The sequence below is a fragment of the Pseudomonas carassii genome, assembly GCF_036324045.1.
In the GTDB taxonomy this organism is placed as follows: domain Bacteria; phylum Pseudomonadota; class Gammaproteobacteria; order Pseudomonadales; family Pseudomonadaceae; genus Aquipseudomonas; species Aquipseudomonas peradeniyensis.
On sequence record NZ_JAZDCT010000024.1, the window covers coordinates 1 to 53750 of the forward strand.

Here is a 53750-nt window from a genome sequence, read left to right on the forward strand (position 1 = left end):
GCCCCCCTGTAGGAGCGGCCTTGCGCCGCGAAAGGGCTGCAAGGCAGCCCCGGCAATCCTGAGGCAGACCCAAGATCCTGGGGCCGCTACGCAGCCCATTCGCGGCACAAGGCCGCTCCTACAGGGATCGCGTGGCGTCTGTCAGCCCCGCGCCAACTCGGCCAGATGCGCCTTGGCCTCTTCGCTCTTGAGCACCAGCACATCGCTTTCCAGCGAGTCCAGCACCACCTCCGCAGTATTGCCGATCAGCGCCCCGGAAATTCCGGTCCGCGCCACGGTACCGACAATGGTCACCACGGCATCGAGCTTCTTCTCGGTATAGGGAATCAACACATCCGCAGGCCCTTCGGCGATATGCAGCCGGTCATCGGTGATATCGAACTCCGCCTGGAACGCCAGGCACGCCTCGCGATAGCGTTTCTCGATGGTCTCGGTGAGCTGGTAGACCGGGTCCGCGGCCGACAGCATGGGCGAGGGATGGGCACTGATCACATGCAGCTCGCCTTTGGCCAGGCTGGCGATGTCATAGCCATGGTCGATGATGCTGGCATGCAGCAGGCGATGGGCTTCGTCCTGGTTGCCGACATCCACGGCCGCGAGGATCTTGCCACCTGTCCATGGCCGCTCGCTCTTGACCATCAGCACCGCGCACGGGCACTCGCGCAGCAGTTTCCAGTCGCTGGGAGTGAGCAGTGCCTTGCGCAGCGGATTGTCCGGCCGGTGCTCCTTGATCACCAGTTCGCAACCTTCGGCTTGCTGTACATGGATGATCGACTTGTGAAGGTTGTCCTTCCAATGCTGTTCGTGGGTGACACTGTCGTAACCGTCGTCATGCAACTGGCTGCTGAGCAAGCTGAGCAGCGCGTCATGATCCTGCTTCTTGTCGCACATCAGCAGGTGCAGGCGCGCGCCGGTCACCCCGGCGATCAGCTTGGCCCGGGTCAGGGCACGGCTGTGGGCGTGCTCGGGGTCGAGGACGACAAGGATGCTGCGTACGGCTTGCATGGGCGTGAACTCCCTTCAGGATGGCGGCCAATGCCTGACTATAGACGGCGCTGCTCCCGCTGCCGCTTGATATGTATCAAGCATAGTCACTGGCACTCGGCACGGTCGCCGGTATAATCGCCGGTCCTGCCGATGTCCTGTGTGATTGTGAGTGCCATGTCCCTGATTCCCGAAATCGACGCCTTCCTCGGTTGCCGTACCCCTGATGCCTGGATCGAGGCGGCGCTGGCCGACCAGGAGACCCTGCTGATCGATCACAAGAACTGCGAGTTCAAGGCGGCCAGCACCGCGTTGAGCCTGATCGCCAAGTACAACACCCACCTCGACCTGATCAACATGATGTCGCGCCTGGCCCGCGAGGAACTGGTGCACCACGAGCAGGTGCTGCGCCTGATGAAGCGCCGTGGCGTGCCGCTGCGTCCGGTTTCGGCCGGGCGCTATGCCTCGGGCCTGCGCCGGCTGGTGCGCGCCCATGAGCCGGTCAAGCTGGTGGATACCCTGGTGGTGGGGGCTTTCATCGAGGCGCGCAGCTGCGAGCGTTTCGCCGCCCTGGTGCCGCATCTGGACGAAGAACTCGGCACCTTCTACCACGGCCTGCTCAAGAGCGAGGCTCGGCACTACCAGGGCTACCTGAAGCTGGCTCACCAGTACGGTGACGAAGCGGATATCGCCCGGGTGGTGGAGCAGGTGCGCGAGGCGGAGGCCGGGTTGATTACCTCACCCGACCAGGAGCTGCGCTTCCACAGCGGGATTCCGATGGCGCAAGCGGCCTGAGCTATTGCCGGCGGCCGAGCAGCAACCCGACCACCAGGCCAAAGCCCGCCGAGATCGCCACGGTCTGCCAGGGGTGGCCCCCGATGTACTCCTGGGTAGCCTCGACCGCTGGCTGCGCCTTGCGGCCCAGCCGGCCGGTGGCGTCGCGGGCCTGACGCAGTTTCAGGCCGAGCTGCGCGCGCAGGCCTTCCGCTTCCTCTCCCACCAGTGACGCGCTGTCGCTGAGCAGTTTCTCGGACTCTTCGATCAAGGCCTGCAGCTCACTGAACACCTGATCCTTGATCTGGTCGTTGTCGGCTTGCGCGGCGGTTTTCCTGGCCATGTACACATCCTCGTGAAGGGTTGGGCGTTGAACAGTGGATGCCACGGCGCCGGGAAAGTTGCAGCGGCGTACCGATGGCGCGTCGCTACAGTGTAAGATAGCGCCCATTTTCCAGCGGCAGGTAATACCCCCATGAGTTTCAATCTGGCCAACATGAGCTTCCAGGAACGGGCGCAGATCGAGGCAGAGAAGGCCCGTTTGTTCGAGTACTGGCAGAACAACCTGGGCAAGGCCAAGGGCGAGGCCGCGCGGTTGATCGCGGAGAAGCCGCGGCGCAAGGGCAAGTGGGCCGAATGGGTGCGGGCCGAGCTCGACGGCATGTCGCCAGTGGAATTCAACCAGCTGGTACGCAGTGAAGTGAACAAGATGATGGCCGCCGCCAGCGCCAACCGCTGAGGCAGGCGGACACTCGCGCTGCTGCGGCGCGCACCATTCGGCTTTCTTTCGACAGGAGTCCCCAAGATGCCAAGATCCATCGTTGCCGCCCTGCAGATCGGCTCGCTGCCAGCGGGCAAGGCCGCCACCCTGGAACAGATCCTCGGTTATGAGCAGGCCATCCGCGAGGCCGGCGCCAGCCTGGTGGTGATGCCCGAAGCGTTGCTCGGCGGCTACCCGAAAGGCGAGAGCTTCGGTACCCAGCTCGGCTATCGCCTGCCCGAAGGACGTGAGGCCTTCGCCCGCTATTTCGCCAACGCCATCGATGTGCCGGGCGCCGAGACCGAGGTGCTGGCCGCACTGTCGGCGCGCACCGGGGCGAGCCTGGTGCTCGGCGTGATCGAGCGCAGCGGCAATACCTTGTACTGCACCGTGCTGTTCTTCGAGCCCGAGGGTGGCCTGGTGGCCAAGCACCGCAAGCTGATGCCCACCGGCACCGAGCGGCTGATCTGGGGCAAGGGCGACGGCTCCACGCTGCCGGTGGTGGAGGGCCGTGCCGGGCGCATCGGCGCGGCGGTGTGCTGGGAGAACTACATGCCGCTGCTGCGCACCGCCATGTACGCCAAGGGCGTGCAGCTGTGGTGCGCGCCGACGGTGGATGAGCGCGAGCTGTGGCAGGTCAGCATGCGCCACATCGCCGCCGAAGGGCGTTGTTTTGTCATCAGCGCCTGTCAGGTGCAGGATTCTCCGGCGGCGCTGGGCCTGGAGGTGGCCAACTGGCCGGCCGAGCGGCCGTTGATCAACGGCGGCAGCGTGATCGTCGGCCCCCTCGGCGAGGTGCTGGCCGGGCCGCTGGTGGGCGAGCGCGGGCTGCTCTGCGCCGAGGTCGATACCGACGAGCTGGTGCGTGCGCGCTACGACTTCGATGTGGTCGGCCACTATGCGCGGCCGGATGTGTTCGAGCTCAGCGTGGATGAGCGTCCGCGTCCCGGCGTGCGCTTTGTCGGTCCAGCCACTGCTGGCGAGTGATCTCCCAGACCTCCTGCGGCAGGCAGCCGCTGACGAAGTCGCCTTGCCCGGTACGCAGCAGGCGCATGCCGCCGCGTTGCGAAATGCGCCGGGAGGCTTCGTTGGGCACCGCCTTGGGCACGCGCATCACCTCGCGGCCCAGGGTCAGGAACCAGAACGCGTCGATCACCTCGCAGGCCTCGGTGATATAGCCCTGGCCCTGCCAGGCGGGCGCCATCCAGAAGCCTCGATGGTTGTCCGGCAGGTCCATCAGGCTGATGCTGCCGATCAGCTGTTCCGGCTGCGCCAGCAGGCGGATCGACCAGTGCCACTCGCGGCCCGCGGCCATGGCCGGCAGGCAGGCGTCACGCAGATAGCTCAATGCACCATCCGGCGGATAAGGCCAAGGCACCTTGGCGTTGAGGTAGCGCACTACCTCCCATTGCGGGAAAAGCTGCTGGATAGCCTCGGCGTCACTCAGTTGCAGGGGGCGCAGCACGAGCCGGGCGGTGTTTAGTTCGGGTGTGGTGGACATCGGTAGTTCCTTTACCTGTACAACCTTTCTACCAAGTGCTGCCCGTGGCAGCGGGCAGGTCGAGTTTGCCTTTGTCGGTGAAGCGCACGGTGCCCAGCGGGCCGCTCGCCAGTTTGCCGCGCAAGACATAGGGCAGGCCCTGCAGGGACTCGATCCGGCTCAGGCCGTAGGCCTGGCGCAGGAAAGCGAAGGCGGTGATGCTCACCGGCACCACGATCACCGCTTCGTCATAGCGGCCGATATGCCCGCGCTGATCGCTCACGCCGGCGGCCAGGGGCTGGTCGTTGACGTCCAGATTGAGGGCGATGCCGTTGAAATCCACCGGGGTTTCGTTGGGGTTCTGCACGCGGATCTTTACCGCCATGCGCAGCTCCAGGTCCTGGCCAGGCAACGGATCGATGCCGATCACGCTGATATTCAGTGGGTCACGGCCCTGGAACAGGGCGCAGGCATTCAGGCCAAGGGTCAGCAGCAGGATCAGGCAGACGCGGGCATACATGTCGATCGAGGCCTCGGAATACGGGCAAGTCCGCAGTGTGGCAAATGCGCGGCGCGGATGAAAGCGGGGCGAGCTTTAGCAAGCTTGCCCCGCGCCGACTTCAGTCGTGGATGAATGCCGTAGGCTGCGAGCCATCCGCATTCAGTTGATACACCCGCTCGGGTCGCCCTTGGCCATCGAAGAACACCTGGCCCACCCCCGCGCTGTTCCACAGCCGCTCTCCGGCCTTGCTGCGGCTGGGCGTGCGCGGCACCACCTGCATTTCCCGGCGCTTGGTGAACCAGTTGAGCGGCGAGCGCGGCGAGTACAGCCAGCGGTTGAGCCGGTCGAGCACATCCAGCAGGCGCCGGGGAAACTCGTTCTTGATCCCGCTGCTGGTCACCTGCCACAGGTGCGGGCTGCGCTGGCGGTGGCGGATCAGCACTTCGTAGACGAACGAGTAGTGCACGTCGCCAGACAGCACCACGTAATGCCCTGGCGTGCGCGAATGGCGGAAGATGTTGAGGATCACCTGCGCCGCGCCGCGGTGGGCCATCCAGTTCTCCGCATCCACCAGCAACGGGTAGCCCAGGGCGCTGAACACCCGCTGCACGGTTTCGATCAGCTTGACCCCGAAGATCGGCGCCGGCGAGACGATGATCGCCGAAGGATGGTCGAGCAGCGCCTGCTGCAGTTCGCTCAGCGCCTCCCAGTCGAGCAGGCCGGAGGGCTTGCCCAGGTTGCTCTCGCTGCGCCAGCGGCGGGTGCGGGTGTCCAGCACCAGCAGCGGCGGTTCGCTGGGCAGCGCGTACTGCCAGCCCTGGAAGCGCAGTAGCTGGCCGATCAGTTCATCGCGCTCCTTCTCCAATTGCTGGCATTGCTGTATCAGCGCCGCGCAACCGTCCGGATCGTTGCCCCAGCCCTGGCACAGCAGGTAGCCGAGCAGGGCGTTGCCGATGATGCGCCGCGAGAACGGGTGGCCGTAGGCGGTCTGTTCCCATTGCGCCGACAGATTCCAGTCGTCGGTGATGTCGTGGTCGTCGAAGATCATCAGGCAGGGCAGGTGGGCCAGCACCCGCGCCACCTGGCCGAGGCCGTCGCGAAACGCCTCGATCAGCGGCAGTTCGTGACGGTAACGCTCCTGGCGCTGGTCGGTCAGGCCCTCTGGCATGTCCATCCGCACCAGTGCCCACGGCAGCGGCGACCAAACCAGCAGGTACATGGCCATGACCTCGGCGAAGGTCACCAGGTGGTTGTCGGCGTTGCTGGACGAGAAGATCGGCTTGCGCTTGCCGCCGAAGAAGCGTTCGCGCAGGGTCTCGTTGCCTTCCTGGGCCGGCAAAAGGTCGGCGCGGTGGTAGTAGCAGGCCGGGTGGCGATAGAGCGCGGCGCCGCTGTCGACCAGGGCACCGTCGAGGGCCTCGTCAAACAGGCCCAGGCGCTCGATCAGCGCGTGGATGGCACGCAGCATGGGGCCGGCGACATCGTCGGCATAAACCTGGTCGCCAGTCATCAGCAGCACGGCGGGGCGCGCTTCAGGGCGCAGGCCGGCGGCAAGCAGGCGATCGGCGCACAGCAGGCCGTCGGCGGCCGGGTGATGGGGCTTGCGGCAGGAGCCGTGGAGCAGCTGGTCGAGGCGATCGCGCAGCACGAAGCTGGGGCGGCTGGCCCCGGGGTAGAGCAGGTGCGGGGCCCAGTCGGCGATACCCTGGCCGTTGGCCAGGCGCAGGTCGTACTCGAGCGCCACGTTGCTGGGCAGCGGGTGGTCGAAGTGGATGTCCAGCAGGTGAATGAAGGCGTGCTCGCCGACTGCGATCACCTCGCAGCGCGCAGTGGCGCTGATACCGGCCTGGTCGAGCAGGAATTCGGGTTGCAGCGGTTGTGAGCCGACCAGCCAGATGGCCAGGCGTTGCGGTTCCAGGCGGCGCAGGATGGGGCCGGCGAGGACGAGAGGGAGCGAAGCAGTGGCGGGCATGGATGGCTCAGGTTCGTGTGATGCTGATGGCCCTATCGCGGGGCAAGCCCGCTCCCACAGGGAATGGCCACCCCAATGAAAAACGGGCGGGAAATGCTCTGCATTAACCGCCCGTCGATCAAGCCGAAGATGTATCAGGCTTTGTCAGCCAGCCATCAGCGCTTCCAGCTTTTCCTGGTCACGGGCGAACTGGCGGATGCCTTCGGCCAGCTTCTCGGTGGCCATGGCGTCTTCGTTCATCGCCCAGCGGAATTGGCTTTCGTTCAACTGTTGCTTGGCCTCGCCGGCATTGCCCGGCTTGAGCAGGCGTGGCAGCTCGCCCTGGTCGTCCGACAGTTGCTGTAGCAACTCGGGGCTGATGGTCAGGCGGTCGCAGCCGGCCAGTTGCTCGATCTGGCCGATGTTGCGGAAGCTCGCGCCCATGACCACGGTGTCGTAGCCGTTGGTCTTGTAGTAGTCGTAGATGCGGGTGACCGACTGCACGCCCGGATCCTCGGCGCCGACGTATTCCTTGCCGGTGCTCTTCTTGTACCAGTCGTAGATGCGCCCCACGAACGGCGAGATCAGGAACACCCCGGCATCGGCGCAGGCCTGGGCCTGGGCGAAGGAGAACAGCAGGGTGAGGTTGGTCTGAATGCCTTCCTTCTCCAGTTTCTCGGCGGCGCGGATGCCTTCCCAGGTGGAGGCCAGCTTGATCAGCACGCGGTCTTTCGGCACACCGGCCGCTTCGTACAGCTCGATCAGCTGACGGGCCTTTTTCAGCAGCGCTGGCTCGTCGAACGACAGTCGCGCGTCCACCTCGGTGGAGATGCGCCCCGGAATGACCTTGAGAATGCCCGAGCCCACCGACACGGCGAACTTGTCGCAGGCCAGGTCGACATTGCCTTTGGCATCGGCCTTGACCTGCTTGAGCAGGTCGGCGTAACCCGGGATGGCGGCGGCTTTGAGCAGCAGCGAAGGGTTGGTGGTGGCGTCGACCGGCTTGAGGCGGGTGATGGCGTCGAGGTCGCCGGTGTCGGCGACGACGGTGGTGAACTGCTTGAGTTGTTCCAGCTTGGAGGTCATGGGCGTGCTCTGTCCTGTGCAATGACTCGACATTACCCGAGCCCCGACAGCCACTCAAGGCCCGTCGCAGGCGTATCGGGAAACCCTTCGAAGCAGCGCGCGCTCCTGTGTAGGAGCGGGCTTGCCCCGCGAAGGGCTGCAAAGCGGCCCCGGCCAACGCCAGGGCCGCGGTAAAAGGCTAACCCTTCGAGTGCCAACCCCGCCCCGGGTTCCCTCAACGCCCCTGCAGCAGCTCGGCGGCCTGGTCCAGCACCTTCAGCGGCTCGCTGGTCTTGTGAATGTCCGCCGACAGCAACTGCCGGAAGCGCCGCGCCCCCGGGAAGCCCTGGCCGAGCCCGAGGATATGCCGGGTGATGTGATGCATCGCGCCGCCGCTTTGCATGTGCGCGACGATATACGGACGCAGTTTCTCCATCGCCTCGGCCCGGCTGACCACCGGCGCCGCGCTGCCGAACAGCTGCTGGTCGACCTCGGCCAGCAGGTACGGGTTGTGGTACGCCTCGCGCCCGAGCATCACGCCGTCGAAGGTCTGCAGGTGGGTGCGGCATTCGTCGAGGGTCTTGATACCGCCGTTGAGCACCAGCTCCAGGTCCGGGAAGTCGGCCTTCAGTTGCGCCGCCACGTCATAGCGCAGCGGCGGGATCTCGCGGTTCTCCTTGGGTGAAAGGCCCTCAAGGATGGCGATGCGCGCATGCACGGTGAAACTGCGGCACCCGGCGTCGCGCACCTGGCCGACGAAGTCGCACAGCTCGGCGTAGCTGTCGCGGCCGTTGATGCCGATGCGGTGCTTGACCGTGACCGGAATGCCGACCGCGTCCTGCATGGCCTTGACGCAATCGGCCACCAGCGCCGGATGGCCCATCAGGCAGGCGCCGATCATGTTGTTCTGCACCCGGTCGCTGGGGCAGCCGACGTTGAGGTTGACCTCGTCGTAGCCGGCGTCCTCGGCCAGGCGAGCGCAGGCGGCCAGGTCCGCCGGCACGCTGCCGCCCAGCTGCAGGGCCAGCGGGTGCTCGGATTGGTCATGGCGCAGGAAACGCTGGGCGTCGTTGTGCAGCAGGGCGCCGGTGGTGACCATCTCGGTGTAGAGCAGGGCGTGCTGGGAGAGCAGGCGCAGGAAGAAGCGGCAGTGGCGGTCGGTCCAGTCCATCATCGGCGCCACGGAGAAGCGGCGGGACGGTTCAGATCGCGTGGTTTCTGGCTTAGCCTCTGATTTTGCGGTGTTTTCGTTCAACGTGTTTCGTACCGATTTTCGGGGGTTTTGGGGCGTTTTTGCCAAGCGCTTGGTACAATGTACCAATCGAATCAGGACGTGTACCAATTCTCATGGCAACGATCAGACCCCGCAAGAAGGCCGACGGCACCATCAGCTACACAGCTCAGATCCGCATCAACCGCGATAAGGTGACAGTCTACCAAGAGAGCCAGACGTTCGCCCGTAAACAGGCCGCTGTGGCCTGGGCGAAGCGACGGGAGACGGAGCTGGCAGAACCTGGTGCGATTGAGCGCGCCAGTCGGGTAGGGCATACGGTCAAGCAGATGATCGAGCGCTACCTGGTGGAGGCCGAGAAAGCCCGGCCGCTGGGCGAGACGAAACGGCGCACGTTGAATGCCATCAAGAACAGTTACCTGGGTGAGATCGTGGACTCCGATATCACCCAGCAGGTACTGGTGGACTATGCGCTGTGGCGCATGGGTTTAGAAGGGGGAGAAGTCAAGCCGCAGACGGTGGGCAATGACCTGGCACATCTGGGATCGGTGTTGTCCCTGGCCAGGGCGGCGTGGGGGTCTGAGATCGATCCCCAGGCAATGTCTGATGCGCGCCTGGTGTTGAAGAAGTTCGGCTACAACATGAGAAGCCGCGAGCGGGATCGGCGGCCGACGTTGGATGAGATCGATAAAATGCTGGAGCACTTCTTCAAGATGCTGGAGCGGCGGCCCAGCGTGATCCACATGCCAAAGGTGGTGGCGTTCGCCATTTATTCAACCCGGCGGATGGATGAGATCACCCGCATCCTGTGGGAGGATCTGGATGAGCATCGGCAGGCAGTGAAAGTCCGGGATATGAAGAACCCTGGTCAGAAGATCGGCAACGACGTGTGGTGTTATTTGCCAGATGAGGCTTGGTATATCGTGCAGAGTATGCCGCGAGAGTGCGCAGAAATATTTCCGTACAACACGGATTCAATCGGCACTGCCTGGTCCAAAGCATGCAAGATGACCGGGATTGAGGATCTGCACTTCCATGACTTGCGCCACGAGGGAGTGAGTCGGCTGTTTGAGATGGACTGGGACATTCCGAGGGTATCTAGTGTTTCCGGTCATCGCGACTGGAATTCATTGCGACGATATACTCACTTACGTGGTCGCGGAGATCGATATGAGGGGTGGGGATGGCTACACAAAATAGTCAAAAGTCAGGTCGTCTTGGGCGCGCGGGTGCGATGAGTATGAATGCAAAAATGCTCAGACGAAGTGATCTAACGGGTTTTGCTGCCCTTTTAGGGGAAAGCTTTTCTTCTCGCCTTGACCTGCTTGCTCAAATAATTAAGGGTGCACACTATCCAAGCTTGGGAAGCTATAAAGAACGAATTCTCTCAGAGACTATACGGAACTATTTGCCTAGATCGCTTGAGGTGGGGACAGGTTTCGTACTGTTTCCGCACGAAGATGATCAGCCTCATGAATATTTTGATCCTTTGAATCAAAGTGCTTTCGCGATATCTAGGCAGTGTGACATTCTAATTTTCGATGCGAATATGTATCCCCCCGTATTTAGGGATAAAGATTTTGTTGTTTTAAGGCCGGAGTCTGTCAGGGCTGTAATTGAGGTCAAAGGAAGTCTGACTATTGCGGAGGCTAATGGTGTTGTAGATGGATTTATAGATTTCGGCAGAAAGTGGAAGGAAACGCAGAGGTTTTATAAGTCTCATCATGTGCCCGGAAATTTAGAATCTCCTACTCTTCTTGCGATGGGGTGGAGTATCTATGAGCGTGATGGGCGGGCGGTAACTAATCCTGCGAAAATTCGCGCAGCAATTGCCAAGCGTTACAGTGAGGCAGTTACGGTGGAAGATTTGGATCACTTCCCCTTGCTCAATAGCATGATGATTTATAATGAATCACTGATAAAGCTTTGCTATTTTTCCACTGCAGTTGGCGACGATCAAGACTTCACTCGAATGGGCCTGGGTTGGTATAGCCAGGATGGTCGTTTTGCCAGGGTTGCGAGTACGGGGGAGCTATATAGAGATAAGGATCGAACTGTGGCTTGGCTGCTTGCTGAGCTTCACTTGACTTTAGGGCTAGATAATTTTAATCGATTTTTTTCGTATCTTGACGAAGCAAAGTCTGGCGAGCGCTTGCCGTATAAATATGATGGATATAATTTGGGTTGGGATGATGTTGGCGTGATCAAGTGAGGTGTGCCCGGCAAATCACGCGCCGGGCACTAGTTAGCGGGTTAGCTGTTGCAATTCGCGGTTGGCAATGCGCCGCTGTTCGTCCAAGTAGTCAGCTAAATCGCCCAAGTGTATTCCTTTTGCACTTTTCTGACTGTTTTCGATGCGAGTGATGGGGATTTTGATTTTCCCAGCAAGTACCTTTCGTTGGAACATCTCAGGTGTTAGGTGCCTGAAATAGTCTTTACATACTATCTCCAGTGGGATGATTGCTTGGCTGTTATATTGCGCCATCAGCACGAAAGCTGTGTTCATGCTCGCCCCCTTAATGCTCGTTTTGCAGCTACGTTGGTCAGGTACGCTGACCACTTTTCGCTCTCGCGCTGTTGGCGAATCTGACTGCAGTTGCTGTGGCAACGGGTTGACCTGCCTTTGCCGCAGACATCGCAGATGGCAGGTAGGTCGAGGCTGTGGGTTGCTAGACGAGGCCGAGTGAGTACTTCAGTCATGATCCACCTCGAAGGCTTGGTAGTAGTTCAGTGCGGCGCTGAGGTGGTTGTCGAATTCCTCGATGGCCAGCGGCTCCCATTGATTGCAGTGTCGGAGGTCGTGGTACCACTTGATCCCGTGGTAAGTCACCCGTAACCGCGTGGTGCCAATGCTTATCTCCGCATCAATCCCGCCGGCAGCGCTGTGCTCCATGGCTTTGCGAATGCTCGATGCCACGAAGCTTGGGAGCGTGGGGGGAAGGAGAATGAGGTCGGGCTTGCAGCCCTCCGCTGTGTCGAGGCTGTGGCAAGACGTTGCCCTGGCGTAGGTCATACCGAAGGGCTGGATGGTGCTGTCGGGCTTACAGCCCTCGGCGTTTATCAGGCGTTGGCGCTCAATCTCGGCGATCAGCTCCAGGGTTACCGCTGGCGGCATCGCCATGCCGTAGTCGTTCGCGGCGACGAGATCATACGGGTCGCGTTTTGCTACGGTGGCGAGGGCCTTCAGTTCTGAGAGGTCTACATTCATGCTTGGCGCTCCAGTGGGGTGGCGAAGCCTGCCGCCTGGCGGATCTTGCTGCAGCGTTCATGGTTGCCACGTGTGCGTGGGATGGCGCAGACGTCGCAGAACACGCCCATGGCGGGACGCATGAAGGTCTGCACGCCCTTCGCGTCGCGAGTGTTCGGGGTGTAGGCCTGTGTTGTGATCACAGCGAATACCTCTCATGGGCGCGGCGGGCGTTCGGGCTCAGGGCCAAGTGCTCGTAGCTGGTGATTTTGTTTACAGTCGGTGACGTGCCTTTCTGTGCGTTAACAGGGGCTGGCTGGTGCAATTGGATCAGGGCAGCGATCAGGGCGCAGGCCAAGATTAGGCTGACCAGCTGCCAGGTGCGGGTTGGGTTAGGCATGGATGCGGCCCTCGCGAACGTGGCAGCGTGCAAGTTCGAACAGATCGTCGGAAGAAACTGGTTCCAGGTGCTGCTCGCCGTTCTGCACGGCCTCCAGTCGAGTGCGGTACAGCCCGGCCTGGCCGAGCCAAGCGGCGGCGCTGTGCTCGGCGTCCGACGCTGGGGTGTCGTGACGGTGACTATTCATGCGGCCTCCCGCTGAGCAACGCTCAGGCCTACAGCGATTGGGCGTACCCAAATCGGCATGCTGCTAAGCACAAAGGTTTCCCCTTGGGCGACCAACAACAGGGTGGTGCCCATCACATCGGCTACGGCTTCTGCAGCAGCTGGTGGGACGGCGTTGCCGATACGTTCCCGCCAGGCTTGGTCGCTCAGGCCGTCCAGTTCCAGCTGCTCCTCGGGTTCGACCAGGCTCTGGATGGCGGCCAGCTCGAAGGTGGTGAATGGGCGATGCCATGTCCCGTCCAGCGATTCGATTACGCAGGTCAGGCGTTCGTTGGCAGCGGGTAGGCGGGGATCGGCGACACTCCAACGGCCGTTGTCATGCATCGCGCTGGCAGACACGGCGCCGGCCGGGCCAGCCCACGGCACCACGCCGTAGTGCCCGCCAGTCAGGTAAGCATCGCCTTTGGTGCGGCGCATGCCGGGGCGAGGGTCGGCGATCGACATAGCGCCACTGGCGACCTGTTGCGAGCCTGTGACAGTGCCAGCGGTTTGGTTCATTCCGACCACGTTCAGCTTGCGGCTTGATGCGCCGGGGTGCCAGTTGTGGTACCTCGGGTCCTGTACCGCAAAGGCGCCTTGGCCGGTGGTGCTGCCAGCAATCACGGTGTTGGCTGGGCTGGTGAAAGGGGTGACCTGATACTTGCCGAAGCCGCCACCTGCTCGTCGTGGATCGGCCACGCTGAACGTGCCTTGCCCTGGGCTCTTGACGCCAATCACTGCGCCGCTGGTGTCTTCCCAGCGGCGCACCCCGTATTGCTGGTACTGCAGGGCGCCGGCTTGGGCGCGAGGATCTGCGATCGAGAACGCGCCGTTCGTTGGGTTGGATTTGCCGGCGACAGTGCCCACGGCTTTCTCCCAGTCGTTCACGCCCAGATAGCCTGCGTAGGCTTCGGGGACGATCACGAAGTCGCGAAGGTAGCCATCCTCGATCGCGAGGTCGTTGAGGCTGCGCCAGTCTTTGCCGGCCTCGACCAGGGCGAGGCGTACCCAGGTCTTCCACTGCAGAGCGGGAACCCGGTGCATGGGGCCGGCGGCCTCGACGTCACCGGCCAGAGGCATGCGCCCGAGGATATCGCCCACTGCTCGCAGGCTTTTCTTTTCTGGTTCATACAGGAACGGAGGTACCTTCTCGACATGGCGGGCTACCAGCAGGAAGCGCTTGCGGCTCTGGGCCAGGCCACCGATGACGCCGCAGTCATGGGTGGTCTCGGCAACTGCATAGCCGAATTGGCCCAGCAGACTGTTGATCTGGTCGAGCAGGTGACGGCCGCGAGTGGCGAGGCGGGGTACGTTTTCGAACACCAACAGAGGAACAGGGTCGTCGGCCCAGGCCTCGCAGAACAGCCAGATGCAGCGCAGCGTCAGTTCGTTCAAGGCCTGATACCGTGGTGTCAGGCTCATGGTTTCCGACAGCAGCCCGCTAGCGCCCTTGCACGGGGAGCTTATGAACACCGCGTCGGGGCGCTGGCCACCAGCTGCGCGGCGGATGTCTTCCGGCGTAGCTTCGCGCCACCCTGGTGGCGGCTCTTTGCCGTGGAAACGGATGTATTGGTCGCGGGTGAACAGATCGATCAGGGTGCCCTTGACGCCCGACAGGCGCTCGAAGTCGGCCAGGCCGGCCGGGTCAACGTCGACGCCGCCGATGCACTGCCAGTCGGCCTGCAGGTTGCCAACGATAGGCTTGGAGCGATTGAATCCCTTGGCGCCGCCGCCCAGGCCGCAGCACATGTGGAAGTGCTTTAGTGTGTGCTTGCGCAGGGTCATGCTGCAGCCCCCGCTGTTGCGGCGCTGGCCGGTGTGCTACGTAGTTGAAGGTGCACGCGTGCTGCGAGAGCCTGGATGTCCTGCCGCTGTTGCAGGGCCCGTTTGCACCATGGCTCAGTCCCCTGGACGACCTTCCACGTTCTTTCAGCCAGGGCGAGCGTCTCGACAGCGCTGATCATCAGGTCGTAGTCGGCCCTGGTCACGGGCATGCCGGTGTAGGACATGATCCGTTCTTCAAGCTCCGTGATGGTTCGCTTGAGGGACGCTACAGCCAGATGGTGCTTACGCTGGTCTGCCTCGGTCTGGACGCGGGCGTCGTCCAGTTCCTCTCGGAGCGTCTTGAGCTGCAGCTTTAGGTCAGCTCTATGATGTTCCTTACCGATCTCCACGCCACGACTGAAGGCGCGGCTGCGGGCCTTCGAGAACAAGTACGGCGCGACGATCAAGGTGACAAGCCAAAGGATCCCGAGGGCGAGGACTAGTTGGTGCGGTTGCATGTGCTGTGCTCCGAAAAGGCCCTCCACCGGTAAGTGTCAGAGTCGGTGGTGGGCCAAGTGCCCCTGATGGCCGGGGCCGCCTAGATCAAGCGGTATGCGAGGCGTGTTCTGCTTGCTGGTCGAGGTATTGAGCCAAGTTCTGGAGGTAGATGACGTGCTGTGCCTTCGCTGAGTTGTGCAGCTTGCTCAGCTTCAGCTTGATAGAGCCCTTGTTGATCAACTCCCTGAACCGGCGGTCGGACCTGATGTGGGGGAAGTAGCGCTCCCTTACAGCGGTCAGCGTTGGGCACGGGGTGGTCCATTCGTTGCGCAGTTGTTCCAGCGTGCTCATGCGCACTCCCCAAGCCCCTCTTGGCCGGGCTGGAGCTTCGCGCGCAGGGCGCCGACAAGGTGTTCTTTGCTGGATCCGGTTACTGCCGCGCAGATCTCGCCCTGGTCGTTGGTCACTACCGCGCCCAGGGGGAAGGCTCGGTTGACGGTAGTGATGACGTAGGCGATTTGGCCCTCCTGAAGAACTTGGTCGATGCTGTCTTGTGCCTCCAAGAGAGCAAGGGCTTCTTCCGACATGGCGCCGCTGTCAGCCCGGCCGTTGGCCAGGTCCTGCAGGAAGTCCCGCAACGATTGCCATTTGGTCACCAGCTTTCGGGGGAGAGTCATCGAGCTGGCCAGTTCTCCCATTTCCACCTTGATGTGGTGTGTGGTGTCATCGTTCTCGACGGTGATCCGTGCGTCGAGGGTGGTCTCCGGGCGGCGCAGGGTGCATTTGGAGCTGCCGCCGGCTTCCAGGGTGCGCTCTAGGCCCATGACCCGGCTCAGGGGAATGCTGAACTCGCTCATGCTGCACCTCCCGCACAGGGGATGGCGTGGGCCTTTCCGTCAGTGGAGACGACTACTTGCAGGCCGGTGCGGCGCTGAAACGCCTGTATCTTGGCGAGGCTGCTGCAGGCAGTGGGGTGGATGAGGACCGCTACCGATCCGTTGTGCTGTGCTGGCTTCATTCGTCCGTGTCCTTGATTTGAGAGAGGTGACACGAAGCGAAAATTAGCAAAGGCTAAATGTTTGAGCAATAGCAAATGCTAAATTGTTTTGACGTGACTGCACTCCGGCCGATCGCCGGTAGATTGCAGTGCCAGCTGGATTAGATCTTCTTTGCGTTCCAGGCCAGCAGGACGCGGGCTTGGATATGCATGCGTTCGATCATTGACTCGTCGATGACGATCGGTGGATAGATCGGGTTATCGGAAATCATCCGCAACAGGCCGCCAGTCATGCGCTGAAGCCGTTTTATGTAGAGGTCACCGTCGAGCGTGAACACATAGATGGCATCTGTTTTGACCTCGGAGATGCCGCGGTCGACCAACAGCGCATCGCCGTCGGCGAAGGTGCCCGACATGCTGTCTCCATCGCCGGTAATGATGGCGAGGTTATCGATGTTGGAGAAGCTGAGGCCTTGCATCCTGAGCCAGTCGAGGTGAACCGTCATGTCGCGGATGACTTCAATGTGCATTTCCGGGGCTGCCTTGCCGTGCCCCATTGATGCCGCGATATCTAGGTGCGGAATCACAACGAAGTTCTTGTCCTTGGCCTGTCGTGTGGGCAGGCGAACCACGTTTGTTGGTGGGGCATTGATGGGTTCCTCCAGAGGAGGTGCTGTCAGCGTCCCTGCTGCAAGCCCGATCTTGAGCTCGAGATTGTGCGCTGCCTTTTCCCCCAGCTTGCGGTGGCCATTGAGCAACTGCGACAGGTATGAGGCATCCAGGTCGTGAGCTTCGGCGAAATCCTTCTGGCTCAGGGTGCCCATGATCTTGCGGAGGTAGGCGATGCGCCTTTCATTTATGTCCATGCGGCGATGATTGCTTTCCGTTAGCAAACAGTAAATTACGCGTTGCTATTGCTCTTGCAATTAGCAATTGCTAATCTCGCTGCCAGTGGAGGTGTCTATGACGCTTAGCGAGTATTTGAAGACGATGAACAAGGAGGGGCTCGACGCTCTAGCGCAGCGCTGCGGGACGTCAGTCGGCCAGCTGAAACAAGTGGCCTACGGAAATCGTCGTGCAAGCGCGGGGCTGGCAGTCAGCCTGGATCGGGAAACGGGAGGGGAAATTCGTTGTGAATCGCTCAGGCCGGACATCGACTGGGCATATTTGCGGCAAGCAAAACAGTAAGAACGCTGAGCCAGGACTCTGACCTCCCGGCCCAGCTATGACAGTACAAAAGCACCATCACACCGTCGTCCGGCACCCTCTCTCACAAGTACAACCGGACGACTATTACCGCATGCCATGCCCGCACAGCACGCAAGGCACAGCACACAGGTCGTGGTCGTAGGATAGGTCCAACCATCTTCTATGGCTACACCGTTAAATGAGGATTAACGGTTATGAGTCGAATCGACACCCTGCCGGACTCCGGTCCGGCACTCTCCCTTCGGCACGCGCTCTATCGCGGAGGTCGAGAATTCAAGGGCGGCATCACAGCATTGGCCTTCAACATGGGCCTCGACCTGGATACCCTGCAAAAGAAGCTGAAGCACGACGAAGAGCGCCGCTGGCTCAACCCTGACGAGCTTGAAGAGTTCTTGTTGTGGACCTCGGACAAGCGCGTGCTCGATGCCCTGGGGCGCGCAGCTGGTGTTGTCTGGTACCGTCCGCAGCCGGTGCCGGCCACAAACGAGCAGTTGAAGGCTGTTGGCCAGTTGCTCGAGGAAGCCGCCCAGTTCGTCAGCAGCATGCATGAAGGTGCCGCTGACAACGTGTGGGAGCTGCACGAGGTCCAGAAGCTCGAGGCCTGCGGGATGGATGTCATCCGCCAGGTGCTCGCGATCACCGCCGGTGCTCGCCAGGCGATGGAGGACCAGTCCCATGGCTGATGCAGTGGATTTCGCCAACGATCACGCCGAGTACTTCCTGCAGCTGTCCCTGAGCCGTCTTGCGCGGCTACCTGATGGGCCGAGCGCGGTGGCCTGCGTTGACTGCGACGAGCCGATCCCGTTGGCCCGCCAGCAGTCAGTCGCTGGGTGCGAAACCTGCATCGACTGTCAGGGGCTGCGGGAGCGCCGGCGATGAGCGGGCGCCCAACCTCTAACACAGCTGATTGGGCGCGGCGTTACATTGAAACCTTCGGCTTGGCTCTGGTTCCCATCGAGCCAGGCGAGAAGGGGCCGAAGGGTAACGGCTGGAACAAGCCCGGCGGTTACTTCACGGCCGCCGATGATGCTGTGGCGTTCTGGACGAAGCGCCCGAGTCACAACCTTGGGGTTGTGCTCGGGCCGAGTCGTGTCTGTTCGTTGGACGTTGATGATGTCGAGCTGACCCGGCAGGTCCTGCAGCAGACGCTTGGCCTCGATGTCGACGCGCTTGCTGACGCATACCCGACTTCGGTGGGTAACCCGGAACGCTTCCGTGTGATGTTCCGCGTCCCCGAGGGTGTGGAGCTGAGCCGTCACGCCCTGGTTTGGCCCAACAAGAACGACCCCGATGGCACTATTTACAAGGGGCTCATGGCGCAGGTCAAAGCAGCCGTGGACGAGGAAGATACCGTCCGCGAAGCGGCTTTCCGCATGGCGGCTGAGCCGTTCAAGAAAGTGACTGTCTTCGAGCTGCGGGGCGGTCTGGTGCAGGATGTTCTTCCGCCGTCCATTCACCCAGGCACTGGAAAGCCCTACAGATGGCGCACTGCGCCAGACGCCGGAGGGTTGCCGGACCTGCCGCCCGAACTGCTGGCGATCTGGCAGGGCTGGGACGAGTTCAAGCCCAAAGGGGAGGGCGTTTGCCCCTGGAGGCCGAAGGCAGCCGTTCCCGCGGCTCGACCCATGCCGAAGCCATCACCAGCTGCTGCGCGACCTGGTGACCGGCTCCCCGAGGTTATCCCGGAATTCAATCGCATCCATGACATCGCAACGATGATCGAGGCGCATGGCTACAAGCGCATCGACGGGAAGTGGCTGAGCCCGCACAGCAGCTCCGGCATGCCGGGGGTGACGATCACCGAGGGCAAGCTCTTTTCCCATCACACGTCGGACCCGCTGGCGAACGGGCACAAGAATGATGCCTTCGACGTGTTCTGCATTCTGATGTACGACGGCGATCAGCGGGCGGCGACCAGAGCGGCTGCGCAGATCCTCGGTATCGACGCCAAGTCTCGCCCGCCGGCGCCGCCGCCGCTGGGTGAGCTTCCCCGCGCCCCATCGGTTACCGAGCAGGCCGACCAAAGCGAGGCGGGTGTTGACCCTGGTGCACCTGCGAGCACTGAGCCCAGCTCGGCCGGCTCCTCGGCCAACGGGGGGGAGGGGGAAGAAGGTCTGGTGCTGAAAAGTGCCAAGCGCCGCTTCGCCCTGGTCGAAGGCACCACGAACGTGTGGGACATGGACAAGGGGCAGTCGATGAAGCGAGCAGGCTTCGAGGCCCTGGTCGGCAAGCCGCTCGCAAAGCAGTGGATGGAGAGCACCGATAAGAAGCTGGTCTCGTCCGAGCAGGTCAAAGAGCTTGAGCAAGCCCGCAAGATGTCGAGCAAGAAGGGTGGGGTGCTGAACCTCGATCCGCTCGACCGCTATGTGTACATCGACGGCACGAAGGAAGCCTGGGACCGGGAGAAGAAGCGACGCCTGCCCGAGGGCAGCGTCAAGATGGCGCTGGGCGATGCCTACCAGCTTTGGCTGAACAGTCCAAACCGGCGGGTAGTCGACGTCGACCACATCGTGTTCGACCCGACCATGACGAAGGACCCAGCGGTCTACATCAACACCTTCGAAGGCCTGCCGCTTGAGCCGGTGCGCGATGACGCGGCGTGCGAGAACCTACGCTGGCTCATCTCGTTCCTGTGCAACCACGATACGGTGGCTCTGGATTGGCTGATCAAGTGGCTTGCATACCCACTGCAGCACATGGGCGCGAAGATGGATACAGCGGTCCTGTTCCATTCAACGATGGAGGGCTCGGGTAAAAGCCTGCTGTTCGCCGACGTCATGGGCGAGCTGTACGGCCGGTATAGCGCTACGGTCGGTCAGACCCAACTTGAAGGCAGCTTCAACGCCTGGCAGAGCGGCAAGCTGTGGGCGGTGTTCGAAGAGGTTGTCAGTCGTGACCAGCGTTACAACCAGGTGGGCAAGATCAAACACATGATCACCGGCAAGACAGTGCGCATGGAGTCGAAGTTCATCAACGGCTGGGAAGAAGCCAACCACATGAACTCGGTGTTTCTGAGCAACGAGATCATGCCGTGGCCGATCAGCGAGAGCGACCGGCGCATGCTGGTGATGTGGCCGCTGGAGACGTTGCCACCCGAGCGGCAGAAAGCGATCGCCCGCGAGCTGGCCAACGGTGGCGTCGCAGCCTTGTATGCGTGGCTGTTGGACGTCGAGCTGGGCGAGTTCGACCAGCGTACCCGCCCGCCCGAGACTGAGGCGCGGCAGCGGTTGGTTGAGCTGAGCCGCACAGCCTGGCAGACCTTCTTCTATCTCTGGCGCGCCGGTGAGCTGGGGCACGGCCTGTGGGGCTGCTGCCTGAGTTCTGACATCTACGCGATGTTCTTGGAGTGGTGCCACCACAACAAGGAAAACACCATGAGCCAGACCAAGTTCTCGCTGATGTTCAGCGCGAAGGTGGAGAAGACGAGGGCCATCCCCTGGACCGATGGCAACAACCGGCGTTTCGCGGCGTTCTTCTTTCCGAGTGATGGCGATCCTTCCCTGCCCCCATCCGCTGTGGCGGCCGAGCTGGGCAAGAACGTCGTCGAGTGGCGTGCCCGAGCGAAGCTTGCTGGCTGGAGCGTGGACGCATGGGACCACATCAAGAGGCTGGCAGCATGATTCCATCTGTAAGTGTGTTGGGTGTGTTGGGTATGTGTTGGGTTGAATTCTGTAACCCAACACAGGTTCGGGTCCCGGATTCCGTGGCGTTGCGGGCAGGTGTGTTGGGTGTGTTGGGTTTGTGCACGCGCGCGCGCATGCGCGCTTTTTTTAACGGTGATTCCGAAGGGGTGAAAAATCTCTATGCGAGACTCAATAAACCCAACACACCCAACACACTCAACACAGGTTTATCCAATCCATTGAATTTACTGGGTTTTATCTGTGTTGGGTTTGTGTTGGGTTGGCTGAATGTGTGTTGGGTATCGAATTTGGAGGGGTTGCGATGACGATGGATACGGGATTGCGCCTTCAGCTCCTGGTGCAGCTGGCCCAGCACCAGAGCGACATGGCGGCACTGATCGACCCGGTCGAGCGCCTGCGCCTGGTTGGCGATCTGATGCAGCATTGGGGGGATCAGCGTGGACAGCTGGGGTTGGATGCGAGCCTGGGCAGCCAGATGGGCACGATCATGGAATGGAAGGGATCAGCGCCGCGCACGGGTTCATCGGGTGCACGCATTCTGATTTCGGGCGCCGGGCTGGATCACGCTGCTGCCGAGGTCGATGCGGCCGTCGCTGAGTTGGCCCGACGGAATGATCGAGGGGTGACGCTAGCCAAGCTGGCCGAGCTGCGCTATCTCCACGGGGCAACCATCAGGGAGCAGATGCGCGAAGTGGGGCTCCAGGAACACGCCGACCGAACTTACAGAAACTGGGTGAAGGCGCTGCACCTTCAGGTGCTGGCGATCCTGGCTGCGCGTTCGGGCCGAGTTCGGCAACAGACCGTTCGTCGGGTTGGAATGCAACTTGTGTGCAACATTGATGCTACATAGCGACCACATTGTGACGTACCGAAAATCACCCCTTTTCGGTTTTTCCGGTGGCATGTAAAAAGGCGCCACGATATCAAAAGTGCGCTTAGGCGCTTCCCCAACAAGCACTGTGCTGTGCAACCCGCTCCGACCTGTCGGCGCATCGAGAACCCTGCCACCTGGCGGGGTTTTCTTTTTCCGGCGCCGTGCTTTGCCAATTGAGGCCTGCATGAACAGCGAGCAACAAGCGTTAGTCGAGATGCCGATCTGGATGGTGATAGTACTGTCCCTGGTCGGCGGGGTGTCGGGTGAAATGTGGCGGGCCGACAAGGCGGGTGCTCGAGGTTGGGGGCTGGTGCGCCGGCTCGCTCTGCGCTCGGGTGCCTGCGTTACCTGCGGGCTGTCGGCCAACATGCTGTTGTATGCCCTTGGCGCATCGGTGTGGATGGCGGCGGCGGTCGGTTGCTTGACCGCGATGGCCGGCGCCGATGTGGCGATCAACCTCTACGAGCGCTGGGCCGCCAAGCGGCTGGGTCTGGCGCAGGTGCCGCCAGCTGGCACCGAGGCGGGGCAGTGACCCGGCCGGAATCCTGGGTGGGGCCGGGGACCCTGGCGATATTGCCGGGGTACGGGACCGGGAACCCGCGGTTCTTCGTTAGCGGCAGGGTTGCCAGCTTACTGAAATTCAACCTGTTGAAATTGAAAGGTTGTTCGTTTAAAAGCCATTGAAATGGAGGGCTCATGACGGAGTCGAACTTCATGTCAAAGAGCGCCTTCGCGGCTCGCATAGGGAGATCACCCAGCTACATCACCTGGCTGAAAAACAACGACCGGCTGGTGCTTTCTCCCGATGGAAAACTGGTGGATGTGCAGGCGACACTGGCCAAAATTCAGGAGACAGCTGATCCGAGCAAAGCTGCCGTCGCTGCCCGCCATCAGCAGGAGAGAGTTCAGCGGGACGTGTACAGCCAGCTAAATCCATTGGCAGACCTCTCGCCGATCATGAGGCCACCGACCCGGCCTGATGAAAACGAAGCCGAGCGCGATTTACCCACCCAACTGCAACCAGGCGGCGACGCACCTGTGGTGCAGCCAGCGATTCACCAGCCCGCCCAGGGGCCTGACTTCCAGAAGGCGAGGGCGCATCGTGAGTTCTACCTTGCGCGGATCGCTGAGGCTGAGTTCAACCAGCTTAAGGGTAACCTGGTCGAGCGCGAGGCGGTGGAGGATGCCGCCTTTACTGCTGGTCGCACGCTACGGGATCTCATGTTCGGTCTTGCTCCGCAGCTCGCTGCCGAGCTGACCGGTATGAGCGATTCCTGGGAAGTCGAAAAACGCCTCACGGGCGCGTTCCGCCAAGTCTTCGACGACGCGGCGAAGATGAGCGACGCCGATCTCAACCAAGCCATGACACGGAGCTGAGCCTATGCCCACCGGTTACGCGGACGGTGCGAAGGCGTACCGCGAAGCGTATGGCCGGGGGCTGAAGCCCGACCCTGAATTGTGGGTGGACGAATGGGCTGACGAGTACATGCGGATCCCGCGTGATACCGGCGCAGCCGAACCCGGCAAATACCGCACGGCGCGGACGCCGTATGCCCGTGAACCCATGCGCTGCCTGTCGCCAGCGCACCCCTGCAAGCGCGTCATTACGATGGTCGCCTCGCAGCTAATGAAAACGCAGATCGCCCTCAACTGGATTGGGGCGCTGATCCACATGGCGCCGTCCAACATCCTGACGTTGTTGCCGAGCCTGGCTCTGGCCAAGCGGGTGTCTGCGCGGATCGGTAAGACCATCAATGTCACGCCTGAGCTGAAGTCCCGCGTAGCGGCCGCTCGGTCACGGAGTGCACAGAACACCATTGATACCAAAGAATTTGAGGGCGGCACGCTGTACGCGACCACCGCCGGCTCGGCCTCCAACCTGGCCGAGCTGGCTGCGCGCTACATCTACGGCGATGAGATTGACCGCTGGGACGTGGACGTCGATGAAGAGGGGGATCCCGTCGATCTTGCCGAGACGCGGGGCAGTACCTTCGGTCGCAATGCCAAGTTCTACTTCTCCAGCTCGCCGACCATCAAGGGTGCCTCACGCATCGCCGATCTGTTCGAGACCAGCGACCAGCGGTATTACTACGTGCCTTGTCCAACCTGCGGTCATAAGCAGGTGTTGGAATGGGAGCGCTTGCTGTACTCCGCTGATTTTCAGACCGTCCACTACAAGTGCTCCGCGCCTGATTGCGATGTGCTGATCGAGGAACATCACAAGGGTGAGATGCTCGCCCAGGGGGAGTGGCGTTCACACGCCAAAGGTGATGGTGAAACGGTGGGCTTCCACCTCAACGCGCTTTATGCCCCGCTCGGTTGGACCTCGTGGGCAGATCTGGCCAAGCAATTCGAGAAGGCCAAGCGTGCCCAGGACCGGGGCGACCTCGAGCCCATGCAGGTGTTCTACAACACCCGTTTGGCGAAGGTCTGGGACAGTGCGATCGAACAGACCAAAGCCGAAGTGCTGCAGGCCCGCGCGCTGCAAGAAGACTACGTGCTCGGCACCTTGCCCGTGGGGGCGCTTGCGCTGACGGCCTCCGTCGACGTCCAGGCCAACCGCCTTGAGCTGATGGTCATGGCGTGGGGCGCCGGCATGGAGCGCTGGGTGGTCGATCACCAGGTGATCCCTGGCGACCCGGCCGACGAGCGCACCTGGGCGTTACTCGATGACCGGCTAAAGATCCGCTATCGCCACCCTTGCGGTGTAAGCCTGGCGATCCTGGCCACCGGCATCGACTCCGGCGGCCACCACACCCACGAGGTCTACCAGTTCACCCGCGTGCGCCGTTGGCGCAACGTGTTCGCGCTCAAAGGGGCGAGCAAGCCGGGGCGGCCTGTGATCGCCCAGCGCCCGTCGCAGGTGGATGTCACCTGGAAGGGCCAAACCGAGCGCAACGGCGCCGAGCTCTGGATCGTCGGTACCGACACGGCCAAGGACTGGATCTACAACCGCTACAGCTTCGAGAAGGGGTCGGGCGCGCTGCACTTCGCCAAGGATCTGCCGGATGAGTTCTTCCAGCAGTGCGTGGCTGAACGCAAGATCGCCCGCTACGTGAAGGGCTACAAGCGGATCGAGTGGGTCAAGAGCAAGGCCGAGCGCAACGAGGCGCTGGACCTCATGGTGTACAACCTGGCCATGGCCAACTTCCTCGGTCTGCATCGGTACGGCGAACACGACTGGGACAAGCTGCGGCAGGCCCTCGCGCAGGCCAGCCTGTTCGACCAAGGCGAGCAGCAGCCAGCCCGGCCCCAGGCCAGCGAGCCGGTGGCTGATGACCAGGATGAAGACGACTCGCCACCACCAGTTGCACCGGCGCCGGTCAGACGCAGCGACCCGCCACCGCCACAGCCGGCCCCACGGGCCGCGCCTCAATCCATGCAACGCCGCAGCTCCAGCAGCGGATACCTGAAGAGACGCTGACATGGCATACACAAATGCAGACCTCGCCACCGTCGAGCGTGCGATCGCGCGTGGTGAAAAGATCGTTCGGTACTCGGACCGCACCGTCGAATATCGAACGGTCGACGAGTTGATCAAGGCCCGCGACCTGATCCAGTCCGAACTGGTGAAGGCCGCCGGGCCGCGCTCGCGCGTGACTCGCCTCTACCATGGGGGCAAGGGACTGTGAGCGGACGTTACATGTCCCTCGGACGTTCAGGCATTTTGGTGCCCGAGCGGATCAAGGCCAGCTACGAAGGCGCCGCCGAGGGACGGCGCTCATCGGGGTGGGACGCGCCGGACACTGGCGTAAACAGCCTGATCATGCCGGCGTTGCGCAACCTGCGTTCCCGCTCCCGCAGCGCGGTGCGCAATGACCCCTACGCGGCCAACGTCATCGACAAGCGGATCAGCAACCTGATCGGAACCGGCATCACGCCGCATCCCCAGCTCGCCGACAAAGAGCTACGCAAGGCCATGCAGGTGCTGTGGGAGGACTGGGTCGATGAGGCTGATGCCGATCAGCTCACCGACTTCTACGGCCTGCAGGCCCTGGTGGCTCGGACCGTGGAGCAGTCGGGCGAATGCTTCATCCGCCTGCGCCCGCGCCGGTTGGAGGATGGCTACGCGGTGCCGCTGCAACTGCAGTGCCTGGCGCCGGAGTTCGTTCCCCACGACAAATTCGAGGTGACCCGCTTCGGCAACGTCATCCGGGCCGGGATCGAGTTCAACAGTATGGGCCGGCGGGTGGCGTACTGGTGTTATCGGGTCCACCCCAGCGACAAGTCCTCGCTGAACGTAGGCTACAACCAGTTGGTACGCGTCCCGGCCGAGCAGATGCTGCACGTCTTCGAGCCGTTGGAGCCAGGTCAGCTACGCGGTGTGCCGCGCCTGGCACCGGTCCTGAAGCGCTTACGCAGCCTGGACAACTTCGACGATGCTGTGCTGTTCCGGCAGGAAGTGGCCAACCTGTTCGCAGGCTTCGTGCGCAAACCCGTGCCGGAGGGGCGGCCACAGATTGATCCCCTCACTGGTGCGCCCCTCGACCTCGACCGAGACGGCTTCACCCCCATGGTGGGGCTGGAGCCCGGCACGGTGCAGGAGCTGGGGGCAGGCGAGGAGATCGAGTTCTCTGACCCACCGGACGCGGGTAATAACTACCGCGACTTCATGCGGCAGCAGCTGATGGCCGCTGCTGCTGGCACCGGCTTGCCGTACGAGTTGATGACTGGCGACATGCAGGGCGTGAACGACCGCGCGATCCGCGTGGTGCTGACCGAGTTCCGGCGCCGGCTGGAGCAGCTCCAGTTCCAGGTCTACGTCCACCAGTTGTGCCGTCCTGTGCGGCAAGCCTGGTTGGACATGGCTGTCCTGGCCGGGGTGCTAGACCTGCCTGACTACTCGCTGCGTCGCCGCGAGTACCGGCGGACCCGCTGGGTGCCGCAAGGCTGGGCCTACATCCACCCGGTTCAAGACGTCCAGTCCCGGCAGATGGAAATCGCTGCCGGCTTCACCACGCGCAGCGAGACCTGCTTGCGAAACGGTACCGATGCCGAGGTGGTGGACGAAGAGAACGCCGCCGATCTCGCCCGGGCGCAGGCCCTGGGTATCAAGTACAGCACTTTGTCGGCGGTCGATGACGATCCCGACGAGAAGGAGAAGCCATGACCCCCTTTATACCGCTCCGCATCTTCAACAAGGCGCCCGCGCCGCAACCGGAAAACGAGCAGCACTGGTACCGCATCAGCGCCGCGACCAAGGCTGAAGGCGCTGCAGACACCGAGCCAGCGCCGATCGAGATCTACATCTATGGCGAGATCGGTGGCTGGGGCATCACCGCCAACCAGTTCCTCCGCGATCTGAAGGCGATTGATGACGGTGTCTCGCCGGTGCACGTGGCCTTCAACACCAACGGCGGCGACCTGTTCGAGGGTGTGGCTATCCATAACGCGCTGGCCCGCCTGGGCGAGCGCTGCACCGCCCGGATCGATGCCTTGGCGGCCAGCGCAGGTAGCGTTGCGGTGTGCGGCGCTCACCGGGTGGTGATGGCGTCGAACGCGATTCTCATGATTCACAACCCTTACACCTGGATCGAAGGTGACGCCGACGAGCTGCGCCGGGTGGCCGACGTGCTCGACCAGGCGTTCGAAGTGATCATTGCGGCTTACAAGGCCAAATCGCCCGAGATTGACGAAGCCGAGCTGCGGCGCCTGGTCAACGATGAGAGCTGGCTCACGGCGCAAGAGGCCCTCGACCTCGGGCTAGTCGATGAGATTGGCAGCGGCGTGCAGGTGCGGGCCTGCCTGGGCAATGGCGCGGCCATGGCCCGGTACCAGAAAACCCCGCAACCGTTGCTCGATCAGTTGGCTGGTAAGCCACCGGCAGATGATCCAGCAAAGCCGCCTGCGCCGATCAAGCCTGACGTCGCCGACTCCACGGCGCTGGCGCTGATGATCACCCAGGGCTGCACCAAGGCCGGTATCGGCAATCTGGCTGAAACGTTGATCACTTCGACCAAGCTGACTGACGCGACCACGGTGCAGGCTGCGCTGAAGCAGGCCAAGGGCGTACACGATCTCTGTGTCGCGGCGCGGCTGCCTGAGCTGACGAAAGAGTATGTCACTGCCGGCCTGGACGCTGACGCGGTGCGGGCGCGGCTGTTCGAGAAGATTGTCAGCTCCGGCAAGGGCTTCGAGATCAATAACTCGTTGCCGCCGGCCGACGACGATCAAGAGAAGGTGAAGGCGCAACTCCCTAATCCATCCAGCATCTGGGCAGCCCGCCGGCTGGCCGCCAACAAAGGAGCACGACCATGAGCAACATCCAACAGGAACCGGTCCACGCCGGTGAGTTCCTGCTTTCTGAGGGCGCGGGGAAGATCTCTCGCGAAGCCATCAACATCGCAGCCGGCCCGGCCCTGGTCGCTGGGCAGTTGCTCGGCCTGGTCACGGCAACCGGCGAGTTCGCGCCCTACGCTCCTGCGGCTGAAGACGGTACTGAAAACGCCGTTTGCATCCTTTTCGCCCCGCTCGGTGAGTCGGACATCTCGCGCCGGGGGCGCGCTGTCGTGCGGCTGGCCGAGGTCACCGAGGCGTTGCTGACGGGCGTCGATGCTGATGCCGAAAAGTCCCTGGCGAAGCAGTTCATCATCCTGCGCTGATCCGACCTCCTCTTTCTCCCAGCCCCGCCTTGTGCGGGGTTCTTACTTTCTGGAGTACCCCATGGCTGAGATTGCCATTTTTCAAGACGATGCCTTCAGCGTTGCAGCCCTGACCGCTGCCATCAACGAGCAGGAGTACGTGCCGGGCCGTTTGGCCGCCCTCGGCCTGTTCCGCGAGGAGGGCGTACCGACCCTGACCGTTCAGATCGAAAAGGACGGCGATACGCTGGCCTTGGTTCCTGCAGGTGAACGTGGGACCTCTGGCCTTGTGGTCGGCGGCAGCAAGCGCAAGCTGATCCCGTTCAACACCATCCACCTGCCGCAGCGCTTCTCGATCAAGGCCGACGAGATTCAGGGCATTCGTGCGTTTGGTACCACCACCGAGCTCCAGGCCGTTCAGGCCGTGGTGAACAAACGCCTGAGCAAGGTGCGCAGCCAGCTGGACGCCACCCATGAGTATCACCGCATGGGTGCTGTGAATGGTCAGGTGCTGGACGCCGACGGCACCACGGTGCTGCTGGACATCTACAAAACCTTTGGTGTTTCCCGGCAGACGATGTCGATGGGTCTCAACGATCAGAACGCCAACGTCCAGGCCCAGTGCGTCGATGCGCTGGACATGCAGGAAGACGCGCTCGGCAACGTCACCACCACTGGTGCACGCGCTTTCTGTGGCAAGACGTTCTGGAAGAAGCTGATCGCTCACAATTCGGTGGTTGAGACCTACAAGGGCAGCGAGCAGGCCGCATCCCTGCGGGGTGACGGGCGTGCGTCGTTCGAATTTGGCGGCATCAGCTGGGAGCGCTATCGCGGCAAGGTAGGCGGCAAGGCCTACGTTGCCGACGACGAGGCCCGCCTGGTACCCGAGGGCGTCTCGGATCTGTTCCTTTCGATCTACGCACCGGCGGACTACATCGAGACGGTCAACACCGAAGGCCTGCCGTACTACAGCAAGATCGAGGAGATGCCGTTCGGCAAAGGTGTCGACGGCGAGGCGCAGTCCAACCCGCTGCACATCTGCACTCGTCCCCGTGCAGTAATCCGCCTGACGCTCTGATCATGGCCTTCCGTGACCTGATCGACGAAGTGGACGACACGGTGTTCGAAGTCCTGGGCGACGCGGCGCGGATCGAGGGCCGTGACGTGCTGGGAATGTTCTCGGCGCCCTGGCTGCAGCCAAAGCTCGGCCGCATCAACACGGGCCTGCGTGAACCGCACTTGGTCATCCGCGTTGCGGACAACGCAGGCGTCCAGTCCCGGCAGAAGGTCGAGATCGATCTGCCGGAAGAGGACGGCGGCGGCACCTACACGATCACCAACATCGAACCCGGCGGCGACGGCCTGGTCACCCTGGTTCTGAGGAAGGCGCCATGAGCGTTGGCAGCTATCACAAGGTGTCTTCCAGCACCGGGATGATCACCCTGCAGGCGGTGCCGCAGCAGGTCGCACGGTTCGATGAGTTTGTGGCGTTGGCTCCCAAGGCCATCGCCAAAGCTCAGCGTCGAGCGATCAACAAGACCCTGCGCTGGCTGCGCACCCACGTGGGCAGGGCGGTCGCTGTGCAGGAGCGGATTGCCGTGGCCTCGGTTCGTCAACGCTTGCGGACCTATCCGGTGGGCGGTGATGGTCGCGGCAAGCTGTGGTTCGGCCTTGACCCAATCGCAGCAAGTCGCGCGGGTCGGCCACGGCAAACCCGCAACGGGGTCTCGGTGGCCGGGCGCCGCTACCAGGGGGCATTCTTCAAGGCCGTGTACGGGAGCAACCCCGATATCTGGATCCGCACGGCCAGCAAGCACTTCAAGGCTAGCGACTACCCCGCCAGCGAGGTCTCGGGCAATGGCGGTGCCAGCTCCGGCTGGATCGCCGAGAACGGCAGTCGTTTCCCGCTGGTCAAGGCGATGATCTCCCTGGAAGACGTCAGGCCGCACTTCGAGGCGTGGACCGCAAAGGCCCACCAGCGGTTGCTGGAGGTCATGAGGCAAGAGCTCAACTACGAGCTGCAGAAACTGTTGGGGAGGGTTGGTAATGGCTGACGATCCGATACCCCTCGAGCGCTTGTACGCCGCGATCGAGGAGCACATCAGCCGGACGCTGCCTGCGCTGCAGTATGTCGGCACCATGCCCGACCGGCTTGATCGCATTGTTGTCCCCGCAGTGGTGATTGAGCTTGTCGAGTGGGAGCCCGGGCCGGACCCAGGAACAGGTGAAGCTGGTGTAGAGGCGCGTTTTGAGGCGCGGGTCATCGTTGCAGGGGAGGAAGAACATAGCCTTCGTATCGCCGCATTCTCTGCGGCCCAGTTGACGGTGTTACTGCGCATGCAGACATGGGGCATCGAAGTCGAGCCGGCCAAGTTCGTCCGCGCAGCACAGGACTGGACGCGGCCGGAGCTAGACGGATACGCCGTCTGGGTCGTCGAGTGGACCCAGGTCATCTACCTCGGCGAGGAGGAATGGCCCTGGCCGAATCAGCCACCCGGCTCGATCGTCTGGGGCTTTGTCCCGGAAACCGGCGAGGGCAACGAGAGTAGCTATCGACCGCCGGAGGCCATGGAATGAGTTACGCAAGCGCGATGCACGACCGCATGCTGGCCAGCCTGGTGATCCCGTGCCGGGTGGTCGCTGTCGACCTCGCTGCGGCCATGGTTCGTGTGTCGGACGGCAACGGCTGGACCAGCGCTTGGGTGCGCTGGCACAGCCAGGCCGCTGGCAAGGCGCGCCACTGGCGAGCGCCGAGCCTGAGCGAGCAGGGGGCGCTGATCAGCCCGAGCGGCGAGCCTGCCCAGGGCACGTTCGTACCGGGGCTGTACGGCAACGCCGGCCCGGCGCCGGACAACCGGGACCATGTCGAGGTCTGGCGTTTCGACGACGGTGGCTCCCTGGTCTACGACTGGCAGGCCAACAGCTACACGATCGAGCTGCCCAGCGGCACGGTCATGGTTAAGGTCGGGGCCACCCAGGCCGTGCTTACCGATGACGCCATCACGGCTCAGTCCTCGAGCATCACCGCCCAGGCTGACACGATCACGCTGACCGGCGCGGTCACAATCAACGGGGCGCTGATGGTCACAGGTGACATCAACGGAGGCGGACGGATCATCGACACTGCCGGCAACACGGCAAACCACAAACACTGAACAGAGCCCGCCTAGTGCGGGCTTTTTCATGCCTGGAGGAAACCATGGCCAGAACACAGAAAGAGCCTGAAGAGGGCAGCGAGGTGGCGCCGGTACCGCGCGGGCCGGTGACTTTCATTGATCAGGAGTACACCCGCCGCAAGTTGATCCTGCCCGACTGGGTGGAGCTCGAAGTGGTGCAGGGGCGGGTCACGATCAAGGGGGATGACGCGGTGGGCTTGGCCTACATGCGCAATCGGTCCGACTTCAAGGAGGCCTGACCGTGATCGGCATGGATCGTCGAACGGGCCAGCCAGTCTCCGGCCTGGGGCACCTGCGGCAGTCCATCGAGGACATCCTCACCACCACGGTCGGCAGCCGTCGGATGCGCCCTGAGTACGGTTGCCAGTTGCGGCGGTATGTCGACCTGCCGGTGAACGAAGGCTGGAAAAGTGCGGTGCAGGCTGAGGTCGCCCGGGCCCTGGGGCGATGGGAGCCGCGCCTGCGGCTTGAGCGGGTGCGGGTTGTTGCCGTTCTCGACGGCAGGATCGACCTGCAGTTGACCGGTGAGTACCTGGGCGACAGCGCAGTGTTGGAGGTGAGTGTATGAGCGCAGTGGATCTATCGCAGCTCCCAGCGCCTCAGGTGCTGGAGAGCCTCGATTTCGAAGGGGTGTACGACGAAGAGCTACAGCGCTTTCGCGCGTACATGGGGGATAAATGGGATGCGTTGCTTGAGAGTGACCCGATCACCAAGCTCCTCGAGCTGGGCGCGTACCGGCGGATGCAGAACCGGGCGCGGGTCAACGACGCGGCCAAGGCCTTGATGCTGGCCTATGCACGCGGCGCTGACCTGGACCAGCTGGCCGCCAATGTGAACCTGCAGCGGTTGGTGGTGCAGGCCGAGGACCTGAATGCGGTGCCTCCGGTCGAGCGCATCCTCGAGGCGGACGATGCGCTGCGTGAGCGCGTGCAGTTGGTCTATGAGGGCCTGACCACCGCCGGCCCGCGGAACAGCTACATCCTGCATGCGCGCAATGCCTCCGGCCGGGTGGCGGACGCGACAGCCGAAAGCCCGGCCCCGGCCGAGGTGGTTGTCACGGTGCTGGATCTGGAGGGCATCGGCGTGCCGCCGCCGGAGCTGCTCGAGACGGTGCGCGCCCATCTGAGCGACGACGATGTGCGCCCGGTGGCAGACCGTCTCACCGTCCAGGCGGCCGAGATCCTGCCGTATCGAGTCGAGGCCGTGCTCTACAAGGCTGGTGCGGGGCCGGAGAACGAAGCCATCCTGGCGGCGTGCCGGGCTCGGTTGCAGGCTTGGGTTAACCCCCGGCGCCGGTTGGGCCTTGAGGTTTCACGGTCGGGGATCGATGCCCAGCTGCACATTGACGGTGTGAGCCGCGTGGAACTGGTGGGGTGGACGGACATCCGCCCCACGAAGGAGCAGGCGGCCTGGTGCGAGACGATCGACGTGGCATGGGGTGGCTGACATGAAAAGCCTGCTCCCCGTGAACAGCACCCAGCTGGAACGCGCCGTCGAGGTCGCCACGGATGAGCTGACCGATATCCCACTGCGGACTCTGTACAACCCCGACACCTGCCCGGCGAATCTGTTGTACCAACTGGCCTGGGCCTGGTCGGTGGACCGCTGGGACGACACCTGGTCGGAGGCGGTCAAGCGGTCGGTGATCCGCTCCGCGTTCTTCGTTCATGCGCACAAGGGCACGATCGGCGCGCTTCGCCGCGTCGTCGAGCCGTTCGGCTACCTGATCGAAATCAACGAGTGGTGGGAGCAGTTGCCCCCGGCTACTCCGGGCACCTTCGGGCTGAGGATCGGTGTTTCGGATGGGGGTATCGATGAGGAAACCTACCGGGAGCTGGCCTCCCTGCTGGATGACGCCCGTCCTGTAAGCCGACATCTGACCGCTCTGCAGATCAGTCTCGAGACCAACGGGGCGTTCTACCTGGCCGGGTCACTGAGTGAGGGCGATGTGCTGGACGTCTATCCGCCCGTTCAACTCGACATTGAGGTCGCTGGCGTCATTGGGCGCGGTGGCCGTGAACATACAATTGACACTCTGGATATCGCACATGGTTGACCAAAACTCCCAGTTTTACGCCATCCTTACCAATGTGGGGGCAGCGAAGCAGGCCAATGCGGATGTCTTGGGCATCCCATGGAAAATCACCCAGATGGGCGTGGGCGACGCCAACGGCTCCGACCCCACCCCCAACGCCACCCAGACCAGCCTGATCAACGAATGGCGCCGGGCGCCGCTGAACCAACTGAAAGTTGACGACAAGAACAGCGCGATCATTGTCGCCGAGCAAGTCATCCCGGCGGATGTCGGTGGCAAGTGGATCCGCGAGATCGCGTTGTACGATGCCGATGGCGACATGATTGCCGTGGCAAACTGCGCGCCGACTTACAAGCCATTGCTTAGTCAGGGGTCCGGCCGGACCCAAGTTGTGCGCATGAGCTTGGTCGTCAGCAGTTCCAGCAACGTGCAGTTAAAAATTGATCCTTCGGTTGTTCTCTCGACTCGAGAGTTTGTGACCGAAGAGCTGGCCCGCCAGGACTTCAAGCATTCTGTACTTGTGGCCACCACGGCATCGATCACTCTGAGCGGCCTGCAGACTGTTGACGGCGTGCCGTTGCCCGCCGGGGCTCGGGTCCTGGTGAAGAACCAGGTCGCAGCAAAGGACAACGGCCTCTTCACAGTCGTTGCAAGCGGGCCTTGGACGCGCTGCGTCGACGCTGACAACAGTGCCAAGGTGACTTCCGGCCTGTTCGTGCTGGTTGAAAAAGGTACCGCCAACGGCGACAGCGCCTGGCAGCTTGTGACCGATGACCCGATCAACGTTGGCGTCACCCCGTTGGCGTTTGAAATGGCCTTTGGCCGGACTGGTGTGGCCGCAGGCACCTATCGGAGCGTGCAAGTCGACAAGTACGGTCGTGTCGTTGCTGCCACAAACCCGACGACAGTTGCGGGCTATGGCTTGACTGATGTCTTCACGAAAAGTGAGACCTACAACCGAGCAGAGATCGCGCAGGCGATTTCGACCGCAGTCTCTGCGCTCATTGATTCTGCGCCGGGTGCACTCGACACATTGAAAGAGTTGGCCGCCGCCTTGGGCAATGACCCCAACTTCGCGACTACGATGCTCAATGCGCTGGCACAGAAAGCCAACCTGAGTGGTGCAGCGTTTACTGGCTCTATCGCAACTACCGGAAGCCTCACGGTCGGCACCTCACTCGAACTCGGGCGAACCGATGGGGTAGCATCGGTCGCATACATTGATCTTCACTGCGGTGCGACGCCGACTGACTATGACGCCCGTATTTCTGCATTCGGCGGGAATGGTACAGCTGGCGGCGGAGACATCACGTTCACGGGGAAATCTCTGTCCTTCGCACAGCTTCCGACGGCGCCCGCTCATCTCGTGAACAAGGCCGCGCTGGATTCGGCAGTAGCGTCAAGGGCACCGCTGGACTCGCCGACGTTCATGGGCACTGTGTCTGGACCGACGCCCTCCGCAGGTGCGAACAACAAGCTGTTTGCAACAACTGAGTTTGTTCAGCTGGTAGTTGCTGCCCTGATTGATTCTGCACCTGCTGCTCTGAACACGCTGAAGAAGCTGGCCGCCGCCTTGGGCAATGATCCGAACTTCGCGGCAACGATGTCCACCGCGCTGGCATCGAAGGCGAACAAGGCAACAACGTTGGCCGGCTATGGCATTACAGATGCGTACACGCCCAGCACTGCAACCGAGGCAGTTGCCGGGCTCATCAAGCTGGCGACTCTGGCGAACATGAATGCAGGCGACAGCGATGGAGTCGCTGTGACACCGTACAAGCTCCTCAAAGGGTTGTCGCTCATCAAGGCCGGGATCGGGGCGCTCAAGCTGCCGGACTGGCTCGGCGGCTTAATTTTTCAGTGGGGGAATGTAGCCCCGGTGCCGGCGGCGGGTGTCTCGATATCGTTCCCAACAACTTTTCCTAATGCACCCTTTGGGGTCTTTCCGGCCATCATCACGCCGGCCCCGGATGACTACGAAATCATGGTCTCTAACGTGGCACAGCAAGGCTTTGTGCTCAGATCGTACGCAGTGCAGATCCCGAATGCGTACTGGTTCGCCCTCGGTTATTGATTAGGAGTCGGAAATGAAGAAGTTTTATAGCCCAAGTGCGCGCGGCTTCTACGATGAGTCCTTCCACGGGAACAGGTTTGTTGTGGGGCTCAGTGGCGAGCTAGTGCAGAACCCAGAATGCAGCATCCCCGGCGACGCTGTGGAAGTGACTGATGAGGTTCATGCATGGCTGCTCGCTGGTCAAAGTGCAGGCAAGCACATCAGCCTCAGCCCGGGCGGTATGCCGACCTTGGTCGATCCGCCGCCGCCTAGCGCCGAGGAATTGGCTGCGACTGAGCGCCACTGGCGCGATCAGGAGTTAGGTTCGGCTATCTGGTTGCGAGACCGACACCGTGATCAGCAAGAGATCGCCACAAACACAACGCTGACAGCCGAGCAGTTCCGCGAGTTGCTCGTGTACATGCAGGCTCTGCGAGATTGGCCGCAGGCGGAGCAGTTTCCTGAAATCGCCTACCGGCCTGTAGCGCCACCATGGCTCGCTGAGCTGACCGAATAAAGCCCCGCACAGTCGGGGCTTTTCTTTGTGTGCGTGTCGGCGGTTGCCGGCAGCACTTTCCAGGCCTCGCTCGCGGGGCCTTTTCGTACCTGGAGACTTTGCATGAGTGGCTTTTTCCATGGCGTTACCGTAACGAACGTCGACACCGGCGCGCGCAGCATCGCGCTGCCTTCATCGTCCATCATCGGTCTGGTCGATACCTTCACCGAGGGAGCGGAGGCCTCGGCCAAGGCCAACGACCTGGTGCTGATCACCAGTGAGCGCGAGGCGGTCGCCGCGTTCGGGCCGAATGCGGCCATCACCAAGGCCTGCCGCGCCATCTACACCCGTGCCAAGGCAGTGATCGTCGCCTGTGGCGTAGCCAAACTGGTCGACCCGGCCGAACAGGTGTCCGCGATCATCGGCGGTACCAAGGCAGACGGCACCCGCACCGGCCTGCAGGCGCTGCTCGATGGCAAGAGCCGGTTCAACGCCCAGCCGCGCCTGCTGGTCACCCCCAAGCACAGCGCCACCCAGGCGGTCGGCACCGCCCTGGTGGCCCTGGCCGACAAGCTGCGTGGCATCGCCATCATCGACGGGCCGGGTACCACTGACGAAGCGGCGATCGCCTACGCCGGTGAGTTCGGGGCCAAACGTGCCTACCTGGTCGACCCGGGTGTGCGGGTCTGGGACGGCGATGCCAGCAGCACGGTGACCCAGCCCAGCTCGGCCTGGGTCGCCGGCCTGTTCGCCTGGACCGACCGCGAATACGGCTTCTGGGCTTCGCCGTCGAACAAGGAGTTCGTGGGCATCACCGGTACCGGCCGTCCGGTCGAGTTCCTCGATGGCGACGAGACCTGCCGGGCCAACCTGCTGAACAACGCCAATGTGACCACGATCATTCGCGACGACGGCTATCGCCTGTGGGGCAACCGCACCCTGTCCAGTGATCCGAAGTGGGCCTTCGTCACCCGCGTGCGGACCATGGACATCGTCATGGACGCGATCCTCTACGGCCACAAGTGGGCTGTAGACCGATCGATTACCGCGACCTACGTCAAGGACGTGACCGAGGGCCTGCAGGCGTTCATGCGCGACCTGAAGAACCAGGGCGCGATCATCAACTTCGAGGTGTTCGCCGACCCTGAGCTGAACACCGCAAGCCAGCTGGAGCAGGGCAAGGTGTATTGGAACATCCGCTTTACCGATGTCCCGCCGGCTGAAAACCCCAACTTCCGCGTCGAGGTCACCAACCAGTGGCTGACCGAAGTCCTCGACGCCAACGCATAAGGAGCGAACCCCATGGCGATGATTCCCGAAACGCTGGCCAACCTGAACCTGTTCGTCGACGGTGTCAGCTTCCAGGGCGATGTGCCCAGCCTGACCCTGCCCAAGCTCACCCTGAAAATGGAGGAGCACCGCCCGGGCGGGATGGACATGCCGATCGAGATGGAACAGGGCATGGAGAAACAAGAGGCCGCCTTCACCACCACCGGCGTGCGCCGCGAGTCGCTGAAGTTCTTCGGCCTGGCCGACGGCACCGCCTTCAACGGCACCTTCCGTGGTGCCTTCCAGGGCCTCAAGGGCAAGGTCACTGCGGTGATCGTTACCCTGCGCGGCGCGCTGAAGGAGGTCGACATGGGCGACTGGAAGGCGGGCGACAAGGCCGAGATCAAGCACAACGTCGCGGTGACCTACTACAAGCTCGAGGTCGACGGGCGCCTGATCTACGAGATCGATGCCTTGGGCATGAAGCGGGTGATCGACGGCGTCGACCAGCTCGCCCAGCAACGCCAGGCCCTGGGCCTGTAACTCCCTCACAGATAAGGACAACACCCCATGAGCAAGAAAATTCCCGCTTACCTGCAGGTTGATACAGACCGCGTCATCGTCACCTTGAGCAAGCCGGCCGAGTGCAATGGCGTGCAGGTGGACAAGCTGAGCCTGCGGGCTCCGACGGTGCGCGACATCCGTGCGGCACAGCAGCTCACCAATGGTGACGACGAGCAACGCGAACTGAACCTGTTCGCCTCCCTGGCCGAGGTAGGTGTGAAGGACCTCGAAGGCCTGACCCTGAAGGACTATTCCCGCCTGCAGACCGGTTACTTTCGTCTGGTGCAAGACGACGAAGTTTGACCCGCGATCCCAGAAGCAGCTGGCCAAGCGGCTGGCGAAGGAGCTGGGTTTCTCGGCAGCCGAGATCTCGGCGATGTCGTGGATGGACATCGTCTGGTGGCTCACGGATTGAGCCTGCAGGAGGGTAGCGCATGGCAAAGCTGGCGATCGCGCTGGAAATTGGCGGGGCCGTTGCCGCATCGCTTGGTTCGGCATTTGGTACCGCCAAGGGTCATATCAAAAAGCTCGAGGAGAGCGGCAGCCGCGCGAAGGTGTTGAAGAACACGATCGGCGAAACGATCAAGCTTCGGGATGAATGGAAGAAGGCTCACGACAGCGGCGCGGCCGCGGCCTCCGGGTTGCTGCGGCGCCTGGAGGGCAATCTCGATGCGCTGAAGAAACAGGGCGTCGAGGTCGGGCGGCTGGCGAAGGAGTACCAGCGCCTGGGGCGTGAGGCCAAGGTGGCGGATCTGCAGCAGAAAGGCCGGCAGCAGATCAGCTCGGGCCAGTCGCTGCTCAAGCCAACCCTGGCCGCTACGGCGGTGGGAGTCGGTATGGCGGCGATCCCGACCAAGATCAGTGCAGACTACCAGGCCATCATCCGTGACATCGCGATCAAGGCCGATGTGGCAAATAAGCCTGAGGAGGCCCAGCTCACCCGGACGGTGATCGACACGGCCAAGGGCACTGGCATGTCGCGAAATGATGTCGCCGACCTGGTCAATCAGTTGGTCGGTGCTGGTATGGAACTGGACAAGGCGTTGGCCTATGCGCCCACGGCTGCGAAGTTTGCGGTAGGGCAGGGGGCCAGCGGCGTCGACACTGCCTCGATGATCATGGCGCTGCAGCAGAACGCCAAGATCACGGACCCGAAGGTGATGGAGCAGGCCTTGGAGGCGATCGCCTACCAGGGACAGGCGGGCAGCTTCGAAGCCAGTGATATGGCGCGCTGGTTCCCGCAGCTGCTGGCCGGCATGGAGAAGAGTGGCAGCACCGGCCTCGATGCGGTGACGTCGCTTGGCTCAATGCTGCAGGTGCAGATGAAGACGGCCGGCGGTTCGGACGAAGCGGCGAACAACTTCAAGAACTGGATCGAGAAGATCGGCTCCGGCGAGGTAGTCGATGCCTACAAGAAGGCAGGTATCGACTACCAGGCCTCGCTGAATACAGGGATCCAGAAGGGCATGTCGACAATTGAGTCGAGCATGGCCTTGGCCCTGCGCTACGTTGAGGCCACTGACCCGGCCAAAGCCAAGAAGATCAAAGACGCGCAGGCAGGGATCAGCAAGGAAGCCGACCCGGTCAAGGCCAAGGCCGCGCTGGAAGCGCTGGAGAAGTCCTTGCGTACTGGTGACCTGTTCGCCGATATGCAGGTTAAGGCCGCGCTCACAGCGTATTCGCAGAACCGCGACCTTTACACCCAGCTGAAGAACGACTCGACCAAGGCAACCGGGATTCTGGACAAGAACCTGGCCGAGCGCCGTGAGACGTCGTCGCAGATCTGGACCGAGACGCTGCAGTCGATCGATGACGGCATGCGCAGTGCGGGTGACGCGATTCGGCCTGTGACCGACAAGATCGGCTTGGGCATCACGTTCGTGGCTCGTGGGCTGACCACGCTGTCGGACAAGCTGCCCGGTCTGGTGATGGGGATCGCGGGCATCGCTGCTGGCATTAGCGCGCTGCTGGCTGTCTACAGCACCGCGAAGATTGGCAAGGGTGTCCTGAACGTCATGCGCGGTCGCCGCATGGGCCGCGGTGCTGCTGATGAAGTTCCCGAGACCGGCAACAAGGTCGTCGACGCCGGTCTGGGTGTCCTGGGCAAGGTGTTCGGCGGTGCAGCGGCGAATGATGCTGGTGGTGGCCTGGGTAACGAGCCACAGCGCGTGTTTGTCGTCAACGCCAATGACTTGGGTGGGTTTGGCTCATCGGCCGACGTGGGTGATCCGGGTGGTCGACGGCGCCGCCGGCAGCGCAGGGGCCGGGGTGGACCTGCGCCGCGTCGATCCGCTCCTACGGGGGCTGTTGGCCGAGTCGCTCGAGCAGGCGCGGCGACAGGTGTGGCAGCCGCAGGTGCTGCGACGGCTGCAGCCGAGGTCGGGCGCATAGGCCGGATGATGGGTGCCGTCGGCAAGGTGTCGAAGGTGGTCGGCAGGCTCCCAGGCGGGAAGGTGCTCGATGCGGGCATGACCGTGGTCGAGACGGCCATGAACGCGAAAACCCAGGACGAGAAGGCCGAGGGCTACGGCAGTGCGGCGGGCGGGTTGGCCGGCGCGCTGGCGGGTGGTGCTGCAGGTGCGGCGCTCGGTTCTGTTGTGCCCGTGTTGGGCACGGCGATTGGTGGTGCTATCGGGGCTGCGATCGGCGGCCTCGGCGGTGAGGGCCTGGGTGGTTGGCTGGGCAAGAAACTGTTCGGCGAGGACGAACAGGTGGCGAAGGCCGACAAGGACAAAGCCGCGCCAGGGGATGTCGCGCGATCGATCGCAGCTGCAGCGCCCGCTCCCACGGCGCCCGTCGTGGCCCAGGCGCTCGAGCAAGCCAAGCCCAAGACAGACCCGCCCAAGGTCGACCAGCAGTTCTCGTACATGCCCAACATGCCGATCACTGTTCAAGGCGACGTCAAGGATCCGCAGCAGGTGTTTCGCTCGCTCGAGGGGATGATCCGCAACAGCTGGGAGACCTGGTCACGGGAAAGCCTTGCGCGACAGGCTGCTGGCCAGCTCTTCGATCAACCACATGTCTAAGGAGGTGCCATGGCCTACATGGCGTCCATGCAGTCGACGCTGTCGTCGTTGATTGCGGCGGGGGAGGCTGGCCGCACCAGCCTCGACGGTATGCTGGGACCGCTGACCGGTGCCGTCGGCGATATGACCGGAGCCGCCTCGGAGCTGGAGAGCCTGCCAGTCCTTGGCCCGGCCCTCGGCCAGAAGCTGCAGCGCACGATGCGGGCGATCATCGCCGCCCAGTCCACGGTGGGCCAGGTGGCGTCGACCTACAGCCAGGTGGTCAGCGGTGCTGGGACGGTACAAGACCGTCTCGGTTCGCTGAAGGAGCAGGCCGGCAGGGCCTCGGCGGCGATCAGCCGCATCGCTGGGCAGGCAAGCCCTACGCTGGCCAACATCCTGCCCACCAGTGCGCTTGCGCCGCTGGCCACGCCGGCAGCCGATGCCGTCAAGCCATTCCCGCATCTGCTGATCCTGCAGTCGCTCGACGCCAAGCTGCAGCCGTACTACTTCAACTTGGATACAGCGGCCTTCGACGAGCTGCGCCGGCAGACGTCGGCGCGCTGGGCCGGCCAGGAGCGCCTGACGCGAGCCATTGCGCAGCAGGCGGTCGGGCAGGGTGAGGACAAGATCACGCTTAAGGGGGTGATCTTCACGAGCAGGGGTGGGATCAAGCAGCTGGATGCGCTGCGCACAATCGTCCGCCGGCTACAGCCGGTCAGCCTGGTGACCGGTTACGGCGACGTGCTGGGCACCTGGTGCTTGACCAGCCTGGACGAAGAGCAAGGCGCGCTGCTGGCCGGCGGCATTCCGCGAAAGCAGGGTTTCTCACTGGAGTTCGTGAGTTATGGCAATGACATGCAGAACGTCTGACGGGGATCTGCTGGACACGCTGTGCTACCAGCACTACGGGCACCTCAACGGCACGGTCGAACTGGTGCTGCAGGAGAACCCTGGGTTGGCGGATGAGCCGCAGCCCTACCGCGCGGGGGTGATCATCGTGCTGCCCGAGCTGGCAGCACCGTCGATCGAGACAATCGAGCTGTGGGGGTGACCCACCGCCACACACCGAGCCCCGCCCAGTGCGGGGCTCATTCATTCTGGAGGGCCTATGCAACCCACTTTCCGCATCGTCGCTGATGGCCGGGACATCACGATGCTGATCAACGACCGACTGATCCTGCTGAGAACAACCGACAAGCCCGGTATGGACTCCGACGAGTTCGAGCTGCGGATCGATGACCGCGATGCCGCAGTAGCATTGCCTGCTCGGGGCGCCCGGATCGAAGTCCACCTGGGCTACGTTGGCCAGCCGCTGGCTCGTCTGGGGCGGTACACCGTCGACGAGATCGAGGTCTCAGCGCCGCCCCGTACCATGGTGATCCGTGGCAAGGCCAGCGATATGCGCGGCACCGGCAAGACCACGCGCAGTGGCAGCTGGGAAGGCGTGCCCCTGTCGCAGATCGTCCGCGACATCGCCGCGCGCAATGGCTGGACACCGGTCTGTCCGGTGCAGACGAAGGTTGATCGCGTCGACCAGCGCAACGAATCCGACTTTAACTTCATCACTCGCCTGGCCAAGCAGTACGACTGCACGGCGAAGGTGGCCGACGGCAAGCTGCTGGTCATGCCTCGGGAAGCCAGCCTGAGTGCCAGCGGGAAGTCCTTTGGTGCGGTCACGGTCACCCCGGCGGACGTGAGCCGGTGGCAGTTCCGACTCGGCGATCGCAGCGCGCAGGCGGCCGTGAAGACCACGCACCAGGACAAGAGGACTGGAGAACTGGCCGTCATCGAGCTGAGCAACGACGACGCCCCCTCCGGCCTACCGGGCGTGCATACCGATCGCCACATCTACCCGAACAAGTCGGCAGCCCAGCAGGCGGCCAAAGCCAAGCTCGCGGCATTCAACCGCAGCACGGCGAGCGTGCGCCTGCAGATGACCGGGCGAACTGATCTCTTCGCTGAGCGGGTGATCACCGCCCAGGGCTTCAAGGATGGGCTGGACGGGCAGTACCTGGTCGACAGCGTCGAGCAGACATTCGATGCCTCTGGCTGGTCGACTGCGGTGGAGTGCAACGGCGGGAAGAAGGGCAAGGCCAAGGCCAAGGCCAAAGGCAAGGGCAAGAAATCGAAATCCGACAAGCCACTGAAGGTGGTCGCGGTGAACCCGGCCTGAGCGGCCACAATAGGAGATTCAAGATGACCGTCACACTCAAGCAGTTGCAGCAGATCCTCCCCAACGCCGGCACCCAAGCCGGCGTTTTTCTTCCTGTCTTGAACGCGTCGATGGTGAAGTGGGGGATCGTCACCCCCTTCCGCAAGCGTGCGTGGATTGCCCAGGTTGGACATGAATCTGGCCAGCTGCGCTACGTCCGCGAGCTGGGCGGCCACCAGTACCTGAGCAAGTACGACACCGGCAAGCTCGCTGCGCGCCTGGGCAATACGCCCGAGGCCGACGGCGACGGCCAGAAGTATTGTGGCCGTGGCCTGATTCAGGTCACCGGGCACGACAACTACAAGCGCTGTGGCGAGGCGCTGGGCCTGGACCTGCTGGCCCACCCCGAACTCCTCGAGCGCCCTGAGCATGCCGCTGACTCGGCCGGGTGGTTCTGGCATCAGGCGGGCCTTAACTCGCTGGCTGACAAGGGGCCGTCGGCGTTCGAAGCCATCACGCGCCGAATCAACGGCGGCCTGAATGGTTTGGAGGATCGCTTGGCGATCTACAGGCGTGCCGAGCAGGTGCTGATCTGATGGGCCTCGAATCGCGGCTCGCCCTGCTGGCCTTGGTGTTCGGGGCGGTGGTCGGCGCACGGCTTGCCTGGTTGTGGCAGGCCAATGAGCTGGCCACGCAGGCGGCGGGCTACGAGCAGCAGCTTGCGGCAAAGGCCCTGGAGCATAGCCGAGAGCGGGAGGGGGCTGCGGTGGCAGCGCTCGACCAGCTCGAGCAGCTGCAGGAGGCAAGGCGTGCCCTGGAGGATCGCTTGCAGGCCCAAGACAAAACCCACTGGAAGGAGATGAACGATGCTCAACAAGCTCAGGCTCGCCTGCGCGACCGGCTTGCTACTGCTGATCTGCGGTTGTCAGTCCTGGTCGACGCCGGAACCGTTGCCGCCCAGGGTTGTGGCGGTGGGGTGCGAGCGCCCGCCGGCACCGGAGGCGTGGTGGATGGAGTCCTACACGCCCAACTTGACCCAGCGCATGCTCGAAGAATTATCGCCATCACCGACGAAGGCGATCGGGGATTGATTGCTTTGAAAGCTTGCCAGGCTTTTGTAGTAACTATGACTAATTAGTTATTTTTCATTTGATGTCTAGTTTTAAAGGGTTCCTGTAAGTTGGGCGATCAGTTGTTTGAAGGACCCGATTTCTAAACATAGATATAGCGCTGGTGACGATCAGTAGTGCAATCGCCATCCAGAATAGCATCCAATAATTAGCGGTGGTGGCGTGGGTGATTTCAGTCGACAGTAGTGCGATCCCTATCGCAACACCACAACCGGTCCTTAAAATGGTTTGGAATCCAGTCCCAGCTTCTGTGACGACCTTGTGAGTAAAGTTGAATGTGGTCGCCCCTCTTTCGGTTCTAAATCGGAAGCCATATTTGATCCCTATCAATACTAAATAGGGGAGCATCATCCAGCCGTAATAGTCGATCAGGGGGCCAATCGCTAGTAGTCCTGACACCATTTCGTCTAGTGCTTTTGAACTTTTGCTGAATAGCAATATAGGGAGTGTTCCAAGTAAAAAAGCTAGGGCGAACTCTGTCGGTATCTCGCGTATAAGGTCAAAAGAGTCTTCTTTAAACTTTTGGATTTTCTTACCCATACCCGTTCCTTGAGGTGCAGTCATGTAAAAGTAAAAGGGCGAGCCGGTTGGATGCGCCAACATCCAGCCCGGCCCGCCGAACCCGCAGACCCTTCCTGCAAGTCCAGCCGTGGCCCCTGCCTTGTGCACAAAGCGCGGCGAGCCTAACACCTGTTTATCCATACAGTAAAGACTTGCAATCAATGACCTCTCCAATCATTCCCTGGATGGGCGGCAAGCGCCGCCTGGCCGACCGCTTGATCCCACTCTTTCCCCCTCATGAATGCTATGTCGAGGTCTTCGCCGGTGGTGCCGCGTTGTACTTCATGCGTCCCCAGGCTGCTCCGGTCGAGGTGCTCAACGACCTCAACGGCGACCTGGTGACGCTCTACCGGGTGGTGCAGAACCACCTCGAGGAGTTCGTCCGCCAGTTCAAATGGGCGCTCAGCTCGCGGCAGATCTTCGAGTGGCAGAAGATGACCCGCCCCGAGACGCTGACCGACATCCAGCGTGCCGCGCGGTTCTTCTACCTGCAGCAACACGCCTTCGGCGGCAAGGTCACCGGGCAGACGTTCGGTACCGCCACCACTGGGCCGGCCATTAACCTGCTGCGCATCGAGGAGAACCTCTCGGCCGCATGGCAGCGCCTCGCCGGCACATACGTCGAAAACCTGTCCTGGCTCGACTGCGCCGAGCGCTACGACCGAGCGCACACGTTCTTCTACATGGACCCGCCGTATTGGCAGACCGCCGGCTATGGCGTCGACTTCCCGTTCGAGGAGTACGAGCGCATGGCCGACTTCATGCGGCGCTGCAAGGGCAGGGTTATGGTCAGCATCAACGATCACCCGGACATCCGGCGAGTCTTCGATGGCTTCCACTTCGAGTGTCTGGACATCCGCTACAGCAACACCAATCAGCGGCAAGGTAAGGCCGATGTCACTGGTGAACTGGTAATCATGAACTGGGAGCCGGGGCGGCTGGGGCAGCTGTTCTAGTAGGGACGCTTATCAGCCCGCCGTCGCCAGCCGATGCATGAGTCCTATAATGGTTTGTCCATGTTGCCAGGGAGAAAACACCCATGGAGCAAACAGACGATAAAATCATTGCGACTGGCGAACCTTTAGTTCGGAAGGCGCTTGAGGCTCTACGTGCCTATCACGATGCGAAAGATGGTGGGGCGCCAGCCGCAGAGGTAGAGCGCCTTCGGCAGATAGCAGAATCAGCGAGCAAGAGCCTGTCGGTTTTTCAGCGCGACGCGCTTGACTCTCAAGACCGGTAACGTCACTGAGTAGGCTCAATTAGAGCTGGCCCCTGGTTCCGCACGTTGCCCACAGCAGTTCCTACGCGGTACCACTCGAAGGCCTCGGCCGGCTCGCCCAGGTTGAGCACCATCTGTTCGGCGTGCTCGCTTGGCATGCCGGCCGCAATCCATTCAACTGCCAGATCGGGCGACAGTACGACTGGCCGCCGATCGTGCACGTCGACCATCCCGCCCTGGGCGTCGGCGGTGATGATCACGAACCCGTCATGCTCAGTACCGGTGAACTGACCGATCGCGGCGCAAAGGGCGGGGCGCCCATCTCTCCGGTGGATGTAGTAGGGCTGCTTCTTTGGCCCACCTTCATCAACCCATTCGTACCAGCCGTCCACCGGTGTGATCGCACGATGCGGCCATATCGCGCGGAAGAACGGGCCGTGCGCCACCTTTTCGACCCTGGCGTTGATCGGCGCCGCCCGGTCGGCCGCCCAGTGCGGCCGCCACCCCCACCTCACCAGGTCCGCGCGCGGGCCTGCGTCATCTACTCGAAGCACCGCCACATTCGTCGTTGGCGCGACGTTGTACCGGCCAAGAGGCTGGTCACTGACGTTGTTTCTCCAGACCTCCGGCATGCTCAGAGTGTCAACGAAGTCATGGATGCCGCTGTACTGACTTAGCCTCCCGCACATTGACCACCTCGCTCGTTTGTCGGCTGCCTCGCGTCCGCGCATTGACGTAGGAACGGTCTGACAGTTTACTGTATGAATATACAGTTATTCATTTGAGTTGATCCGCCATGACCATCACCTTCCTAGGCGCGCCGACGGGCGGCCCTACGCTGCTGCCGGTGTATTCGTTCCGTGTACCGGCCGGATTCCCTTCGCCGGCGGCGGATCATCTGGAGCGTCATATCTCCCTCGACGAGCTGTTCGACCTACGTGCCCCTCATGTGTATCTGGTACAGGTGGAGGGTGACAGCATGCAGGGCGCCGGCATTTTCTCGGGCGACCTTCTCATCGTAGACCGCAGCAAGGAGGCCGAGCACGGCGACATCGTGATCGCCGCGATCAACGCCGAGCCCGTCTGCAAGCGCCTGTACCGGCGCAATGGCGTGCTGATCCTGCAGTCGGAGAATCCCGCCTACCCACCGCGGCACGTCATGGAAGGCGACGACCTGGTCATCTGGGGCGTGGTTCGCTACAGCGTGCGCGATCATGCCCAGTGACCAAGTGTTCGCGCTGATCGACTGCAACTCGTTCTATGCGAGCTGCGAGCGCGTGTTTCGGCCGGATCTGGCCAAGACACCTATCGTGGTGCTGAGCAACAACGACGGCTGCGTGATCGCCAGATCATATGACGCCAAGCCCTACGTGAAGATGGGCGAGCCTTACTTCCAGGCCAAGGAGAAGCTGCGCCGGCATGGCATCGTGGCGTTCTCGTCCAACTATGCGCTGTATGGCGATATGAGCGAGCGGGTTATGTCGCTGATTGAGTCGATGGTGCCGGTGGCAGAGGTCTACTCGATCGATGAATGCTTCGCTGATCTCACGGGCCTGCAGGGGAGCCTGCTCCAGTTCGGCCACGATGTACGGGCGAAGGTGCTGCGCTGTACCGGCATCCCCGTCGGAGTCGGGATCGCCCGCACCAAGACCCTGGCAAAGCTCGCCAACCACACGGCCAAGCGCCTGCAGGCACATACCGGCGGGGTGGTTGATATCACTGATGACTTCAAGCGCGATTGGGTGCTGCGCAACACCGAGGTGAAAGAGGTCTGGGGCATTGGCCGGCGTATGACGGCGCACCTGGAGGCGATGGGCATCCGCACGGCCATGGATCTGGCGAAGGCAGACCCACGGATGCTGCGCGACAAGTTCAGCGTGGTGGTGGAGAAGACCGCGCGCGAGCTCGCCGGCACACCTTGCCTTGAGCTGGATGAGGCGGACCCACCGAAGCAGGAGATCTGCTGCAGTCGGATGTTCGGCAAGCGGCTGACGGAGCTGGTACCGATCAAGCAGGCGGTGGCCACTTACACGGCGCGAGCGGCGGAGAAGCTGCGCGCCCAGGGATCGGTATGCAAGCGCATGCGAGTAAGCATCCGTACTGGGATGTTCAATCCGGACGAAGCCAAGTATGCCAAGGGCGCCTTGGTCGAGCTGCCATACCCAACCAACGATACGCTGCTGCTCACCAGGGCCGCCACCGAAGCAGCGGCGCAGGTCTACCGCTCGGGTTTCCGCTATAGCAAGGCCGAGGTTCTGCTGATGGATCTGCGGCAGCCGGGGGAGTTCAGCGATGATCTGTTCGCCGTGACGCAGCCGGCGGCTTGCGATCGGCTGATGTCGATGCTGGACGAAATCAATGGCAAGTACGGCCGAGGGACGATGCGTACTGCCAGCGTCCCCGACAGCCCTGATTGGGGGATGCGTCGCGAGATGATGAGTCGTTCGTACACCACGCGGATCGATCAGCTATGGCGAGTCCGGTAGAAAGTCAGTCCGGGGCATGGGGCAAAATGGGCAAACCCAGTGCCATTCCATACCCTCTCTCTGCCTGTTGACTCTTCGCCAATAATCAAGATCTATTACTGCAGAAGAACTGATGGCGGAATCGCAGTAAGGTCGAATTATTCCAGTTGATCGGGCGGCGCGATATCCCTATCCAGTAAGCTCGCGGTCTTTCTATGCATGGCGGGCTGAAAGTAGATGGAATTTTGCGCCCTCAATCCAACGGGCAGCTCAATCTAGATAGCCTAAGATTGGGAGACGGTAACTCTGGAAATGCTCTCTCTTGTCTTTTCAACGTTTTCTGGATCGATTTCAAATGCTTTGGTTAGGCAGTCGTCTAGCCATTTAAGAGTGTCGCTCTGAATAGGCTCGTTAGGGATTATATACTTTTTCTCAAGTGTTCTTATTAGCTGGCTTAGCATGTGGGAGACGCGCTCTTTACTACCTGATTCAATTGCTGCGGATACCGCTTGGGAATGAGTGACTATCATATTGCTAGGTATTCCTCTTAGATCCCATACCAGTACTTCGACGTCTCGAATAGTTGATTCAACGAAGGCGATGCGTTGTCTTGTCAGTTTTTCAAGGTCTAGAGTGGTTGTGTTTGAATTTTTTATCTCCGTTGTTAGTTCGGCGCGTATGTCATTCATAAACTGACGCGTTTCGGAAATTTGATTTAAAATTCTATCTTGCAGATTTTGATTTCGTGCTTCGGAAATTCTATCTGATTCTCGCAGATATTCTTCTGTGCGCAAATTTAGTTCGGCTCGGTATTCAGATAGCCTCGAATCCAAGTCTTTTTTTAGTCTCTCTTTGTCTTGTGCGTAAAATTTAAAGTTCGTGAATATGCTAAGGCCGGTAAGAATTATTACGAAACTCATGATGCCGCTAAGGGCCCAGTATACGGTGGACTGCTGGGATGATTGAAAGTCTTTGAACATTTTGTTTTGCTCTTTTATGAGCAAAAGTTCGGCATCTTGTTTGCTGATGGTGTTGGGTTGTGTTGGCTGGACTGTAAGATTTGTAGTGTTAGATGGTGGCGCTGGGCTGTGGCTCGGCTGAGCAGCAACCATAAAAGAGGAAAAAGCGATTGCACCAAGTGTCATGCGAAGGAATGTATTCATAATTACCCTATGGTGCTGCCGAAGGGACTAGAAGTCATGAGGCAGGTTGGTAAGTTTTTTATAGTAACTTTCCGTGATTTTATAATCGCATAAATATCACGGAAAATCATAAAGAAATTTTGTGGTGTGGCTAAATGCCATTGCTACAGAAAGAATGTATCTCGTCAAGTGGCTATCGTCAAACCGATGTTATTATTAGTATTTGCTAGGTAAGCGCAGCGCTACCCAGAGAAGACGATGCAGCTTGGTGGGGTTGGTACAGAATTGGTACGAAGAGAATTTGTCGCGCTTCAATGCGGCGTGATTCAAGGGTTTCAAGATAAAACTGCCCAATCCATCATCGGCGCCACGGAGAAGCGGCGGGATGGCTCGGTGCGCAAGGAGGAAGCGGCTTGGGATTGCATAAGTAGGGGGCACGAACTCAGTGAAGCCAGGCGGAGGGTCCCGCTGGCAAGCGATGGAAAGGTTGATGGCCGCCAGTTTCAAGCATGGCGGGATTCGTCCGGTCCAATTGGCGATAAGGTGCCGGCTGGTACGAAGGGCGTTTTTCCTGTCCCCCGTAGGCGCCGGCTTGCCGGCGAACAGGGCCCGACCAGGCGATTCATTCCATAACAGCCTGTTTCAACATTCCAAGCGCTACCCGGCTGGGCGCCTCCAGGCCAGAAATGCTCTGAAGCTGATGCAAAAAGCCCAGCACGAGGCTGGGCATGGGATCGTGGAACTCTCAGCTTACCGATCGTTCTTGGACGAAGACCGGACCGCGTTGCTCAGGCCCTTCTGGTTATGATCCCCAGGGGTTGTCTGCGAGACGGCGGTGGATTTGGACAGGCCGCGGGTATCCTTGGAGTGGGCTACGCCAGAGGTAACGGAACCATGGCCGTTGTCATCATTGCGCAGGCTGCCGTATCGGTTGCCGCTGACGCCGTGATCGCGACTGGCCTTGCCTGCGTGATCACCACCAAAGCCGGAACGACCACCCTCGTGTCCACCCATGCCGCCGCCGTGGCCGCCACCGTTCCCACCACCATGACCGCCACCGCCACCGCCACCGCCACCGCCACCGCCACCGCCTTTGGCATAGGCTGAGCCAATGGGTGAGACATCCGCAGGCAACAACGCAGTAGCGCCAAGCGCCAATGTACAAGCGAAGATGGCGACCAGTTTATGTTTCATGGTTTGTACGCCTCCGAGGGGCGAGGGTTTGGGTGCGAGTCAGACCCAGGGCCGTACTTTTAGTTCTCATGGTCCGACGGAGTGCGTGCGCCCCATGGCAACCCGGACGATTCAAGCGCGTTGGCACCGGGGGCTTTGCGCGCCGGATAGCGATCATCTCGGCTGTTGCCGGTATTGATGCCCGCAGGTTTTTGCAATGGGTGCTGGCATGGGCAGGGTTGTTGGCGACCTGGATGATCGAGGACGGTATTGAGCCAGACAGCAGGCTTGAGATGGCCAAGCAGGCAGCTTTGGCGCTCAATGGTGGTGCTCTGGTTCATTAATATCATTGTCACTACGGCCACCCGGCAAGTCGAATGTGCCAAAGTGAGTTCTACTGAGATCAGCGAAGTGGCGTGAAATGCGTGACATTGATATTGAAAAGGTTGCCAAGGTAGTCGAGGACGATGCAGGCGAGGCGATTCCGGATTTGCGTCAAGCGTTGATCGAGGCCAAAACCTGCTAGGTAGCCGTTACCACGCCCGTTCAGCGAACGCTCCCCAAGCAGGGGCATCCCCTCTGGCGCAAGCCAGTCGTTCAAGCAAAATCTTCTGATTGAGCGGTGGTTAATGACCCAAAGTGGTCTGTTTACAGGTTTCTTGATCCATGGTCAGAAGCACCAGGCTTCAAAAAAAGCTCCATAAACGGTATCTGATCGAAACGGCTGAAGGTGTTGTCACTGATGATGATTTCGTCAGGACGCTATGGGCTCTCAACTAGGGCGATACCTTTGAACTGAATTCGACCTCCTTCGGTAGGGGAGCGGTTGCGCGGTACTGCTTGGAGTATGTGATAACAAAAGGACCGATGCCGGGGCATTGGTTGTACAGGGACTTCGACCCAGCGGAACTTGTCTTGTTTTTTGCGGCAAAAGGGTTTGGCGATATTGGCCATGGCTGGACGTTATTTGACGAGTAACCCTTTCCGAGCAGATCGGAGTCAGTGCCTTGAGGTGATGGCACGCTAGCTGATACGTTCTGCGCGGACCCGATCGCGTCCCGTTGACGCGGATCCCATCAAGGAAGATAAAAACAATGAAAACAGTGCTCGGCTTCTTGCTCTCCATCTGTTTGAGCCTATCGGCGTTTGCGCAAGAGACACCCATCGGTTTCCGTACCGCTACCCTGGCGGATAAACAAAATGACCGCCCGCTGGAGCTGGCCGTCTGGTACCCAAGTACAACCACTGCCACGCCGCAATTGATCGGTGATACACCGGTGTTTGTCGGTGATCCTGCCGTGCGCGATGCGCCTCCTGCCGCAGGTGCGCACCCCTTGGTGGTACTGTCCCACGGCTACCGCGGCAATTGGGGAAACCAGTCTTGGCTGGCCAGCGCGCTGGTTCGGCAGGGTTACATCGTGGCGGCGGTCAACCATCCCGGCACCACCACCCGCAATCGCGACCCTGAAGCCGCGGCACAGCTGTGGCTGCGTCCCGTCGACCTGCAACGGGCCATCGATGCGGTGATGGCTCAGCCGACTCGGTTCGGGGCGGTGGCGAAGGGTAAAATTGCCGTGGCAGGCCATTCGCTGGGCGGCTGGACAGCCCTGGAAATTGCGGGTGCCCGGTTCGACACCGAGCGTTTTGCCCAGGACTGCATCGCCCATCCGCAGTTGGCCAGTTGCAACGTTTACAAACAGATGAATCCCGACCGCAGCCCGGCATCGAAAGCCCGACTGGACGACGATCTGAGTGACAAGCGTGTGACGGCCATCGTGACCCTGGATCTGGGCCTGTCACGTGGCATGACCAACGACAGTCTGGCGGCATTGCCGGTACCGACGCTGGTGATCGCGGCGGGCGCGCCCTCCGCAGACCTGCCGGCACAGCTGGAGTCCGCCGACCTGGCCAAGCGTTTGCCTCAAGCGACGAGTCGTTATGTCGAGATCGAGGACGCCAGCCACTTCAGCTTCTTGTCGATGTGCAAACCTGGCGCATTGGCGTTGCTCGAAGAGGAGGTACCCGGTGATGGCGTCATTTGCCGGGATGGCGAGAACGCTCGGCCACGGGCGTTGATCCAGCAGCAGATAGCCTTGCAGATCACCGAGTTTTTGGCGCAGTCATTTAATAACTGACGACGATCAATCATGGGACGGATCAATTGTTGCGCCGGTAATACAGACAATTGATCCGTTCATGAAAATCTATCCAGCGATGTGAGGAAACTGGCGACCACCCCCAGGTGGCACTCGACCACTCGACTCACATCGCACCTGCCACCATTCCCAATCCCGCCCTCACTCAGTACACTTGCGACAAATTCTTATTCGCACCTGGTAATCTTTTTGGGGGAGGGCGTGATGTCCACCGTTGTTCCCGCCGGCACTGTCCACTGCGGCCTGGAAACGCTCTACCGCGAGCACAGCACCTGGCTCCACGGCTGGCTGCGCCAACGCCTGAACAGCTCCGCCGATGCCGCTGATCTGGCCCAGGACACCTTCATCCGCGTGCTGCTGGCGCGTACCGCCAGCACCCTCAACCAGCCCCGTCACTACCTGGCCACCATCGCTCGGGGCCTGGTCATCGACCTCTATCGCCGCCGTAGCCTGGAAACCGCCTACCTCGAAGCCCTGGCGCTACAGCCGGAGAACTACGCACCTTCCGCCGAAACCCACGCCACCATCCTCGATACCCTGATGACCATCGACCGGATGCTCGACGGCCTCGGCCCGCGCACCCGAGCGATTTTCCTTGCCGTGCAACTGGACGGTTTGAGCTACGAGAAGGCCGCCGAACGTCTCAGTGTTTCGGTGAGCACCGTGCGCAAGCACCTGGCGCGCGGGTTGATGCACTGCCTGCTGGTCGAAGGTGCATGAAGGCCATTCTTGCCGAGGCCGTGGACTGGTACGTGCGTTTGCACGACAGCAACGTCGATGCAACCACCCGCGCCGCCTGGCAAGCCTGGCGCGCCGCCGATCCTCGCCATGCCGCCGCCTGGGCGCGGCTGGAGGAACTGCAAGGCCGCCTGGGCAACGCCCCCAGCGGCGCCGCACAGACCCTGGAAATCGCCCGGCGGGATCGGCGCCATGCCGTGAAGGCGCTGGGGCTGTTGCTGGGTGTCGGCGTGGTGGGTTGGCAGGGCTACCGACTCTCGCCGTTGAGCGCCGATTACTCGACCCGGACCGGCGAGCGGCGCCAGCTG

The 53750-nt window shown here is 61.9% G+C and carries 65 protein-coding genes and 1 pseudogene (1 of these 66 running past the window's edge); 45 read left to right on the forward strand and 21 right to left on the reverse strand.

Translation table 11 applies throughout. The features are described from left to right. Nucleotides 1–141: 141 nt before the first annotated feature. Nucleotides 142–1005, reverse strand: a complete 864-nt coding sequence (locus tag V0R62_RS17505) for a universal stress protein (RefSeq protein ID WP_050704888.1) — start codon at nt 1003–1005, stop codon at nt 142–144. A gap of 156 nt (nt 1006–1161) precedes the next feature. Here V0R62_RS17505 and miaE point away from each other — a divergent pair, with 156 nt between their 5' ends. Beyond that, on the forward strand, nt 1162–1779 hold the full coding sequence (miaE, locus tag V0R62_RS17510) for a tRNA-(ms[2]io[6]A)-hydroxylase (RefSeq protein WP_050704889.1): 618 nt from the start codon (nt 1162–1164) through the stop codon (nt 1777–1779). A 1-nt stretch (nt 1780) separates the two neighbouring features. On the opposite strand, the gene V0R62_RS17515 is transcribed toward miaE, so the two are convergent. Further along, nucleotides 1781–2101, reverse strand: a complete 321-nt coding sequence (locus tag V0R62_RS17515) for a DUF883 family protein (RefSeq protein ID WP_186735051.1) — start codon at nt 2099–2101, stop codon at nt 1781–1783. A 132-nt stretch (nt 2102–2233) separates the two neighbouring features. On the opposite strand from V0R62_RS17515, the gene V0R62_RS17520 reads away from it, so the two are divergent. Both V0R62_RS17520 and V0R62_RS17525 read left to right on the forward strand, forming a co-directional pair. Beyond that, nucleotides 2234–2497, forward strand: a complete 264-nt coding sequence (locus V0R62_RS17520; protein WP_050704891.1) for a hypothetical protein — start codon at nt 2234–2236, stop codon at nt 2495–2497. Nucleotides 2498–2563: 66 nt separating this feature from the next. After that, entirely contained in the window at nt 2564–3505 is a 942-nt protein-coding gene (locus tag V0R62_RS17525) for a carbon-nitrogen hydrolase family protein (protein ID WP_330104627.1), read from the forward strand. Here V0R62_RS17525 and V0R62_RS17530 read toward each other — a convergent pair. From V0R62_RS17530 to dusA, 5 genes are all read right to left on the reverse strand, one after another. Beyond that, nucleotides 3441–4019, reverse strand: coding sequence for a GNAT family N-acetyltransferase (locus V0R62_RS17530; RefSeq protein ID WP_330104628.1), 579 nt, complete (start codon nt 4017–4019; stop codon nt 3441–3443). The genes V0R62_RS17525 and V0R62_RS17530 overlap by 65 nt on opposite strands. A 28-nt stretch (nt 4020–4047) precedes the next feature. After that, on the reverse strand, nt 4048–4518 hold the full coding sequence (locus tag V0R62_RS17535) for an LEA type 2 family protein (RefSeq protein ID WP_330104629.1): 471 nt from the start codon (nt 4516–4518) through the stop codon (nt 4048–4050). A gap of 100 nt (nt 4519–4618) precedes the next feature. Then, nucleotides 4619–6472: an alkaline phosphatase D family protein gene (locus V0R62_RS17540; protein WP_330104630.1), complete on the reverse strand. Its 1854-nt coding sequence runs from the start codon at nt 6470–6472 to the stop codon at nt 4619–4621. A 144-nt stretch (nt 6473–6616) separates the two neighbouring features. Next, nucleotides 6617–7537: a transaldolase gene (gene tal, locus V0R62_RS17545; protein WP_050704861.1), complete on the reverse strand. Its 921-nt coding sequence runs from the start codon at nt 7535–7537 to the stop codon at nt 6617–6619. A gap of 214 nt (nt 7538–7751) precedes the next feature. After that, nucleotides 7752–8771 (reverse strand): tRNA dihydrouridine(20/20a) synthase DusA, encoded by a 1020-nt coding sequence (gene dusA / locus V0R62_RS17550; RefSeq protein ID WP_330104631.1) that lies wholly within the window; start codon nt 8769–8771, stop codon nt 7752–7754. A gap of 92 nt (nt 8772–8863) precedes the next feature. On the opposite strand from dusA, the gene V0R62_RS17555 reads away from it, so the two are divergent. Beyond that, on the forward strand, nt 8864–9985 hold the full coding sequence (locus tag V0R62_RS17555) for a site-specific integrase (protein WP_330104632.1): 1122 nt from the start codon (nt 8864–8866) through the stop codon (nt 9983–9985). Between the two features lie 2 nt (nt 9986–9987). Then, nucleotides 9988–10959, forward strand: coding sequence for a DUF6602 domain-containing protein (locus V0R62_RS17560; protein WP_330104633.1), 972 nt, complete (start codon nt 9988–9990; stop codon nt 10957–10959). Nucleotides 10960–10992: 33 nt separating this feature from the next. On the opposite strand, the gene V0R62_RS17565 is transcribed toward V0R62_RS17560, so the two are convergent. The 9 genes from V0R62_RS17565 to V0R62_RS17605 all read right to left on the reverse strand — a co-directional run bounded on the left by V0R62_RS17565 (nt 10993) and on the right by V0R62_RS17605 (nt 16663). Next, on the reverse strand, nt 10993–11253 hold the full coding sequence (locus V0R62_RS17565) for a pyocin activator PrtN family protein (RefSeq protein WP_330104634.1): 261 nt from the start codon (nt 11251–11253) through the stop codon (nt 10993–10995). Between the two features lie 186 nt (nt 11254–11439). After that, complete coding sequence (locus V0R62_RS17570; protein ID WP_330104635.1) at nt 11440–11955, reverse strand: hypothetical protein; 516 nt, start codon at nt 11953–11955, stop codon at nt 11440–11442. Beyond that, nucleotides 11952–12137: a hypothetical protein gene (locus V0R62_RS17575; protein WP_330104636.1), complete on the reverse strand. Its 186-nt coding sequence runs from the start codon at nt 12135–12137 to the stop codon at nt 11952–11954. Before V0R62_RS17575 ends, V0R62_RS17570 begins: the two co-directional genes overlap by 4 nt. Before the next feature lie 189 nt (nt 12138–12326). Next, nucleotides 12327–12521, reverse strand: coding sequence for a hypothetical protein (locus V0R62_RS17580; RefSeq protein ID WP_330104637.1), 195 nt, complete (start codon nt 12519–12521; stop codon nt 12327–12329). Continuing rightward, nucleotides 12518–14323, reverse strand: a complete 1806-nt coding sequence (locus V0R62_RS17585) for a DNA cytosine methyltransferase (protein WP_330104638.1) — start codon at nt 14321–14323, stop codon at nt 12518–12520. Before V0R62_RS17585 ends, V0R62_RS17580 begins: the two co-directional genes overlap by 4 nt. Then, a complete protein-coding gene (locus tag V0R62_RS17590; protein WP_330104639.1) occupies nt 14320–14820 on the reverse strand; it encodes a hypothetical protein in 501 nt (166 codons plus the stop codon). Before V0R62_RS17590 ends, V0R62_RS17585 begins: the two co-directional genes overlap by 4 nt. An 85-nt stretch (nt 14821–14905) precedes the next feature. Beyond that, the gene (locus V0R62_RS17595) at nt 14906–15151 is read right to left on the reverse strand and encodes a pyocin activator PrtN family protein (protein WP_330104640.1); all 246 of its coding nucleotides are present in this window, start codon (nt 15149–15151) and stop codon (nt 14906–14908) included. Continuing rightward, nucleotides 15148–15657: a hypothetical protein gene (locus tag V0R62_RS17600; RefSeq protein WP_330104641.1), complete on the reverse strand. Its 510-nt coding sequence runs from the start codon at nt 15655–15657 to the stop codon at nt 15148–15150. The genes V0R62_RS17595 and V0R62_RS17600 overlap by 4 nt, the downstream gene beginning before the upstream one ends. 301 nt (nt 15658–15958) lie before the next feature. Continuing rightward, complete coding sequence (locus tag V0R62_RS17605; RefSeq protein WP_330104642.1) at nt 15959–16663, reverse strand: S24 family peptidase; 705 nt, start codon at nt 16661–16663, stop codon at nt 15959–15961. Between the two features lie 97 nt (nt 16664–16760). Here V0R62_RS17605 and V0R62_RS17610 point away from each other — a divergent pair, with 97 nt between their 5' ends. The 33 genes and pseudogenes from V0R62_RS17610 to V0R62_RS17765 all read left to right on the forward strand — a co-directional run bounded on the left by V0R62_RS17610 (nt 16761) and on the right by V0R62_RS17765 (nt 43996). Beyond that, entirely contained in the window at nt 16761–16985 is a 225-nt protein-coding gene (locus V0R62_RS17610; protein WP_197865783.1) for a transcriptional regulator, read from the forward strand. A gap of 215 nt (nt 16986–17200) precedes the next feature. Next, complete coding sequence (locus tag V0R62_RS17615; RefSeq protein WP_330104643.1) at nt 17201–17689, forward strand: phage regulatory CII family protein; 489 nt, start codon at nt 17201–17203, stop codon at nt 17687–17689. Continuing rightward, the gene (locus tag V0R62_RS17620; protein WP_330104644.1) at nt 17682–17885 is read left to right on the forward strand and encodes a TraR/DksA C4-type zinc finger protein; all 204 of its coding nucleotides are present in this window, start codon (nt 17682–17684) and stop codon (nt 17883–17885) included. Before V0R62_RS17615 ends, V0R62_RS17620 begins: the two co-directional genes overlap by 8 nt. Then, on the forward strand, nt 17882–20626 hold the full coding sequence (locus V0R62_RS17625; protein ID WP_330104645.1) for a bifunctional DNA primase/polymerase: 2745 nt from the start codon (nt 17882–17884) through the stop codon (nt 20624–20626). Before V0R62_RS17620 ends, V0R62_RS17625 begins: the two co-directional genes overlap by 4 nt. A 325-nt stretch (nt 20627–20951) precedes the next feature. After that, a complete protein-coding gene (locus V0R62_RS17630) occupies nt 20952–21500 on the forward strand; it encodes a hypothetical protein (RefSeq protein ID WP_408005696.1) in 549 nt (182 codons plus the stop codon). Nucleotides 21501–21708: 208 nt separating this feature from the next. Next, complete coding sequence (locus tag V0R62_RS17635; protein ID WP_046856366.1) at nt 21709–22056, forward strand: phage holin family protein; 348 nt, start codon at nt 21709–21711, stop codon at nt 22054–22056. 164 nt (nt 22057–22220) lie between these two features. Beyond that, nucleotides 22221–22901 carry a polyadenylate binding domain-containing protein gene (locus V0R62_RS17640; RefSeq protein ID WP_330104646.1) on the forward strand — a complete coding sequence of 227 codons (681 nt, stop codon included), beginning with the start codon at nt 22221–22223 and terminating at the stop codon, nt 22899–22901. Between the two features lie 4 nt (nt 22902–22905). After that, a complete protein-coding gene (locus V0R62_RS17645; RefSeq protein WP_330104647.1) occupies nt 22906–24948 on the forward strand; it encodes a phage terminase large subunit family protein in 2043 nt (680 codons plus the stop codon). A gap of 1 nt (nt 24949) precedes the next feature. Next, on the forward strand, nt 24950–25156 hold the full coding sequence (locus tag V0R62_RS17650) for a phage head-tail joining protein (protein ID WP_330104648.1): 207 nt from the start codon (nt 24950–24952) through the stop codon (nt 25154–25156). After that, the gene (locus tag V0R62_RS17655) at nt 25153–26634 is read left to right on the forward strand and encodes a phage portal protein (protein WP_330104649.1); all 1482 of its coding nucleotides are present in this window, start codon (nt 25153–25155) and stop codon (nt 26632–26634) included. Before V0R62_RS17650 ends, V0R62_RS17655 begins: the two co-directional genes overlap by 4 nt. Next, nucleotides 26631–27782 (forward strand): head maturation protease, ClpP-related, encoded by a 1152-nt coding sequence (locus V0R62_RS17660; RefSeq protein ID WP_330104650.1) that lies wholly within the window; start codon nt 26631–26633, stop codon nt 27780–27782. The genes V0R62_RS17655 and V0R62_RS17660 overlap by 4 nt, the downstream gene beginning before the upstream one ends. Further along, nucleotides 27779–28126, forward strand: coding sequence for a head decoration protein (locus tag V0R62_RS17665; protein ID WP_258599027.1), 348 nt, complete (start codon nt 27779–27781; stop codon nt 28124–28126). The genes V0R62_RS17660 and V0R62_RS17665 overlap by 4 nt, the downstream gene beginning before the upstream one ends. A 61-nt stretch (nt 28127–28187) precedes the next feature. Further along, a complete protein-coding gene (locus V0R62_RS17670; RefSeq protein WP_330104651.1) occupies nt 28188–29183 on the forward strand; it encodes a major capsid protein in 996 nt (331 codons plus the stop codon). A 2-nt stretch (nt 29184–29185) separates the two neighbouring features. Next, nucleotides 29186–29500 (forward strand): head-tail joining protein, encoded by a 315-nt coding sequence (locus V0R62_RS17675; RefSeq protein WP_330104652.1) that lies wholly within the window; start codon nt 29186–29188, stop codon nt 29498–29500. Continuing rightward, complete coding sequence (locus tag V0R62_RS17680; protein ID WP_330104653.1) at nt 29497–30159, forward strand: hypothetical protein; 663 nt, start codon at nt 29497–29499, stop codon at nt 30157–30159. Before V0R62_RS17675 ends, V0R62_RS17680 begins: the two co-directional genes overlap by 4 nt. Next, nucleotides 30152–30682 (forward strand): hypothetical protein, encoded by a 531-nt coding sequence (locus tag V0R62_RS17685; RefSeq protein WP_330104654.1) that lies wholly within the window; start codon nt 30152–30154, stop codon nt 30680–30682. The genes V0R62_RS17680 and V0R62_RS17685 overlap by 8 nt, the downstream gene beginning before the upstream one ends. Then, nucleotides 30679–31260: a phage baseplate assembly protein V gene (locus V0R62_RS17690; protein WP_330104655.1), complete on the forward strand. Its 582-nt coding sequence runs from the start codon at nt 30679–30681 to the stop codon at nt 31258–31260. Before V0R62_RS17685 ends, V0R62_RS17690 begins: the two co-directional genes overlap by 4 nt. Nucleotides 31261–31304: 44 nt before the next feature. Next, on the forward strand, nt 31305–31520 hold the full coding sequence (locus tag V0R62_RS17695) for a hypothetical protein (protein WP_330104656.1): 216 nt from the start codon (nt 31305–31307) through the stop codon (nt 31518–31520). 2 nt (nt 31521–31522) lie between these two features. Continuing rightward, nucleotides 31523–31849, forward strand: coding sequence for a GPW/gp25 family protein (locus V0R62_RS17700; protein WP_330104657.1), 327 nt, complete (start codon nt 31523–31525; stop codon nt 31847–31849). Continuing rightward, nucleotides 31846–32727: a baseplate assembly protein gene (locus tag V0R62_RS17705; protein WP_330104658.1), complete on the forward strand. Its 882-nt coding sequence runs from the start codon at nt 31846–31848 to the stop codon at nt 32725–32727. The genes V0R62_RS17700 and V0R62_RS17705 overlap by 4 nt, the downstream gene beginning before the upstream one ends. 1 nt (nt 32728) lies before the next feature. After that, on the forward strand, nt 32729–33337 hold the full coding sequence (locus V0R62_RS17710; protein WP_330104659.1) for a phage tail protein I: 609 nt from the start codon (nt 32729–32731) through the stop codon (nt 33335–33337). Then, a pseudogene (locus V0R62_RS26880) lies at nt 33330–34127 on the forward strand (phage tail protein); the annotation flags it as partial. The gene V0R62_RS17710 and the pseudogene V0R62_RS26880, both read left to right, overlap by 8 nt. Before the next feature lie 924 nt (nt 34128–35051). Beyond that, the gene (locus tag V0R62_RS26990; RefSeq protein ID WP_456239204.1) at nt 35052–35390 is read left to right on the forward strand and encodes a gp53-like domain-containing protein; all 339 of its coding nucleotides are present in this window, start codon (nt 35052–35054) and stop codon (nt 35388–35390) included. Nucleotides 35391–35403: 13 nt separating this feature from the next. After that, complete coding sequence (locus V0R62_RS17720) at nt 35404–35886, forward strand: phage tail assembly chaperone (protein ID WP_330104661.1); 483 nt, start codon at nt 35404–35406, stop codon at nt 35884–35886. A 102-nt stretch (nt 35887–35988) separates the two neighbouring features. Then, nucleotides 35989–37155 (forward strand): phage tail sheath family protein, encoded by a 1167-nt coding sequence (locus V0R62_RS17725; protein WP_330104662.1) that lies wholly within the window; start codon nt 35989–35991, stop codon nt 37153–37155. Nucleotides 37156–37167: 12 nt separating this feature from the next. Continuing rightward, nucleotides 37168–37677: a phage major tail tube protein gene (locus V0R62_RS17730; protein WP_139672252.1), complete on the forward strand. Its 510-nt coding sequence runs from the start codon at nt 37168–37170 to the stop codon at nt 37675–37677. A gap of 27 nt (nt 37678–37704) precedes the next feature. Then, nucleotides 37705–38001 carry a phage tail assembly protein gene (locus V0R62_RS17735; RefSeq protein ID WP_186713638.1) on the forward strand — a complete coding sequence of 99 codons (297 nt, stop codon included), beginning with the start codon at nt 37705–37707 and terminating at the stop codon, nt 37999–38001. Nucleotides 38002–38132: 131 nt separating this feature from the next. Continuing rightward, nucleotides 38133–40724 (forward strand): phage tail tape measure protein, encoded by a 2592-nt coding sequence (locus V0R62_RS17740; RefSeq protein ID WP_330104663.1) that lies wholly within the window; start codon nt 38133–38135, stop codon nt 40722–40724. A 9-nt stretch (nt 40725–40733) separates the two neighbouring features. Further along, nucleotides 40734–41576: a phage tail protein gene (locus V0R62_RS17745; RefSeq protein ID WP_330104664.1), complete on the forward strand. Its 843-nt coding sequence runs from the start codon at nt 40734–40736 to the stop codon at nt 41574–41576. Further along, the gene (locus V0R62_RS17750; RefSeq protein ID WP_186713635.1) at nt 41551–41757 is read left to right on the forward strand and encodes a tail protein X; all 207 of its coding nucleotides are present in this window, start codon (nt 41551–41553) and stop codon (nt 41755–41757) included. Before V0R62_RS17745 ends, V0R62_RS17750 begins: the two co-directional genes overlap by 26 nt. Before the next feature lie 57 nt (nt 41758–41814). Then, nucleotides 41815–42879, forward strand: coding sequence for a phage late control D family protein (locus tag V0R62_RS17755; RefSeq protein WP_330104665.1), 1065 nt, complete (start codon nt 41815–41817; stop codon nt 42877–42879). 23 nt (nt 42880–42902) lie between these two features. After that, nucleotides 42903–43454 carry a glycoside hydrolase family 19 protein gene (locus V0R62_RS17760; protein ID WP_330104666.1) on the forward strand — a complete coding sequence of 184 codons (552 nt, stop codon included), beginning with the start codon at nt 42903–42905 and terminating at the stop codon, nt 43452–43454. After that, entirely contained in the window at nt 43454–43996 is a 543-nt protein-coding gene (locus V0R62_RS17765; protein ID WP_330104667.1) for a lysis protein, read from the forward strand. Before V0R62_RS17760 ends, V0R62_RS17765 begins: the two co-directional genes overlap by 1 nt. Before the next feature lie 7 nt (nt 43997–44003). Here V0R62_RS17765 and V0R62_RS17770 read toward each other — a convergent pair whose 3' ends face one another. Then, the gene (locus tag V0R62_RS17770; protein WP_330104668.1) at nt 44004–44690 is read right to left on the reverse strand and encodes a hypothetical protein; all 687 of its coding nucleotides are present in this window, start codon (nt 44688–44690) and stop codon (nt 44004–44006) included. Nucleotides 44691–44710: 20 nt separating this feature from the next. Between V0R62_RS17770 and V0R62_RS17775 the strand changes: the two genes are divergently transcribed. After that, a complete protein-coding gene (locus V0R62_RS17775; RefSeq protein ID WP_330104669.1) occupies nt 44711–45505 on the forward strand; it encodes a DNA adenine methylase in 795 nt (264 codons plus the stop codon). Between the two features lie 286 nt (nt 45506–45791). Here V0R62_RS17775 and V0R62_RS17780 read toward each other — a convergent pair whose 3' ends face one another. After that, nucleotides 45792–46457: an SOS response-associated peptidase gene (locus V0R62_RS17780; protein WP_330104670.1), complete on the reverse strand. Its 666-nt coding sequence runs from the start codon at nt 46455–46457 to the stop codon at nt 45792–45794. A gap of 107 nt (nt 46458–46564) precedes the next feature. On the opposite strand from V0R62_RS17780, the gene V0R62_RS17785 reads away from it, so the two are divergent. Together V0R62_RS17785 and V0R62_RS17790 are read left to right on the forward strand one after the other, a co-directional pair. Continuing rightward, complete coding sequence (locus V0R62_RS17785) at nt 46565–46993, forward strand: LexA family protein (protein ID WP_330104671.1); 429 nt, start codon at nt 46565–46567, stop codon at nt 46991–46993. Beyond that, on the forward strand, nt 46983–48254 hold the full coding sequence (locus tag V0R62_RS17790) for a Y-family DNA polymerase (protein WP_330104672.1): 1272 nt from the start codon (nt 46983–46985) through the stop codon (nt 48252–48254). The genes V0R62_RS17785 and V0R62_RS17790 overlap by 11 nt, the downstream gene beginning before the upstream one ends. A 263-nt stretch (nt 48255–48517) precedes the next feature. Here the strand turns inward: V0R62_RS17790 and V0R62_RS17795 are convergent, their stop codons facing one another. Next, complete coding sequence (locus tag V0R62_RS17795; protein WP_330104673.1) at nt 48518–49396, reverse strand: hypothetical protein; 879 nt, start codon at nt 49394–49396, stop codon at nt 48518–48520. 729 nt (nt 49397–50125) lie between these two features. After that, nucleotides 50126–50569, reverse strand: a complete 444-nt coding sequence (locus V0R62_RS17800; RefSeq protein ID WP_262974287.1) for a hypothetical protein — start codon at nt 50567–50569, stop codon at nt 50126–50128. Nucleotides 50570–50637: 68 nt separating this feature from the next. Between V0R62_RS17800 and V0R62_RS17805 the strand changes: the two genes are divergently transcribed. Continuing rightward, nucleotides 50638–50892 carry an aminoglycoside phosphotransferase family protein gene (locus V0R62_RS17805; RefSeq protein WP_330104674.1) on the forward strand — a complete coding sequence of 85 codons (255 nt, stop codon included), beginning with the start codon at nt 50638–50640 and terminating at the stop codon, nt 50890–50892. 59 nt (nt 50893–50951) lie between these two features. Here the strand turns inward: V0R62_RS17805 and V0R62_RS17810 are convergent, their stop codons facing one another. Beyond that, entirely contained in the window at nt 50952–51149 is a 198-nt protein-coding gene (locus V0R62_RS17810) for a hypothetical protein (RefSeq protein WP_330104675.1), read from the reverse strand. 493 nt (nt 51150–51642) lie between these two features. Between V0R62_RS17810 and V0R62_RS17815 the strand changes: the two genes are divergently transcribed. The 3 genes from V0R62_RS17815 to V0R62_RS17825 all read left to right on the forward strand — a co-directional run. Further along, on the forward strand, nt 51643–52683 hold the full coding sequence (locus V0R62_RS17815) for an alpha/beta hydrolase family protein (RefSeq protein ID WP_330104676.1): 1041 nt from the start codon (nt 51643–51645) through the stop codon (nt 52681–52683). A 225-nt stretch (nt 52684–52908) separates the two neighbouring features. Then, the gene (locus tag V0R62_RS17820) at nt 52909–53424 is read left to right on the forward strand and encodes a sigma-70 family RNA polymerase sigma factor (RefSeq protein ID WP_330104677.1); all 516 of its coding nucleotides are present in this window, start codon (nt 52909–52911) and stop codon (nt 53422–53424) included. Further along, nucleotides 53421–53750, forward strand: partial view of a FecR domain-containing protein gene (locus V0R62_RS17825; RefSeq protein WP_330104678.1) — the 5' end (the start) only. Its footprint extends 591 nt past the window's final position; the window shows 330 of its 921 coding nt (coding positions 1–330); the start codon lies at nt 53421–53423; its stop codon lies beyond the right edge, outside the window. The genes V0R62_RS17820 and V0R62_RS17825 overlap by 4 nt, the downstream gene beginning before the upstream one ends.

Bases quoted from the DNA above. Each gene is read 5' to 3' on its own strand.
- V0R62_RS17595 (WP_330104640.1), bottom strand. From the start codon at position 15,151: ATGAGCACGCTGGAACAACTGCGCAACGAATGGACCACCCCGTGCCCA.
- V0R62_RS17600 (WP_330104641.1), bottom strand. From the start codon at position 15,657: ATGAGCGAGTTCAGCATTCCCCTGAGCCGGGTCATGGGCCTAGAGCGC.
- V0R62_RS17795 (WP_330104673.1), bottom strand. From the start codon at position 49,396: ATGAATACATTCCTTCGCATGACACTTGGTGCAATCGCTTTTTCCTCT.
- V0R62_RS17505 (WP_050704888.1), bottom strand. From the start codon at position 1,005: ATGCAAGCCGTACGCAGCATCCTTGTCGTCCTCGACCCCGAGCACGCC.
- V0R62_RS17570 (WP_330104635.1), bottom strand. From the start codon at position 11,955: ATGAATGTAGACCTCTCAGAACTGAAGGCCCTCGCCACCGTAGCAAAA.
- V0R62_RS17585 (WP_330104638.1), bottom strand. From the start codon at position 14,323: ATGACCCTGCGCAAGCACACACTAAAGCACTTCCACATGTGCTGCGGC.
- V0R62_RS17770 (WP_330104668.1), bottom strand. From the start codon at position 44,690: ATGGATAAACAGGTGTTAGGCTCGCCGCGCTTTGTGCACAAGGCAGGG.
- V0R62_RS17610 (WP_197865783.1), top strand. From the start codon at position 16,761: ATGACGCTTAGCGAGTATTTGAAGACGATGAACAAGGAGGGGCTCGAC.
- V0R62_RS17630 (WP_408005696.1), top strand. From the start codon at position 20,952: ATGACGATGGATACGGGATTGCGCCTTCAGCTCCTGGTGCAGCTGGCC.
- V0R62_RS17725 (WP_330104662.1), top strand. From the start codon at position 35,989: ATGAGTGGCTTTTTCCATGGCGTTACCGTAACGAACGTCGACACCGGC.
- V0R62_RS17515 (WP_186735051.1), bottom strand. From the start codon at position 2,101: ATGGCCAGGAAAACCGCCGCGCAAGCCGACAACGACCAGATCAAGGAT.
- V0R62_RS17760 (WP_330104666.1), top strand. From the start codon at position 42,903: ATGACCGTCACACTCAAGCAGTTGCAGCAGATCCTCCCCAACGCCGGC.
- V0R62_RS17670 (WP_330104651.1), top strand. From the start codon at position 28,188: ATGGCTGAGATTGCCATTTTTCAAGACGATGCCTTCAGCGTTGCAGCC.
- V0R62_RS17775 (WP_330104669.1), top strand. From the start codon at position 44,711: ATGACCTCTCCAATCATTCCCTGGATGGGCGGCAAGCGCCGCCTGGCC.
- V0R62_RS17780 (WP_330104670.1), bottom strand. From the start codon at position 46,457: ATGTGCGGGAGGCTAAGTCAGTACAGCGGCATCCATGACTTCGTTGAC.
- V0R62_RS17805 (WP_330104674.1), top strand. From the start codon at position 50,638: ATGGTCCGACGGAGTGCGTGCGCCCCATGGCAACCCGGACGATTCAAG.
- V0R62_RS17675 (WP_330104652.1), top strand. From the start codon at position 29,186: ATGGCCTTCCGTGACCTGATCGACGAAGTGGACGACACGGTGTTCGAA.
- V0R62_RS17790 (WP_330104672.1), top strand. From the start codon at position 46,983: ATGCCCAGTGACCAAGTGTTCGCGCTGATCGACTGCAACTCGTTCTAT.
- V0R62_RS17555 (WP_330104632.1), top strand. From the start codon at position 8,864: ATGGCAACGATCAGACCCCGCAAGAAGGCCGACGGCACCATCAGCTAC.
- V0R62_RS17540 (WP_330104630.1), bottom strand. From the start codon at position 6,472: ATGCCCGCCACTGCTTCGCTCCCTCTCGTCCTCGCCGGCCCCATCCTG.
- V0R62_RS17645 (WP_330104647.1), top strand. From the start codon at position 22,906: ATGCCCACCGGTTACGCGGACGGTGCGAAGGCGTACCGCGAAGCGTAT.
- V0R62_RS17650 (WP_330104648.1), top strand. From the start codon at position 24,950: ATGGCATACACAAATGCAGACCTCGCCACCGTCGAGCGTGCGATCGCG.
- V0R62_RS17665 (WP_258599027.1), top strand. From the start codon at position 27,779: ATGAGCAACATCCAACAGGAACCGGTCCACGCCGGTGAGTTCCTGCTT.
- V0R62_RS17635 (WP_046856366.1), top strand. From the start codon at position 21,709: ATGAACAGCGAGCAACAAGCGTTAGTCGAGATGCCGATCTGGATGGTG.
- V0R62_RS17530 (WP_330104628.1), bottom strand. From the start codon at position 4,019: ATGTCCACCACACCCGAACTAAACACCGCCCGGCTCGTGCTGCGCCCC.
- V0R62_RS17685 (WP_330104654.1), top strand. From the start codon at position 30,152: ATGGCTGACGATCCGATACCCCTCGAGCGCTTGTACGCCGCGATCGAG.
- V0R62_RS17660 (WP_330104650.1), top strand. From the start codon at position 26,631: ATGACCCCCTTTATACCGCTCCGCATCTTCAACAAGGCGCCCGCGCCG.
- V0R62_RS17640 (WP_330104646.1), top strand. From the start codon at position 22,221: ATGACGGAGTCGAACTTCATGTCAAAGAGCGCCTTCGCGGCTCGCATA.
- V0R62_RS17615 (WP_330104643.1), top strand. From the start codon at position 17,201: ATGAGTCGAATCGACACCCTGCCGGACTCCGGTCCGGCACTCTCCCTT.
- V0R62_RS17695 (WP_330104656.1), top strand. From the start codon at position 31,305: ATGGCCAGAACACAGAAAGAGCCTGAAGAGGGCAGCGAGGTGGCGCCG.
- V0R62_RS17625 (WP_330104645.1), top strand. From the start codon at position 17,882: ATGAGCGGGCGCCCAACCTCTAACACAGCTGATTGGGCGCGGCGTTAC.
- V0R62_RS17520 (WP_050704891.1), top strand. From the start codon at position 2,234: ATGAGTTTCAATCTGGCCAACATGAGCTTCCAGGAACGGGCGCAGATC.
- V0R62_RS17820 (WP_330104677.1), top strand. From the start codon at position 52,909: ATGTCCACCGTTGTTCCCGCCGGCACTGTCCACTGCGGCCTGGAAACG.
- V0R62_RS17620 (WP_330104644.1), top strand. From the start codon at position 17,682: ATGGCTGATGCAGTGGATTTCGCCAACGATCACGCCGAGTACTTCCTG.
- V0R62_RS17730 (WP_139672252.1), top strand. From the start codon at position 37,168: ATGGCGATGATTCCCGAAACGCTGGCCAACCTGAACCTGTTCGTCGAC.
- V0R62_RS17605 (WP_330104642.1), bottom strand. From the start codon at position 16,663: ATGGACATAAATGAAAGGCGCATCGCCTACCTCCGCAAGATCATGGGC.
- V0R62_RS17800 (WP_262974287.1), bottom strand. From the start codon at position 50,569: ATGAAACATAAACTGGTCGCCATCTTCGCTTGTACATTGGCGCTTGGC.
- V0R62_RS17705 (WP_330104658.1), top strand. From the start codon at position 31,846: ATGAGCGCAGTGGATCTATCGCAGCTCCCAGCGCCTCAGGTGCTGGAG.
- V0R62_RS17745 (WP_330104664.1), top strand. From the start codon at position 40,734: ATGGCCTACATGGCGTCCATGCAGTCGACGCTGTCGTCGTTGATTGCG.
- V0R62_RS17765 (WP_330104667.1), top strand. From the start codon at position 43,454: ATGGGCCTCGAATCGCGGCTCGCCCTGCTGGCCTTGGTGTTCGGGGCG.
- V0R62_RS17755 (WP_330104665.1), top strand. From the start codon at position 41,815: ATGCAACCCACTTTCCGCATCGTCGCTGATGGCCGGGACATCACGATG.
- V0R62_RS17785 (WP_330104671.1), top strand. From the start codon at position 46,565: ATGACCATCACCTTCCTAGGCGCGCCGACGGGCGGCCCTACGCTGCTG.
- V0R62_RS17560 (WP_330104633.1), top strand. From the start codon at position 9,988: ATGAATGCAAAAATGCTCAGACGAAGTGATCTAACGGGTTTTGCTGCC.
- V0R62_RS17740 (WP_330104663.1), top strand. From the start codon at position 38,133: ATGGCAAAGCTGGCGATCGCGCTGGAAATTGGCGGGGCCGTTGCCGCA.
- miaE (WP_050704889.1), top strand. From the start codon at position 1,162: ATGTCCCTGATTCCCGAAATCGACGCCTTCCTCGGTTGCCGTACCCCT.
- V0R62_RS17735 (WP_186713638.1), top strand. From the start codon at position 37,705: ATGAGCAAGAAAATTCCCGCTTACCTGCAGGTTGATACAGACCGCGTC.
- V0R62_RS26990 (WP_456239204.1), top strand. From the start codon at position 35,052: ATGAATGCAGGCGACAGCGATGGAGTCGCTGTGACACCGTACAAGCTC.
- V0R62_RS17525 (WP_330104627.1), top strand. From the start codon at position 2,564: ATGCCAAGATCCATCGTTGCCGCCCTGCAGATCGGCTCGCTGCCAGCG.
- V0R62_RS17750 (WP_186713635.1), top strand. From the start codon at position 41,551: ATGGCAATGACATGCAGAACGTCTGACGGGGATCTGCTGGACACGCTG.
- V0R62_RS17720 (WP_330104661.1), top strand. From the start codon at position 35,404: ATGAAGAAGTTTTATAGCCCAAGTGCGCGCGGCTTCTACGATGAGTCC.
- V0R62_RS17690 (WP_330104655.1), top strand. From the start codon at position 30,679: ATGAGTTACGCAAGCGCGATGCACGACCGCATGCTGGCCAGCCTGGTG.
- V0R62_RS17710 (WP_330104659.1), top strand. From the start codon at position 32,729: ATGAAAAGCCTGCTCCCCGTGAACAGCACCCAGCTGGAACGCGCCGTC.
- V0R62_RS17590 (WP_330104639.1), bottom strand. From the start codon at position 14,820: ATGCAACCGCACCAACTAGTCCTCGCCCTCGGGATCCTTTGGCTTGTC.
- V0R62_RS17680 (WP_330104653.1), top strand. From the start codon at position 29,497: ATGAGCGTTGGCAGCTATCACAAGGTGTCTTCCAGCACCGGGATGATC.
- V0R62_RS17535 (WP_330104629.1), bottom strand. From the start codon at position 4,518: ATGTATGCCCGCGTCTGCCTGATCCTGCTGCTGACCCTTGGCCTGAAT.
- V0R62_RS17815 (WP_330104676.1), top strand. From the start codon at position 51,643: ATGAAAACAGTGCTCGGCTTCTTGCTCTCCATCTGTTTGAGCCTATCG.
- tal (WP_050704861.1), bottom strand. From the start codon at position 7,537: ATGACCTCCAAGCTGGAACAACTCAAGCAGTTCACCACCGTCGTCGCC.
- V0R62_RS17580 (WP_330104637.1), bottom strand. From the start codon at position 12,521: ATGAATAGTCACCGTCACGACACCCCAGCGTCGGACGCCGAGCACAGC.
- V0R62_RS17565 (WP_330104634.1), bottom strand. From the start codon at position 11,253: ATGAACACAGCTTTCGTGCTGATGGCGCAATATAACAGCCAAGCAATC.